Source organism: Acidianus infernus (assembly GCF_009729545.1).
In the GTDB taxonomy this organism is placed as follows: domain Archaea; phylum Thermoproteota; class Thermoprotei_A; order Sulfolobales; family Sulfolobaceae; genus Acidianus; species Acidianus infernus.
The window spans coordinates 1-57,671 of sequence record NZ_WFIY01000004.1 but is presented as its reverse complement, the minus strand read 5'-3'; the positions used below and the strand labels follow the sequence as shown (position 1 = coordinate 57,671).

The following is a 57,671-nucleotide window of genomic DNA, read 5'->3' as shown; positions in this document are numbered from 1 at the left end:
AAATGGAGAGTTTACAGCTTATGCACTAACTCCCGATTACGAACTACTAAACAAGGTAGTAAATAACTTAAAAGCAAAGCAGCTAAAGGTAAGAGTAGGCAACGTATTTACAAGTGATGCGCTATTTACTCATAGTAAGGAATTTCTCGACAAGTTATCATCAAGGAACCACATAGCTGTTGAACTAGAAGGTGCAGGACTTTACTTCCTATCCAACCTCCTAGGGTTTAAAGCAGTATCGGTTCATCTGATTTACAGAAACGCCAATGGAGAGAGCATGCCAGCAGAGGATATAAATAAGACAGAGAAAATTATAGCGGAAGCGTTATTAGAAAGTCTATAATTTTTTAACCATGATTCCCATCTGGCTTCTTATAATTATAGGAATAGCAGTTGGCGCTCTAACTGGAATTACCGGTTCTAGCGGAGTTTTAATAGTAGTCCCAGCTTTGTCCTACTTGGGCTTATCCTTTCAAGACGCTATAGGAAGCAGCTTATTAGTCGACGTTATAACTACACTTTCTGTAATTTTTGTATATTTTATGCACGGGAATGTTGATCTTAAAATTTCACTTATTTTAGGCTTAGGAGCAGTAATAGGCGCACAAGTAGGTTCAGCAATAGCTTTCGCTGTGCCGGATAGAGCTCTAGAATCAGTATTTGTAGTATTTACAGCTTACATGGCTTATGTTTCCTTCAAAAGGTCTAGAAATCCTAAGTTAAATATAAAAAGGCTAAATTTAAGGACGGCCTCTTACGTTATAGCTCCAATGTTAGCTTTCTTAATTGGCATAGTTACTGGCACTTTAGGAGCTAGTGGCGGAATAATGTTCATTGCTGTAATGATGTTGCTCTTTTCTATAGACGTTAAGAGGATGATAGGTACGGCTACTTTGGCTATGTTATTTTCAGCAATAAGTGGTGCAGCAGCTTACGCAATTTCTGGTAGATCTGATATAATAGCCTCAGTAATAATAGGCTTAACTGCGCTAGTTTCTGGATATTATTTTGCTAAATTGGCGAACAAAATGAGACCTTCTTATATTTACATATTCCTTGGTAGTGTATTCGTAGTAACTTCAATAAGCGAACTATTTAAAGTGATTTAGATTTTTTATCCCTTTTATGCTCTATATTCTACTATTCATAAGATATTCTAAATTTCTGGAATAATATATAGTATTCTAGTAATGCATTAAGATATAGACGAATTTTTAAATCATTTAAACTTTTTATAGATTATGGCAAAGGCTAGAGACCTAGGAACAGAATCGGATCAAAAATTAAGTAAGTCATTAAGTAGAATGGAATTATTTTACATTGGCTTAGGAGGAATAATAGGTTCAGGTTGGTTATTTGCCACATTATATGCTGCGGAGGATGCAGGAGGAGCTTCAATACTGTCTTGGATAATAGGAGGTGTTCTAATTTCATTTATTGCTTTAGCCTATGCCGAAATAAGTTCTGCAATACCCAAGAGCGGAGGAATAGCTAGATATCCTCATTATACTCATGGAGGTTTAGTAGGATTTATCATGACTTGGGCATACTTAATATCAACTTCAATATCTGCAGCGGCAGAAGCTACAGCGTCTGTAACCTACCTATCATCGCTAGTTCCGTCTCTTGCTTGTAAGGGAGTTTTAACACCTCTAGGAATAGGAATAGACTACGTGTTCCTAGTAGCTTTCTTCTTCATAAACTACTTTGGAGTAAAGTTCCTTGGTAGAGTATCTCACGGAGTTGGGTGGTGGAAGTTATTGATTCCTTCCGCAACTATCGTTATCCTTTTAGTCTTCTATTTTCATCCAACAAACTTCACTGTAGACTTCATACCTTCCTCATCTTATACCTGCCACGGTTATGGAGGATTTTCTGCAGTTCTATTCGCAATACCGAATGCTGGAATACTATTCTCTTACCTAGGCTTTAGGCAACCAATTGATTACTCTGGAGAAGCCAAGAATCCTAAAAAGAACTTGCCTTTTGCTGTTATAGGTTCTCTTCTGGTAGGTATAATAATTTACGTACTTTTGCAGGTAGCTTTCATAGGAGGTTTAAATTGGTCTACTATAGGAGTAACTCCCGGAGATTGGAAGGCTTTAGCTTCAACTTCTCTCTCAAATGGTCCTTTCTTCTGCCTATTTAGAGAATCAAAGGTATTCGGCTTAGTATTCCTAATATTCTATATTTGGTCCATAATTCTATTATTGGACGCAGTTGTGTCTCCAAGCGGTACAGGATGGATATATATGGGAACTGCTTCAAGGACTATTTACGCATTTTCAGCTAACGGATATTTGCCGGAGATCTTTCTAAAGATAGGCAAAACTAAAGTGCCAACGCCCTCTTTAATCCTTACCTTAATAATAGGTTCAATATTCCTCTTACCTTTCCCAGCATGGGTTACATTAACCTCTATATTATCCTCTGCCTCAGTATTTACTTACATGATGGGCGGAATTGGAATGGAGACGTTGAGAAAACTAGCTCCAGATTTATGCAGACCTTACGTTGCTCCTGCAGGTAAAATATTAGCTCCATTAGCTACGCTTTCAGCAGGTCTTTTAGTTTACTGGTCAGGGTTCCACATTCTATTTTATGTAGTTACAGCAATCTTTGTTGGATTACCTTTGTTTTTCAGTTATTATGCTCACAAAATCTTAGAGGTTAAGAAAAAAGTCGCAATAAGTCTAGGTATTGCTGACGTTATCTTAATACCTCTTACTTCTTACTTTTACCTAGTTCAAAGCGACTATCTTGTGGAAAATAACCTTATAGCATTCATTATTTACATAATTTCAATGGCGATTATAGTTTCTAGCAATATTGTTGCAGTATATATGTCATCTCCTGCGGAAGGTAAGGAGGAAATTAGAGCAGGAATTTGGCTAATATCTTTCATCTTTGCAATGATATTGTTATCTTATCTAGGTGGCTTCGGACCTGCTAAGCTAATTCCCTTCCCAGAGGACACAATAGTCATAGGGATAGTTACATTAATTTTCCACTATCTGGCAGTAAAAAGCGGAATAAAAACAAAGGCTTTAGAAGAGTTGGAAAGAGGAGTTTCAGTTTCTTAAAATGTAGTAGATCTGAAGACATTTAGTTACGTTCTCATATAAATAATGGCAAGTTAAGTTAAGATAAGTAAAGAAAGTATAAGTATAACCTTTTTTCAAGCTGTTGCAGAAAACTATAGGAAACTCTATACTTACAGTAAAATTGTGCGTCCCAGCAGGAAGAGAGCGGTCTATGTAAATTTCTCCTAAATTCTCTGCAACGAACCTGGATAAGTTGTCGTTTGCCAATTGAATATACCTTATGAAATTGACGGTGGAGTTTACTGGAGTCGAGACTAAAAAAGTGACGTTAGCAGTACCGTTAAAATAGGTAAGATGAATTACTTTAACGTAACTTACTATGTGAATTGGAGATACGCAGTAAAATGTTATGTAGACCTTATTTTGTGAAATATTTCCGCAAATTAAACCTTTTATTCCGATAGTAGAGTAGTATGCATAGGAAGGCAAAAGAGGAGCAGATACGTTAATTATCTCTTCTTTGACCAAGGTTGATGGCCCAACTAAGATAGTTTGATTTGTTTGTACTATATTTATTTTACCTCCGTTTATTGTTATGGGATAAGGAGTTGTATTATTTAGAAGCAACGAAATTATTATCTTTCCATTGCACAAGTAAACTGAAACAACTCTTGCAGAAGGCGGAGTTAACTTTTCGTGAGAAATCCTTATTACGTGTGCAGAATATATTATTAGTACTAAAGACGAGAGAATAAGTAAAAAAGTAAGTATAAAAAATATTTTTTCTTGATCCATTTTATCACGGCAATGGAGGTAAAGGTATAGGACCTACGCTATTAAGTGGGGGGAAGGCATATTGCACTAGCACTAATTACGTTATATCCTAAGTAAACTGTTATTGTCCCTAGGTCTGTTCCACTACTGGGTAATGGATTATTTGGCTCAACTAGTAGTGAAACGCAATATGAATCTCCGTTAGTTAATGAAATAGCTGTAGTACATTTATATGGAGCTCCGTTGCTAATTATCTTGAATTCTCCTATTGTTTTTCCAGTACTAGCACATTGTATTATTAGCCATGCGCATTTAATATATGTTCCAGTAGTTGTACTAATGTTGGTAACAAATAAGTAACCTGGTTTACATGCCTTTATAGTGAGGAAATGATGGAAGTAACTATAAGTTGAGTTTGTTATATAGATCGTTGAAGAGAAACAATAACCGAAATTGCCCCCAGCGTTACCTACAGTAGTAGTTATATATCCTGTTTCGTCTCCATTAGGTCCTACCTTAAGTTCTATTGGCATTGTAGTTGTATAAACTGTTATTGATCCATGATAGTAGTAAATAACGTCTGCCGCAACCACTGGGATTAATGCGCTTAAAAATATAAGAGTTAATAATACTTTCTTGTTTATTCTCGTCATTCTGGTCATTCTTTACATGCTTTTTTGTCTATATAAAATTTTCTAGTAATAGAGACAGTAACTTTTAAGTACTCTCGATTTTTAAGTTTGTCTTTGAAACCCTAAAAATATAAACATTTGTTTATGTTTTCTCGTAGTTTTACGATAGGCGTATCGTTCTTACTTTCTCTATTTTTATCAATTTTTATTAGTTAACTTAATCTTTATAAGTATTCTTCCTTTTCTATCCTAGTTTCGTTTATTTCAATATTTTGTAAAATAATTTTTATAACTTCTAGTAATGAAATTTCTTTCAATTCACCATTATCTATCTTGTAAGCTTTATTTCCTTGAATGAAGATAACAGAGGTATTAAACCTTCTAGGGAAGAAAGCCTCTTTTATTTTCCTATTATCCTTTAATATCTTTAAGTGTGGGGCCGATATAACCCCCTCTTCAATGCTATATGGAACATTTAATTCCGTGAAAAGTCTAACTATTCCTCTTTCTATTTCATTATATCTTAAATCATGAAGAACTTTTTCTAGTAATGTTAATTTACTTATTGGAATCCATCTAGCCCTTGTAACAGAGTTCAACGAGCTTATTGCTGCGGAAGCTATTAAAATAAAGAATGGTAAATTGAAAGAAAATACTTTAGGGAAGTATATTAGGAATGCTCCATTATATGTAGGAAGTACAGAATAGTCGTAATAAAATAGGTATCTCTCATCGTAAATATACGACGAAATGAACATAGAAATTGAAAGTAAGATGAGGATTGTTGACAAGTAAAGAGAGTACCTATTTTTCCTCCATGCAAGTGGTACTATTGCAGATAATAATGCATAAATAACTCCTGCAATAGGTAAGGGCAAGAATACTGTTGAGGAGTAATCGTAAAATCTTATGTTAAATCCAAAAAGTTCTAACTCCTGAGAATAAATAGAACTATTCACCTCAAAGACGGGATAGAAGAGGAGTGATATTATGAAAGCTGAGACGACAGCAGTATAAACAACAACTTCTATTCTCACGTGATAACATTTTCTTAAAGAAAAAATAAAATTTGCTAGATAATGAACTTGATTACACTATTTTCTTGAGGATAATAAACATAGAGGAAATTTCCGTCATAAATTAGGAATTCTCCTTCACTGCCAGGCATGAACTTTATTTTATTTCCGCTTCCCTTTACAGTAAGTAAATGTATCTGTGACTTTATCCTTTCTTTCTCTGACCAGCTTATTGCTTTCCTTACTTTCATTTGTATACCTATACTGGAGGGATTTTCAATGATCTTTTGGAAATCTACTTCTTCCATATGATAATTTACTTGGAAATTTTATATAAATTTTTATAGACGTAATACCTACAAAGTTCCTTAAACTAATAAGGGCATGCAGGATCTTCCTCTAATGGATCTCCGTAAACTGCATAAGCTCTTGCCCTACTGCCTCCGCATACGTTCACGTACTTACAACTTCCGCATTTGCCTTTTAATTTTCCTTCTTTTATAAGTTTCAGTATATGGGATTCTCTATATATTTTAACTATACTGTCTTTCCTTACATTACCTAAGGATAATGGAAGGAACCCACTTGGGTAAATCTCACCGTCATAGGAGATAAAAATTACTCCTGAGCCATCTCTTGTGGGCACTATTGACTTATCAACGTCTTCTTTAGGCGGTTTTCCTAGTAATTTCCTCAATTCTTCAATTAGTTCATTATTCTCAAAGCCCTCAGGGTACTCTAACTTAGCCCTCCTAAAGAAAGGTCCCTCTACTGTCCTTACTATTATGTTGTATTTACTTACCTCTAGCAAGAAGTTGATTACTTTCTTATAGTTCTCTTTAGGAATATCTAGTTCTACAGATCCCCTGCCTACTGGAATTAGGAAGAATATTTCCCAAACTTTAACTCCTAAGTCGTGAAGGATTTTTGCTATTTGCGGTAATTCAGGATAACTTCCTTTCCAGATTAGAGTATTTACTTGCACGGTCAATCCTTGTTTTAATCCTTCTTTTATCCCGTTAATTGCGTATTTATAACTAGTTAAACCTCTCAGCCAATCGTGAGTTTCTGGCTTAGCACCGTCAAGGCTTATTGACATGTAAGTAACTCCTACTTCTTTAATTTTCCTTATATTATCTTCATTTAATTTGTAAGAAGGTGCAGGAGCTATGGAGGTTATTAATCCTAATTGCTTAGCATAGTCCATTAGCTCAAATATATCGCTTCTACTTAGCGGGTCTCCTCCAGTGAATACTACAACTACTTTACCGAAAGTTGATATTTCCTCCAATAACTTTTTGCCTTCTGCAGTAGTTAATTCTCCTGGCAAAGGATTCTGTATAGCGTTTGCCCTGCAGTGCTTACAAGCTAAAGGGCAGGCTTTAGTTACCTCCCAGAATACTAAATGTGGAGCTCTCTCAAAGGACATAACGGATCATCTCCGTAAATGCTTCCATCCCAGTAGTAGGCTCTGCTTCTATCTCCCCCTTTACAATATTCCTTATATTCGCAAGTACCGCATTTCTCTCCTTTTAAATAATTCTCAGTACTGACGAAAATATCAGGAATATTTTTAAGAATTTCCTTTAACGGTTTCTCTTTAATGTTACCCAGCTTTACGAAGTCTATAAATTGGCAAGGGAATACGTCACCATTAGGATAAATTGAGATCATTTTCCTACCACAGCCTCCAGTAGATTTAACGAAGTCCAGCAATTTTTTATCATTTAAATATTTGGCAATATAAATCCCGTCAAAAGTACCTAATGTCGTTTCTATTTCAATTTTACCTCTCAATTCCTTGGCATAATGAATTATTTTATCAATGAAAATCTTATATTCCTCTGGAGTATACATCCAATCTTTCAGTTCTTTCCCTCTACCGCTTGCGGAAAGATGATAGAACGTTATCCTTGAGACTCCAAGCTTTACCGCTAGCTCGATATAATTATCTACGTCCAAAATATTTTCCTTAGTTAACGTGAACCTTAAACCTACATTTAGCCCAGCATTTAATGCGTTCTTTATTCCTTTTATTGCCATGTTGAACGCTCCTTGAACTCCCCTAAATTTGTCATGGAATTCTGGAGAGTAACTATCGAGGCTTATTCCCACGTACACAAAGCCTAAATCCTTCAATTTTCTCGCTACACTTTCGCTTATTAACGTTCCGTTAGTAGATAACGAGAGTTTTATTCCCTTATTAGTGGCGTAAGACGCAATTGTAAAGAAGTCCCTCCTCATCAGCGGTTCTCCACCGCTCATTATAATCATCGGTATCCCTATTTCTGCCATTTGATCTACGAGGTTTAACGCCTCTTCAGTGCTCAAGCCGTCTGGAGCGTTTGGAGAAGCATTAATATAGCAGTGGAGGCAACGTAAATTGCATTTATAAGTCAAATTCCAGGTTACTATTGGCCTAAAAACCTCACTGAATTTACTTGGAGAATCCCTGCCGTAACGCCCTTTAATCTTAAAGGAAACCGTCCCAGTATCTGTAACCATTACGCTTACTGGAATCATGAAGACTTCTTGGATTTTTAGCATTTAAATCTGACAAAGTAAGATTATTAATTTTTTCGTTATTACCGTTAATGAAGCACTTTGTGCAGTTAGCTAATACCAGATAAAGATATGAACTGCTTTGCGTAATTTTTCTTCATGGAAAAGAAGCCCTTCATAATAGGTATGATTCATCTTCCTCCTCTCCCTGGCTCTCCTAATAACAAAATGAGTCTTGACGAGATAGTTAATTACGCAATAACTGAGGCCCAAAAGTTGCAAGAAGCAGGAGTAGACGGTGTTATAGTTGAGAATTTGGGCGATTACCCATTTTTTAAAGACAATATTCCACCAATTACAATAGCTTCAATGAGTATCATAGTTAGAGAAGTTAGAAAGAACTTCTATTTCGACGCTGTGGGTGTCAACGTGTTAAGAAATGGTTGTATAGACGCTTTTTCCATTGCCCACGTCACTGGTTCTCAGTTTATAAGATGTAATGTACTAATAGGAGCTTACGTAACGGATCAAGGAATAATAGAAGGTAAGGCTGCAGAACTCCTGAGGTTAAAAAAGTTCTTAAATTCTAACGTAATGGTATTTGCAGATATTCACGTTAAACATGCATACCCTTTATATAATTTACCGATAGAGTTGGCAGCTCAGGATTTAGCTGAGAGAGGAGGAGCTGACGCAGTAATAGTTTCTGGTCCTAGGAGTTCAATTCCACCTTCTGCGGACACTGTTAAGAAAGTGAAAGCTTCGGTCAATTTACCCGTAATTGTAGGTAGCGGAATTTCTCTCGAGAACTTTAAGGAATTCTGTAAAATTGCTGATGGTTTAATAATAGGTGAAAAGGACTTTAAGGAAGGAGGAGCTATAGGCGGTCCTAGTAAGAAGGAGGCTTATGAATATTTAGTAAAAGAATGTAGGCAAAAGTAATTTTAATACATCACAACGTAAAAGCTAAGTAGTCAACTTAATGGCGTGATATGAGAACTACAATTGACTTTTTCACAAATAATAAGCTAAGAATTAGATAAATTCCTTACATTTCTAGTTTTCTAATGAGATGTATTGAGTTAGCAATTAACCATACCTATATGATATTCCACCTTCAGGAAACCTAAATTTAATAGCCCCGAATGGACATATTACTAATGCCCCACCACATTCTAAGCACCTTTCATAATGTACGGCAATTCTTCCGTCCGGCAAAGCTTCGTAAGTACCTGCCGGGCATGATACCGTACACGGCTTATCCTTACAATTAATACAGATGTCAGTATTAACTTCTATATGTGGCTTTTTATCCACATTATAAGTATTTAATCCTAGCCTCTTCAAAAGAGGAACTATTTTATTGCCTTCCATAAATCCCTCACCGTCTGGCTTAGCGGGATTCCTTTCTCCTTTAATCTATATATGAAGTCATTAATTAACGTATTCCTATTCTCCTCAACTGTAAACATATCAGATAATACATTGCATAGAATCTCTGGGTAAGTTGAAAGAGTTAAAGGAGAATTAATCAGCTCAAAACGATTATAAGCCAACTCAAGGTGCTTAAGCACGAAGCTATCCTTAAGCATTTCATAATAAACCTCGGTGTTTGAGAAATTCCTACTCTCTACGATCTTTTTTGCTGCAAGTCCCGCAATCATTCCAGAGCCTATTGCTAAATCCATTCCCCTTATTGTAAAGCCGTCATTAATTAGAAATCCTGCAGAGTCTCCTACTGCAATCAAATTTTTATCATATAATGGTGGCAAGTTCTTAAAACCGTAGTAAGGAATAGCGTGGGCTGAATATTCTAAAATCTCCCCTTCAATTCCTATCCTTTCCCTAAACGCTTCAACTAAATCTTTCGCAGGAAATTCAGATTTAGGAAGGGAATCGAAAGTTACTGCCATGCCTACAGACAACGTATCCTTATTAGTATAAACAAAGCCTCCGCCTTTAACACCTTTTATTGCCCCTACTATTGTCCTAACTTCTCCTTCATTTTCCGGCAAATTAACGTCTGTCTTTATTATCTCTTTCACTCCTAGCATCCACTTATCTGGAGTAAATTTTCTCAGTCCTAATAGTCTAAATACTATGGAGGTAACTCCGGAGGCATCAATTATAAGTGGTGCCTTAAGTGTGCCTCTATTTGTTTCTAAAGTTATCCCTTCGCCTTCCCTATAGGCATTTAAAACAAGAGTGGAGTAAGATATTAGTAAGCCTAAATTCTCTGCCTCAGAAGCTAACCACCTATCGAACTTTGACCTTAATACTGAAAAGCTGTTTTTCTTATCTTTTTCCTCAAAAGAGAATGTAATTTTCCTATTTTTATCACAAAATATTTCAAAAGTCTCCTTCGTTATAGGTCTTTCTAAAGGTGCTCTCTCTAGTGCATCTGGAATCAACATTTTTAATGCATGAATATACATTCTTCCTCCTGAAACGTTCTTTGCACCGCTATATTCTCCTCTTTCTAAGAGAATTACATTAAGCCCTTCCATTACTGCAGTTATCCCCGCAGATAAACCGGAGAGTCCTCCGCCAACTATAATTACGTCTGCATCAAAGCTCACTTATTTTTCACCTTTTCACTCATTATTTTACAAAATTCTATAGCGTCACCGACGATAGTGTAGTCTGCATTTTCAGCTATAGGCGCGTTCTTATCTTTATTCACTGCTACTATAATCTTAGCGTCCTTAATGCCAGCCAAATGTTGAGGTTGGCCGGAAATTCCTAGTGCAATGTATAATTTGGGCTTTACCTTATTTCCAGAAAGACCTATTTGCCTATCTTCTGGTAACCAGCCAAGTTCTGCAGTTACTGGTCTACTACCTCCTAATGCTGCACCTAAAGCGTTAGCTAGATCTTCTGCATATTTCACGTTTTCCTTTGAGCCTATTCCTCTTCCAACTGAAACTATTATCTCGGCAGTCGACAAGTTTACTCCTTGCTCTCCCTTGCTCTTCTCTTCCAGAATTTTTACTCTACCTTCTTTTACCTCCAACTTATTAATCTTGATTTTCTCTTTCTCCTTTACTTGTACTTCTTTTCTTCCTATTATAATAACTGCTGGGTAAGAAAATTCTATCTCCGCTATCCCCATACCGCTGTAAACTACTCTCTTAGCCTTATTTCCTTCAAGATCCATAACTTCTGGAATTATAGGTACTTTGAGCAAACCCGCTACGTAGCCTGCAATAGTTTTATCCCTCTTAGAATTCCCTACTAAAACTACGTCAGGTTTTAACGATGTAATGAAGTTGCTTATAAATTCCTCATCTATCTTATCAACTAAATATAATTCGTCGGCGTATTTTACTTCTCTTGTAGTTATACCTATAATATATTCTTTAGGAAAATAGCTAGCCCCAGCTTTTATTATTTCCGGATCCTCAGAATATATTACTACCTTCATAGTACACCCTCACCCCTTAAGTATGATAATAATTTATCAACTGCCTCCTCCATTTTACCTTCTATTATAATCTTTTTCCTCTGAATAACATAAGGAGAAATACTAACTATCTTAACTTTTGGAGTTTTATTAAAGGTCAAGCTCCTCACAGGTTTCTTTGCTGACTCTAAAATTTGTCTAACAGTTGGTATTCTAGGAGTGTTTATTTCGCCAACAACTGAAATTACGGCAGGCATGGGGGCTTCTACAATTTCAGTAAGCGTTGTTAAATTCCTCTCTACTTTAACCTTATCTCCTTCAATTGAAATCGATTTTGCGTAAGACACAATAGGGTAATTTAATATTGCCGCCAAATACGAAGGTAGAACGCCTCCGCTACTGTCAGTAGTGCTTTCTCCTGCTAATATTATATTAGGCTTTATTTGGTTAACTTCTTCTGCAATAGCCTCAGCTGTAGTCATGACGTCCATTTCTTTCATGTCAATAGAAATAACCTCGTCAAGGCCCATTGCTAAAGCTTCCCTTATAGTTTTCCTATCCGTAATCCCTGCCGTAATGCCGTAAGCTTTTCCTCCATGTTTCTCTTTTATTCTTATAGCCTCCTCTATGGCGTTCTTATCGTAAGTGCTTATTTTATTTGGAACGTTTAGGTCAAGCGAGTTTCCGCTTATCTTTATTAAAGTGTCATCAGGAACTATTTTAAATAATGCTATAATATTCATAAACTATAATTGTTAAAAATCGTTTAAACGTTTAACTTCCACTTCCATTACTTTATTTGATATTCTTTAAAATCGATACAAATGTCAAATAAAGCCTATACTTTCTCAACTTAATTAAAACAAGAATTATATTGGTAAATTATTTAAATCAACCTTCACTCTCTCTATTATGAGCGAGGAAACAGAGTTAATAATCCAGTCATCAAGTGAAGTAGCAAAACAACTCGATTCAACAAGTGAAGAACAAGGAATATTCCCTAGAAAGAACCTTGAATTATTAGCTCAACAAGGATTTATGGGAATTTTAATACCTAAACCTTACGGCATGGGTTTACCGGCAAGAGTTTTCGTTGAAGTTGTTAAGAATATTGCAAAGGTCTCACCGTCAACGGCTTGGATTTACGTAACTCACGTTGCAGCAACAATGGCCTTCAATACTTTCGCAAGTCAGACATTAAAGGATAAGTACATGAATGACCTAGTTAACGGCAAGCTGTTAATTGGCGCAGCAGGAACTGAATCAGTGGGCGGTGCAATAAACGCTGTGCTTAATACTACTGCAGAATTGAAAGGAGACAAATACGTAATTAATGGGAACAAGACTTTCATTACTGGAGTAGGAGAATTAGATCTTTTCATGATTATAACTAAAATTGTAGGTCAACAAAAGCCAGGAGTAATCCTAGTCGAGAAAGGACAAACAAAAGTAGGACAAAAGTTTGTTTCCTTAGGAATGAAAGGAGTATCCTGGGGAGAATTAATACTAGAGAATGCGGAAGTGAGTAAGGATAATTTCATAGTTGACGACGCAGTTAAGTTTCTAGGAGTTTTAGGAAGAGTAGGAATGTTAGGAGTTTCAGCAATATCCTTGGGATTAGCAGAAGGAGCTTTTGAGGAGGCCTTAAATCACGTTAAGAGCAGGAAATTAGGACAAAATACTCTAGGCTCTTTCGAAGGAGTACAAATTTACCTAGCTGAGATGTCTGCAAAGATAGAGGCAATGAGGCAATTACTTTACTACGCAGCAGATCAATTAAGTACGCAGAATCCATTACCAGCAGTACTTAAGGCAAGGATATTCATAACCGAGAATGCATTAGATGTAATAGATAAGGCTTTAAGAATAACCGGCGGTCACGGATTTAGTAATGCCTTAAAGATAGAGAAATATTATAGAGACGCAAGAGCACCAATGTTGCACTTCCAGACGTTAGAAATATCAAAGAAAGTACTGGGAGGAATTCTTGTAAGCTGAACTTTTATTTATTTTTCTTACCAGGGAAAAGGGAGTTAATGGAACGGAAAGGGGATTTATAACCTAAGAAAGTTTTTAGTGACTCCCCAGCTCGATGGAGGGGCATGAAAGTCCCCTCAAATGGTTCTCCAGGCTCGAATTGATGAGCCCTCTTGGGAGGTAACCCTTTCAGGAGGTTAGAAAAGAAGAGCAGTTCATTTATTATGCTAACAAAGAAATATTTCCTGAGTTCCCAATTAGATTAAATAAATTATTGGTAAAAATAAAGTGTATGGCTTTCTTAAGATGCTACATGTGCAAAAACGCTTGCGGAATAATTGCCACAGTTGAAGGAAAGGTAGTAAGAGTTGCTGCAAATAGGAATCACCCCCAGCCTGGTATTTGCGGCAGGGGTGCGGCTGGTCCTTATTTGCTTACTCACCCAGATAGACTTAAATCCCCTTTGATTAGGGAAGGAGATCAATTGGTTCCAACAAGTTGGGAAAAAGCTTTAGACGAAGTCACCAAAAGGCTTAAAGAACTTTTAGACGAAGGCCATCCAGAATACCTAGCTATAACTTACCACGATTACGGTAAGGAACTTTTAGAAAGGTTTGCAGCACTTTACGGAACGCCTAACTTAATAGGCCACGAATCAGTTTGTCACGGTCCGAGGACTGTAGCTGCAGAGTTAGTTTTAGGAGCAGAAGGCCCTAGAAGCATTGACCCTGATTATCCTAACTCTAAGTTTGTTGTATTTATAGGCAGGAATCCCCTGGAAGGCATTGTTCCTGACATAGTTAGGAGAATAGAAGAAGGAAGGAAAAACGGAATGAAGATAGCAGTTATTGATCCTAGGAAGTCGGCAATAGCTCAAAGATATGCAGATAGGTGGATTCCTATAAGGCCTGGCTCCGATACTGCTTTCCTACTTTCCGTAATATATTACATGATAAAGAACGGGATGTACGACGAAGATTTCCTAAAGAAGTACAGTAACGCTCCGCTGTTAATTTACGAAGACGATTTATCTCCTACTAATGAGTATTCAGATAAGTTAATCTATGAAGGAGAAAGAAACGGTAGAAGAGTAGCTACAGCCTTTTACTTGCTAATGAAGGAAGGAGAGAAAGTATACTCGAGGCTGAATTACATTACCGGAGCTACTTACGATGACGTTAAGTACATTGCAGAAAACTTGTGGGAAAACAGACCTTCCGCAGCAATAGACGACGGTTGGCATACTTCCTTTTCCACGGACTCAACTTACACCTGGATGTCAGCTTTCATAATTAATGCAATGATAGGCAATCTGGACAAGAAAGGAGGACTAGTATTCTCTAAAAAGCCCAAGATAAAGCTCTATGAAGAGAATAAGGCAAAGGTTAAGAGGATAGATAAAATTAGGTATCCATTAACTTATGCCGCCTTTCAGGAAGTATATAGGGCAATACTTACCGGAAGCCCTTATCCAATAAAAGCTTTAATGGTCGTAGGGACAAACCTTGACGGTAGAGATCCTAATAGCGACCTAGTTAGGAGAGCGCTAAGCAAGTTGGACTTCCTAGTAGTTGTTGACGTTATGCCTTCTGACGTAACAGAGTACGCTGATGTAGTGCTAGCAGAATCTACTTATTTAGAAAGGGACGAGTTACCTTTACCAGTAGGTTGGACTTTGGAAGCGTGGGTTGATATTCATCAAAAGGCGGTTGAGCCTTATTACGATACAAAACCGTTGTGGTGGATATTATTAGAACTTGAAAGAAGGTTAAAATTAGCAAATGACACTTTTAATTCCTTGCAGGATATGATTCTAAGTAAACTAGGAATAAACAAGGAAGAACTTTACTCAAAAGGTTGCGTAAAGATACCTACGGAAATTTACGAAGTTTATCCTTATAAGAAGGGATTAAATACTCCGTCAGGAAAAGTTGAGATATACTCCACAATCTTACACGAGCACGGATACTATCCATTACCTACTTATATAGAAAAAAACGTAATGCCTAGAGAAGACGACGAATTTTACCTAACAAGCGGCCATACTTTATATCACACTCAAGACAGCATAACCTTTGATATACCAACACTGATAAAGTTGGCTCCAGAAAACCCTGTTACCATTAACAGGAAAAGGGCTGAAAAACTGGGAATAAAGGACAATGACGAAGTAGAATTAATTTCCTTAACTACCGGTCAAAGAGTAAGATGCAAGGTTAGAGTAACTGATGACATAAGGGAAGACACAGCCTTTACATACTTCGGCTTTGGAAGACACTCTAAGGGAGAAAGATTCGCCTATGGTCATGGTTTCGACGTAAACAGTTTAATAAGCGACCAAATTACCGACCCAATTTCTGGAAGTATAGCTCAGTCCTTAAACATTGTAAAGATAAGGAAGGTATAGAAAAACATTGTAATAAAGTAGTCAGCTTATTCAACTGACTTCCTCCTGAAAGGTTCCCTCCCAAGGGGTTCATCGATTCGGGTGGCTCAGAGAATTGGAAGAGTGAGGGACTTTCATTCACCTAGTCCCTTATTGCTGTTTGCTCATACTTGAGCTGGGGAGGAGCGTCATTAACGTCTTGGGCTATCCATCCCCTTTCATCCCTTAACCTCAATCTCTGTAAGCGTGTCCAACAATTGAAATTCATAGATCATCATCAAATTCTACGTATTTAATAACTCTTAAGGGCGTTATCAAGATTTTTTAACAATGTTAGGAAAGTTTTACTAATAGTTGGGCACACTCATTCATTCAAGTTACCTTAAAATTCTTAAAATAAGATCCTGAGCCTTAAGGAAAGCCTTAGTTTTCAATATTCCTTTAAATGGGGAATAATATACTCTCAGCTTAAGTAAAGATAAGAACATGAAGATTATTATCTTGAACAACTTGCTTGAAATTTTACTATCAGTCTCATCGTGTATGTAAGTTATTTCCACTTCTTTTACACTATAACCTCTCCTCTTAAATTCATAAATTAAATTTATATCGAATAAAAAGTCATTTATTATCAAGTTGTCTAAAACTGAAAGAACCTTTTCCCTATTTATTAGCTTAACTCCCGACTGGAAATCCTTAAACTTTCTAAGACTAGGGAAGAAGAGCTTGGTCAAAACGATGAAGCCTTTGTGTAGGAACCTCCTCTTCCAAGGCATTCCCACAATCTTTCTGTTAGTAATTACCAGATCAGCGTCAGTTGTTATTATTTTATCCAAATCTTCACGAGTTACCGGTAAATCAGCATCAATTAACAGGATTTTCTCATAGGACGAGAACTCTATACCTCTCCTTAGCGATGCTCCTTTTCCCAATCTTTCCTTGCTTACGTAAAGTTTTACGTTATATTCCTTTACAACTTCTGGCGTATTATCATTACCGTCAAATACAACTATAATCTCCGACGACGAATACCATGATTTCAATTTACTTAAAGTATTTCCTATCCTCCTTTCTTCGTTATACGCTGGAATCACTATGGACAGCATTTTTATTTTATTTAAAAAGAAGGTTAGTAGAACTTATAAAGATATTTGTCTGTGTAACTTTCTAGTATATAGAATGTTTTAGTTTCTTTGTGTTGTTACCTGAGTTGTAGAGGTAGTCGGTAATACACACGTAAAGTTTTAGTTTCTTTGTGTTGTTACCTTTCGAAAGCCAGATACCCGCGTCATCAAAGATCAAGTTTTAGTTTCTTTGTGCTGTTACAAAAATTGGAGAATCTTAAGAACCCCATTAAGAACGTTAATAAACTGTCAGCTGAATTTCACGATAAACTTTATTTGATTAATATCGTCGTATTCAGTACTGGTTGGTAAGTCAAGAAGCATGGGTTGATTGTGGAGTATGTTAACCCTAGGTATTTCCTGAGTCTCTTGTCCTAAGTGTGGTAAGAAGATGATTGAGATTACTCATAGGCACTTTCTTCGTGTGATCTTGACGTAGTCGCGATTATGAATTTAAATGAGTCTCTGCCCTTCTCGAATCGATGAGGGGAACCCTTCTAGGAGGAAGTCAATATCACAAGATTGTCCAGTCATAAAAATTTTAATATCGAAGATCTAGAAATATCTCTACAATGAGTTACAGCTCGGAGCTCATTGCATTGGAAAGACTAAAAAGGGGAACTAAATATCTCATCCTTTCCCCACTTCTGTTTGGCATTACTATGGAGATTCTCTCTGCTATAAAAGTCACGACGATTTACTTACTTTCGACCACAAGCTTATTAGTCGGTGTTGCCATAATCCTCATTTTTATGGTTAAGGGTATGCTTTACTTAAGGTCTGGCTTCTCCCTTCTCTCTAGAGTTAGATCCGGTAAAACTGGCGCTACCTTATGGCTTGTAGCATTGTTTTTGTTTTTCGTGTGTATATCCCTTAATTTTGTGCTGACTTTTTCGCCTAACATATTTGAGGGTTATGGTTTAAACGTTGCGAATCTCATTACCCTCTCCTTGCCCTTAGGTATCATCTTGGCTATTATTGCTAACATCTTAATTGGCGTGGGTTTCTACAAAGTAGGCAGATTCTACAATTCTAGAACATTAAAAGCCGGGGGAATCTTAATAACTACCTTTATCTTTACATTCATAGGGTTTATACTTACTTACTTAGGATTAAGGAAGATAGTAAGGAGAATTAGCGCTGGGATGATAGTGACACAGAGAGGAAGCCCATCGTTAAGTTTGAGACTATCGCCTAGCAATTACCCCTTATTTTTATTTCCACTTTTCACTCTTTCCTCATACTACTTTTACAAGTTGGGGATAGTAATCGCTTCTATTCTGTACTTCATACTTTACCTAGCCTTCGTAATTTTATATTTCTACTCGAAAAAGTGGGTGTTACCTCTTATCTATAATCTATTTGCGGCTTTATTACCACTCTACTTTACAAATGAACTCTCGCTAGCTACGAGTACTACACCTACAGAGTACATAATCGCGTATTTATTCCTAGCACTAGCTGGGTTGGGGATAGGGAATGCTCTAACAAATCCTAACTCAAACCTTAAGGCATTTGGTGCTTTCGCTACCTTCATGTGGGTATTTTTGAGTGCGCTAGGTCTTATTTTCAGCTGTAACCAATACCTATCGTTTTCGATATGGTTTATGTCGACTTTATACTTCATGACAGTGATAATTACTAAAAGGCTCCACCCGAGATACGTACTACTTTACACCACTCCGCAAATAATTAAACCACCAGTACACTTCTGGATCGTAGGCTTGCCCCAAGGGATTTCACTAAAGATCACAGTTAACGGGAAGAAGTATAAAATAACTAATTACTATAAGGGGGCATACTATTTGACCGTGAAAGGAAATAAGGATCAATACGTTTGGAGTGTGCCAGAGAGGATACTCATTAGCAATTATACTTATACAACTTATGTTAGTAACGGAATAGCCTATGCCGGTGACGACGTAATTATACGCTATAATTTAATCACCCCTACGCCAGTACAAACGACTCCTCAACCCGCGCCAAGTAGTGTGGCTAACATACAGTTAGGCTCAACTGTTTCTAGAAAGCTTTATACAGTTAAACAGATTCAGTGGGATCCCAGAACGTGGATAGGTAAGACTCTCTCTATCTACAGGATTTCAGACGTCATTGGTGAGGGAGGTTATGCATACGTTCTAAAGGGAGAACATGACGGTAAACTTGTCGCTTTAAAAGTGTTGAAACTTGGCAATTTTAATCCTAGTGAGAATTTCAAAGAGTTGTTTGAGGAGTCCTCTAATTTAGTAAGTTTATCAGAAAAAAGTCCTAAAATAATAAAGATCTACGGAATTTATATTGATAAACAAGTTATGGAGGGGATATCAAAAGGTAATATAAAATTATACGAAACCAATCCACCTATGATAGCTATGGAATTTATGGAAGGAGGTACACTAAAAGAAATATTAATGGACGACATGATGTATTACTCCAGCAAGTGGGAGAAGACTGTATATAGGGCTATCAGAGATGTGGCGGAGGCACTATACGTCATCCACTCTAACGGTTATGTTCACATGGACGTAAAGCCACAAAACATCTTCCTAACAGAAAAGCCATCACAACCTTACGACCTGGACAAGGTAGGGTTCAAGTTGGGCGACTTGGGTAGCGCTGTAAAGGAAGGTGGAAAGATAACTCAAATAACCGTAGAATATTCACCGCCTGAGGTATATGAGCAAGCAGTAGCAAACTCTTCCATAGACATTTTCGCGTTAGGTATGACTATGTATGTACTCCTTACTAGAAAGAATGACAGACCGGATCTTAATGACATGGAAGAGGCATTCGATTGTTACCAGAGGAGTGATATGCAATGTGTTTACAAGAAGGTAATTGCTTCAAAAATTAAGTTAGCTAGTTGGGATCCTAACGTCCCTGATGAGGTAAAGCCTTTGGTTAAAGCTATGTTATCTCCAGACCCCTCGAGAAGGCCCAAGGCTATAGATGTTGTAAATTACTTAAACCGTTTAATTAAGTGACTACTTACCTTTGATAAAAAGTTTTAGACTGAAAAATCATATATTTTTCTTTTTATTCTTTCTAATCTAATATCCTCGTTTATACTTTTAGAGATCTTTTTAATTCCTTATTACTATATCTCTTCCACATATTCCAGTAGCTTTAACATTTACCCTAACGCCTGAACCTTTTGGTTCAGCATTCCCAATTACGAAAGGGGAGTAAAATTGGTATAAAATAGCAGCCTTCATACTTAATCAACCATTACTTAATGATTTTGGTATAAACATGCATTTATCCTCTATCTTTCCAGCTAAAGCGTCTTCCAATAATAAATACGGATTCTTAATTTCTTGTAGAGGTTTACCAGTACCTCCTCTTAAGAATTGCACTACCTCAGCTAAAATACTTAACGCTATTTCCTCTGCGGTCTTAGAACCTAACTTCCTTTACTTTTTCCATTTCCCTTTAAATACTCAATAATTGCTGAGCTTTCTACTAATACTTTCATCGCTTTTCTCCCTTATCTCCTTAATCTTCTTCATTAATTCTTCAGCATCTTCCTTACTAAGTACACCGAAATATCTTTCTAACCTTTTCTTCCTTAAACTTAAGGATTCCTCGATTAACTCTTCAATTACATCACTAAAACTTTTATCACCTTTTATTTCAACTAACTTCTTGTACACCTCATCCCTTATCATTATCGTCTTCATATATACATGCTATAGGTAAATAAACTTTAAATACAAGAGTCAAAGTCATAAAACTAAATTATAGTGTAAATAATTAAGTAATAGGAATATTATCAATAAAATTGGAAGATATAAGAAGTTGTACCTATATAATATACGACAATTCATAGATGGGAAGGGAGGCTAAAATTCTTTGAAGATAAAGCGTGATATATCTTGAGGTTAAGGAAAGTCTCACTCTGGACGAGTTTTAACAATTAATTAGAGAGCAATGAGAAAATCTTCTCATTAGTTAAAAACGTGAGACGAGAAATTGAAGGACACGAAGATTTTCATGATAACAACTGGGTCTAGAGTAGGGATAATGGAGAAGCGAGGAAGTTACTGATTCTGACCTTTCTTTTATTAAAAATCCTTCAAATACCGCATTCAAATTAGATAATAGAAATCTCATATAATCTTTTCGTTATCCTTAGTATCCTATGCAAGATCAAGATAATTTCCGAGTTCTTAATTTAAAGAAAGATTTATACAAACTCTTTTGTTGAAATGTTCTTACAAATGTGGGAGCTATAGTTTTGTAATTCTCTATTTAATTTTGCTATAATAATTTCGCTAATTAAAGTTTGAATTCTATCTAAATCCTTCACTGTTAGCAATACAATTATAGATTCACGAGTTTTAGAGTATACTCCAGAATCTACTTGTAAGGAGAATACTCCAAAGCGAGCTTTATTAGTTTTGCAGTTATAATTGAATTTTTCTTGGATATTAAGTTAACTAATAGATATAAATTCTAAATCTAACATAAGATTAAAAGTAAATCATACGTTTTCTTTAAGAAAAATTAGCGAAAGAACGTTATTTATAAGAATTTACAACATTTTATTATCATATTTCTCTAGTTTAAATCATTTATGTTATTTTCATAGCTTCATTCTATTATTTAGTTTTATGAGAAAATCTTTTTAAGAGTGTTTTTTATCCCACTTTATTAGAATTTATTTTCGCAATGTCAAACGAGAAAGTAAAGGGAAACGTAATAGGAAGAATGGAAAGATTACCTCTAAGCAGGATTCACTATAAATTCCTTCTTTTAGTCATGGGAGGAGAATGGGTAGAAACTCTGATGCTTTTAGGAAACGGTGTAATAGCAGCAGTTCTTTCTTCAGTTTTATTTTCAAGCATAACTATTGCTGTTACTGCTATAACTACTGCTTTCTTTTTAGGCGAAACTTTAGGTAGTGTGCTTTTCGGTAGATTAGCAGATTTAAAGGGTAGGAGGACAGTTTTCCTAGTAAATTTATTACTTTTTGGATTTGGTTCAATAATAGCAGGATTTATGAGTAATTTTTACGTTATCGCTGCTTTAATGTTTATTGCAGGCATTGGAGTTGGAGGAGAGTTTCCTTTAGTTGATACTTACACTTCTGAAATGATGCCAGCAAAGTTTAGAGGTAGAGGAGTTGCTTTAGTTTATACTCTTGCAGTTACTTCTGCACCGGTAATAGCTTTGATCACTTACTTCTCTTCTCATCCTCTTAATTATTATTCATGGAGAATTCCCTTATGGTTTATGGGAGCTGCAGCTTTAATAGTTTGGGCTTTGAGAACCAGGTTAGATGAATCTCCACGTTGGTTAGAGAGTAAAGGAAGAATAGCTGAGGCTGACGCAATTGTTGAAAAGTGGGAAAATGAAGTATTAAGAGAAGGTAAAACTTTACCTGAGCCGGAGAAAACTGAAGTTGTAGAGGAACATTCCAAGATCTCTGAATTATTTTCTCGCAGCTTAAGGAAAATAACGATAATGATGATTATATTTCAATTCTTCCAATCTGGAATATTCTATGGCTTTGTAGTATTAGCTCCTGAATTTCTTTTGGATAAAGGAATAAGTCTCGTAAATACTCTACTATTTTCCATCCTGATAGATACTGGTTTCATTGCTGGAAGTATCTTTAATTACTTTATTATAGACAAGGTGGATAGGAAATATGGTATAATAGGTTCTGCGATTTCTGCAGGAATATTGGGGACCGCCTTTGCACTTACTTCTAGCATAGCGTTAACAGTTTTGTTAGGGTTTTTAGTTGCTTTTAGTTTATGGAATTTCTCTAATTTCTTCCATACATATCAAGCTGAAATATTTCCTACTAGAGTAAGGTCAACTGGTGCAGGATTGGTCTATAGTATTAGCAGATTTTCTACTTCAATTCTAGTATTAATGATAACGGCCTTTTTCTTGCCTCTTGGGTTAGTTGCTACTTTCGGTATAATATGGGTATTTATAGCAATAGTTTCCTTAGATATAGGAATATTTGGGCCTAAGACCACTGGAAGGAAATTGGAGGATATTTCGAAATAATTTTTATTTTCTTAATTTTTAATCATAATTATATAATTTATTAGATTTGTAATTAATTGAATTCAGTATAATTAATATATTGATGCATTTTCTTCCCCAAGTATTAAAGTATAAAGTCGTACTTAATTAGACAATAATAATCAAGGTCATTAGAAGGATTTTTATTTTATTTTTCTTAATATTATTTTAAAATCATACAATGATAATTTAAATTATGATAACGACGTATTTGATGAAGGGAAATGTAATAAGTTTAATTGCCTCAGTTATAATTTTGGTTGGTCCAATATTATTAGATTTAAGAGGATTAACATACGCAGTATCTTTACCTTTCATAATTAATTATGTGGATTGTGTGGATTCTTGCCTTGCCATCATTATATTCTCATCATAAATCAAAACTAGATAAACCTAAAATAATGGACTATTTCGCGCTTTCCGCAATTATAATCGCTTTCTTTGGTCTTATCTTAGCCTCTCTAGACAACTTCACGGGTATTGAGATAATTCTTATAGGATACACACTTGAGCCAGTAGCTGGAATTTCAATTTATCTTACTACTAAAAAGATTAAAGTAACATATTCTTTCTGGGGAGCTGTAGTGTTCACTGCTGGTCTACCTCTATATTTAGTTAACCTAGGAATTATATCGATTATAGGAGATATAATAAAAATGATTGGAATAGTGGGACTATTAACTACAATTTTTTTTAAAAAGATAAACATTAATGAGTGACGTTTCGTAAGATTGGTGGAATATATACTCCATAAAATGAACACAGAAGAAGCTAAGAGATTGGTAGCTGATCAAAAAGACCTAATAGAGGAAAAGCTTTCACAAAATTACGTAAAAAGGGACTTGAAAGATATTGATAGATTTCTAACGTATTAGCGATATTAGAAATCAGAAGGTCTGGAAAATCTACCTTATCATTAATATTAATGAAGGAATTGAAAGTAAAGTTTGTCTACCTTAACTTTGATGATGAAAGTCTTTTTGGAATCAGTAGCAACGATTTAAGGAACATTGAGCAAGCTATCTACGAAGTTTACGATAATGACGTAAATTATTTAATTTTTGACGAAATACATAACGTAAAAGGCTGGAAGTTATTTGTCTCAATGTTTCTAATAGTACCATTTTGCTCTAAGTTGAATATAAAAGGACTAATATATATTTCTATACGATAATTTAAATATCGATATGGCAAGTAGTACGGAACATATTTCCAAAATATTTCTTCATTAAATAAAATAGGATATTTCTTTTATTTATAACTTAAACATTCTGATTCCTAGGAAATGCCCTTATTTCTCCAAAACCTATGGCTCTAGATTTCCCTACACCAAAATAGTTACCGTAAGCTAAGAGTCTTCTTATATTTTCTCTAAGTTTAGAATTTCTTCTAGCATCTAAGGCAAATTTAGCCCAGCCTATGAATCCTCTCACTTTGCCTTTATCGTATGGAACAGTAATAGGCATTAAATTATATGATACTTCCCTAAAATAGTAAAGGGATTTTAATCCACTAATACCTGAGATTTTAATGTCAGAGAAATTATTCCAATGAGTAGCCAAAGAGGAAAGAATAAAAGGTGAGTAAGGAAAAAGAACATAACGATTTCCTTTTAAATGAAGGCCTTGGAGGCTGCAATAACGTCGGTGTTAAAAACTGTATATAATAAGATCTGAATCTTCTAAAATAATATCGTTTTGATTTATAATTTCAACATTCTTAAGTTCAATCTCTGCTTCTGTAGAATAGATTTTAAATCTTAAAGAAGGGGTATTGACTACTTCATTAAATAATTCTTCAGAAATAGAAGTTAAAGTAAATGAATAATTTTTATCTGGAATCAATTTAAGAAATTTTTTACCAGTAGAGAATAAAGGCTTAGAATCTTTTATCGCAGTAATCCTAAAGGGCTTTATTCCGGGCAAATCAGCATTTTTACGTAGTATTGTGAAACGTTAGATATGGCAATTCTTGAAATTTTAGAACTAAAAGGCTGTATTATTAACTTCATTTTTAACTCTCAATGTAAAGTTAAAATTATAAATCATAATTTCCTTTTCGACATATAATAAAAAACTTTATTCTTTATCAATGAGAAAACCATCCTTGAATCTTCTGAATTTCACTATACTAAACGTAACTTCATCTCCAATATCGTACATTTCCTTTGATTCTATAATTACTTTATACTCGTCGACTTTGCAGGAAAGATAAGTCGTCTCTCCTAGGACTTCCACCGACTCTACAATACCTTTTAGATCCCCACCTATTTTTGTCCACTCTGGTCTGAAGCCTATTTCTATATTATCCTCTCCAATTACCTTTCCCGGTAAGAAATTCATTGGATAGTCTCCTATGAATTCTCCAACCCATTTTGTCTTAGGATATTCGTAAAGTTCAGTAGGAGTCCCAACTTGTTCAAATTTTCCATTATGAAGAACAGCTATTCTGTCAGCCAAGCTCATTGCTTCTTTTTGGTCATGAGTAACATAAATAAACGTACCATTAAGTTCCTTCTGGATTCTTTTTAATTCTCCTCTGGCTACAAACCTAACCCTAGCGTCAAGGTTTGACAATGGTTCATCAAGCAGGTAAAAGGACGGTTCTCTCACTATAGCCCTAGCTAATGCCACCCTTTGTTGTTGCCCACCACTTATCTTAGTTACGTTCATTTTTAAGATATCAGTGATCCCCAGTAATTTTGCTACTCTTTCTACTCTCTTCTGTATTTCATCTTTTGTCATTCTCTTCATTTTTAATGGAAAGGCTATATTATCATAAACAGTCATGTTTGGATAAAGAGCGTAGTTCTGGAATACCATTGCTACATTTCTTTTTTCCGGTGGTAGATTAGTGATATCTTTTCCATCAACTATTATTTTACCTTTATCTAATTTTTCTATTCCTGCAAGGATTTTAAGTAAAGTACTTTTTCCTGCTCCACTTGGTCCTAAAATGACAAAAAACTCCCCGGTTTCTATTGTCTCTGTTACTCCATCTAATATTACCTTATTCCCATACCTTTTTGTTAATTCTTGAAGCTGAATCATGCTTTTACACCTCCTGCTAAGTATTCACCTTTTAGATATTTTTGCAAGAAAAGTGTGAGGATAATTACGGGTATTGTGAATACAAGAGAAAAAGCTACTGCTGCTAATTCATTTCCTCTTGTAATATTCAAGTAAATCTCTACTGGTAAAGTAGGATGTATTGGAGAAATGATGACTGCATAAGTAAACTCATCCCAAGAGAACATCCAGGAAATAAGGAATGCAGACACTATTCCTGGCAATGCTGAAGGTATCAAAACATTTTTGAAATAAGATAGTGTAGAAGCGCCATCTATTCTAGCTTGATATTCAATTTCTCTTGGGATAGCAGAAAAAGTACCCTGTATTATGAAAGTAGCTAAAGGTAATGTTATTAACTCCTGTACTAAGGCTAGCCCCGGAATAGTATCAAACAGATGAAGTCTTATAAATTCAGCACTAATAGGTATGGCTACAACTATTCCTGGAATCATGTTAGTAATCAACAGGAGAACTAGGATGGGATAAGCTATCCTTCCTGGTAATCTGCTTAACCCATATCCTGCAGGTATACCTAACGCTAATCCCATTATTCCTACTAGCGTAGCTACTGAAAGGCTCTTGATAAACGGGTGTAGAAAGTCATATTGAGTGAATGCGTATATTAAGTTGTTCAATGTAAATGCCTTAAATGTGAGTGGAGGATAAAGAGAGCCTATAGTATATTTTGCAGGGCTGAAGGCTATCATTACTAGAATGTAGAGCGGTAAGAGGAAATATATTGAAAATATTATGACAGCTATATATCCAAATTTCATCTCCTACCACCTATTTTTATATTAACGAATATAAGAACTGAAATGAAAGCTAATAGAATTACTGCAGCTGCGGCTGACAAGTAAATTGTTGTAGTCGAATATAGCTCGTAAGCTAACGTTGTAAGTAGTGGAGGATGATATCCTATTAAGACTAAAGGTAACGCAAATATGTTAAATTCGCTAACACCTCTTATTATTAAGGCTATTGCTATAAAACTCTTTAAGTTAGGCAAAGTAATATGAATAAACCTTCTTATTGGGCCTGCTCCATCTAAAGCCGCAGCGTAGTAAAGGTCTTTTGGTATCGACATCATTCCAGAAAGTAATATCAAAGTGACTATTGGAGTGTTTTTCCAACTATCTGATATCATTACTACAAGAAGAGAAATCCAGGTATTAGCATACCAGTTAACAGTTGGTAAATGAAGGAAATGTAAGAAAGAGTTGGCATAGCCTCCAGTGGTTTGAAAGATAAAGGAGAAAGTAATTGCGGCTACAATGGTAGCGACTCCCATAGGTATTATAGCTAAAGTGGAGAATGCTTTCTTTCCTCTAAATTCTCTAGTCAAAATTGAGGCTATACCTAAACCTAAAAATAGTTGTATTAATAGAGCACCTACTGTGACTATTATAGTATTTAATATAGTTCCATAAATATTAAAATAAAATAACTCTTTATAATTATTAAGTGTAAAATGACCAGCATTATTTAAAAAACTTAAATAAATAGCATCAAATGAAGGATAAAACGCGAAAACTCCAATATAAATAATAGCTGGAATAGTAAAAAATAGGTACCTTAAATTTTGATTCAATTTACTCACCCATAGAGTGGTGCGAATACTCCTTGCTCATATTCATTAGCTACTGTAGAGTTGTAAGTTGTCTTTAAGTAAGTGTACATTTCTGCATTAGCTTCATTTAATATTGAATGTATTTCAGAAATTGGAGCATGATCTACTACTATTTGATCAAATACTTTATCAGCTACAGTATTCCAATAGCTTATCCAAGGTACGGGCTCTCTAAAGAATGCGGATTGGAATGCCTCTTCTTCAGCCTTGAATAGAGCTGAAATGTTAGATGGTAAGTTCTGGTACGCTTTAGCATTGACTGCTGGCTCTCCAAGTATTGTTATTATATCCCTCTGTACTTGAGTTGACAATAGGAACTTTATAAATATCAGTAAATCATGCAAATGAGTGGCACCCTTTGGTATAGCTAAAACATCTCCACCTACTAAATGATCATTGTTTACTGGTCCTGCTGGACCAGGATAGAATCCTATATTTGTAACATTTATTCCCTCAGATTTCATTGTAGCGTATATGTATGGCCATTGATAGTCTAGGATATAGTATTCGCCATCTGCTAAACCCTTATAGCTACCCCAATATCCATGAATATATGCTGGGTTCATATAGGAAGAGAGTTCATCCAAGAACGTAAATGCCTCTATGTCTCCAGAATCATTAAAAACGAATGGGTTTCCTCCAGCTTGAACCATCCACTGGTATAATTCAGTTGCAGTACTAGCTCCACCGTGACCTTGGAACATTATTGGCTTCACTCCAGTTTTCTGATATATTATTTTAGCATCTTGCAGTAATTGAGTCCAATTTTGTGGTGGTGTTAGATGAAGTTCATTAAATACTGTTTTATTATACCAGACTAATGGTATGTTTCCCCTAAATGGAATGAAATAGATACCGTGATACACTGATTGCTCATAATGCATCAAATTGACCATTGAAGGTATCATACTAGGAGGTGAGATAATAGATTCATAAGGAGTTAAATTCATGAGATCTCCAGCACATAACAGCTCGCCTATAATCATGTTATCCTCAGCTATTACAGTAGCCCCTACATCATTTCCTTTTTCTAAAGCTTCTATTGTACTCACTATATCTGGAGCACTTTCTACTGTTAAATGAACAGTAATATTAGGATAGAGTTTTTCAAATTGCGGTATTATATAATCATCAAATGCCTTAGCCTCTGAAGGGGCAAGGTCATCATAATAATTTATTGTTACTTTAGTGGTGGGATGGTATGTTGCCAAATAGTATTCTATCCCTCCCACTACTGCTATTACCAATATGACAATTATGGCGATTAAAGCTGTTTTACCTAAGGCTTTCCTTAATTTTCTATTCACTTTTAAAACCCCGTATTACTATATGCTTAAATTGTATAAAAAATTAATTCCTGTATCATCTATTTTATACATATTTGAGTAAATTTAATCTTTGTTTTTGTTTATGGGACTATCATTACTTTCTATGAATAGTAATGTTAAATCTTTGATATTGAATGATTATTATAATCTAAGAAATAGAGTATACCTAGTATTTCTCAATATAGTTAATATATACTTAAAATATAATATAAAATATCTTATTGAAAATTATTTTAAAACAAATAACTCTTATACTGACTTATTTCTTAAAAACTAATAATATAGAATTATTTGAAGATTAATCATCATTCAATATAATCGAATTTATTACTAAAGATTATGAGTATCATAGATTTAAATCTAAAATAAACACAGATTAGTAAGGAAGACTATTCTATTTCAAGGACATTTCAATTAGCTCGTAAATATACTAGTTAAAAATCTCTTTAAATACTTAATTATAACTAATAGAAATTATTAATATTTCTCATGAACATTTCATCAAACTTTCTGACTACATTAATAAATCCCTTATCTCCTCCTCTTAACTTGTTTGCCGAGATATAATCTGACGCTACTAATCCTGATTTAATTTTTATGAAGATACTTTTGCTCCAATAGGAAATCCTAGAAACTATGACGAAGTAACATATACAATAGATGGAAAAAATACACATATAAAGCTAGTTTTAAGGCAATTAAAGAAGCACTTAATATAGAGTATATGCTTGACTTAGCTTATGCACTGACCCAAATTATAATGACTACGTTAAGTGTTCAAATTACGTTTCAAACCTCGTTAAAAGTAGTTTACAATTAAATAATGAGAGTGTTATAGTAGTCCCCAATATTTATGGAGATAAATTTACTCAGCCTGATGGAAAAACACTTTACTTTAACTTTATCTATTATAATACTCTTAAGATTCTTGAAAATGAGAAGCCAGATGAGATAGATATTGACATTACTCATGGGATAAATTATATGCCTTTACTTGCGACAGATGCTATAAGATTGGCAACTTATACTTACTAGGAAGAGATTCCATAGATCTAGAAATTTTCGACTCCGAGCCCGTAATTAAAGGGTACTCCGGTCCATATAACATTGCCAAGGTATATTCAGAGAGACTGTGCGTTAGACAAGTCTTACTCTCAGTTCTAATGCCTTTTCTATCTAATGAAAATAAGAATAATATCACAAATAAAGTTTTAAAGAGAATAAATAACTGTAACTCTGATTTAATTTACTCTAATGCTAATGCCTTATTTTCTGGCATATTTCCATTTGTAATACTTTCTAGAAGAAAAATCGAACAATGTATAAAGAGTGTTGAAGAAAAGATAAAAATTTTGGATTATAATAATTTCGGAATTAAGTTCGATACTAGTAATAAACCTGTCTATAAAGATACAATGCCTATAGAATTAAGCTATTTGCATTCATTATTATCCATCATAGAAAAATAATTGGTAACATACCAGACAGTTCTTGTGTTAAAATTAGCGATATCAAAAATCTAGCAAAAATATTCTCTACATCAGAAACTAATATCAAAGCTAGTTGAGAACGAAATTGATATCATAGAAAAACTTCAATTAGTAATAAACCTCAACTTCTTGCTGTCATTAGATGTTCTAAAATTTCTCCAAAATCTATTTGCCAAGCTGATAAGAGAAATCTATTAGCTCATGTAGGTTTTGAACAAAACGTTACGTATTTATGGAAAGAGAATGGAGAAATTTGCATGAGCTATTGCTAATGCTTTAAAATATCTTTTACATGTTTTTAGCTTCTGACAATTTTGAGTTCTTAAACATGGCCATAAGGGAGATTCATGAGGCTAACAATAAGGTGGGGTACCTGAATTGGATAACGAAGTGAAGAAAAACTTGAGGAAAGGCCATTCCTAGATTACGTGATAAAATCAACAAGATAATTATTTTATTTCAGCACCAATAGGCTACGGTAAAACAGCAATTTCTATGGCGTTTAAAGAAGTTAGGGAGGGTTTTTAAGATAGTATATCTTATCCCCTTAGATCTCTCATAGAACAACAATTAAGGAAATTACGGGAGTAAGGTACATGGGAAAGGCAGAATTACCTTGTCCACCCTATCACGCTTACTACTAAATGAAAAAACATAAGAGACGTTCTAGCTTAGAGCTTGTATTTGCTCCTTATATTACCACCACCCTACTAAAATAGTTGGACACAATCTTGAGAACTATCTAAATTTCTCTATATTCTCTTCTGGGCTTATTTTCGTCCCGTCAACCTTTCTAAACGTGCTTTCTTTTACATCTAGGTTCAATAATCCCTGTCCTTTGCTTTTTCCGTTACCAATCTGCAAACCGAGTTTCTCAATGAAGTCCAAGGTTTCCTTCCACAGCTTTATCTCCTTGTCATTAGGATTTCTTAGTAGCACTTTAACCTCGATCTTGTCAGGGAAAAGTAGTTCCTCTGTATAAAGGTGCCTTTCCTTCACAGTCCAAGTTTTCCTATCTATGGTAGTCCTAGTTAATTCGATAAGCGTTGAGGAAGAAATCAACGAATCGGAGAAAACTACCTTTCCTGCAAATAGCTCAGAACCGTAAATTCCCTCTATTGGACATTGTTTATAAGCTAAAAACTTGGAAATAAGGTCGACGACTTCTTTCTTATTGTAACTTCCTCCTGCGGAGAAAAGGAAACCGTATTCGGTCTTCTTCAATTCGCTCCCTTTACAAGATTTCTCGCAAACTTTTTCTGCAATTTTCTCAGCCTCATCGCTAGGTGGATTCTCGTGCCCGTCGTCAATATGAGATTTCAAGATTGGATCGTTATAAGACTTTGCAACTAACTCGCTAACCCTCTTAAAGGCTCCTTTCCACGAGCTGAATGGTATTATTTTCTCTCCTCTCTCTTCTAGGAAGTACGTCTCTACCCCTTCCCTTATTCCTCCTATTAAAAGTGGCGAGACAGGCTTGAAATACAGCCTGAATAGATATGAAACCATTTACATCACCTTCTTAATCAATTCTCCTAAGTCCGAAACCTTAATCATGAAATTCAAACCTGCAGGCTTTAAATAGTCGAGGTCGTAAATTTTATTTAACCTCACTAAGCTTCCTGGAGACATTACCTTAATTACGGGCTTTTGACCAGTGATTATTTTTCCGTCAAAGCTCCTAGTAAACCAGCCTAAATAAAGTTCTGTCTTTCCTATAATGAAATCGTAGTCAAAAAATTTCTTCTCGAAGGAAGGCAAGCATTGGGAAAGGCAGTAAACTACGTCACCATCCTTAGGTTCTTCTAGGTCTATTTCTTTCACGCTCTCGACCTCAGCACTGCCGAAACCCCTATTCCTACCTTTTCCTATCTTCAAATCCTTCAGCTTTAGATCGTCTGAGGCTAAAAACCAAACCTTGTCAAGTAATTTGTATTCGTAAGCGTAAAGCATTCCCCCTTCGTTTGACCCGGTCTTCTTTGAGATTGCTACGTGTTGAGTAATTATTGAGGGCACTTCAACTTTCTCATAATAATTACGCTTCTCGTCCTCACTTGTTAGATATATTAAATCACCTACCTTAGGCTTTGCCTCCACTGGGTAGGGATATTCCTTTAAGAGCTTCTCTCCCTCTTTCTTTAACCTTTCTAAGATTCCTTTTTCCTCCTCGTATTTCTTACACTTCCTGCTTTTTGCAGGGGAGAACGCATGAGAAGGAACTGAAGGCTTCTCGCCAACCACTGGGTATGCTGGGGAAGTATAGTAACTATCTAAGAGAGAGTAATCTCCTTTTGATGCAATTATTGCACCTCTAATAGTCTGTGCAGGTAAATAATCTGCTGATGAGAAATAGTAGCTTTTTATTCTCCTAGAAGAGAACGCTATAGGCTCCTTTATTTTCAATTTTATTACCTTCATCATTCCCACAACCACCTCTTTAAACTTTCCAAGTCTGAGAAATCACAGCCTTGGGGAAATTCTTCAACCTTCAAATCAATCATTCCTCCTCTACCCAACCTCCAAAGCCTTAGGTAAAACAATGAGAGGAGAACTAGTTTTATCTCCCTGCACGAAGCGTTGTCTTTCACTTCTACTATGAATTCGAACTCCGTGTTTGGTTTTATAACCTCCTGCTTAAAGAGGGATTTATCCATTGCCTTTAAGGTTGCATCGTCTATTTTAACTCTAGTTAACACTGCATGAGGGGCAATTTTAACTCCGTGAACGTTAACAATTCCTTCGTGGTTTGGATATCCGAATACCCTGCAAACGTCGCAATCCCTCATCTTTGAAGGCTCAATTTCTCCGCACGAACTATAGCCACTCACTTCCCCTTCCTCAATTGCCTTACTTATTGCAGTCCTCATGGCCCCTTTTATTGAAGACCCTGGAATGCCCAGTTCGTTAAAGCTGATGTCAACTGAACCTATTGAAGTGTTACCTCCTACAGTTAGTGAATTAAGGGTTTTTGCTTTTACTCTTATTATCATTTTTCTTCTCACCTAAAACGAAAGTTTTTAAAACGTGATAATAACCTAACAAGTTAACGAAACCCTCCTTGTACGTCTTTAGTATAAGTTTATAAAGCTCCTTCTCGTCGTCATCTTCAACCCTCTGCCTCTCCCTCACTAAGTAAGCTAGAAGTTTGAGCAAATCTTTTCCACTGTTTAAGTATAACTCCAACGCTTCATCTAGACTGGAGACCGCGTGCTTAAATTTATTCTTCGTCTTCAGCCTAATTACAAGCGATACCAACTTATCGAGCTCATCTAAAGTTATTTTAGGAGAGTATATTTCCTTAAACTTCTCCATCTCCTCCTCAACCGCTCTATCTGATAAGAAACTTGATGTAGTTAAAACTCCTACAGTTGACTTTGCATATTTACTTTCCTCCATTAGCTTGTCTGTAGCGTTTATTAAGAACTGTATTGGATGGTCGTATTTTGCAGTTATTACTCCAACCTTGAAAGACAACCTTGCTTCTTCCTCAGCCTTCTTTATGAAAGATAAAACAAAACGTAAAGATATTGAGGCTGGAGAAATTATCACTCCTTCGTCTCCTCCAATGTATAAAGTTCCTACTGGGATCATCATTGCTTCTTCACCTAATTCCTTCAAAGTGTCGTAGTATGCCTTCTTTACAGCATAATCTACCCAAAAGCTCTTTGCGCTGTACTCACCAAAGGTAAGCGAGTCCTTGAAGTACTTTCCTGCGTCATTTCCATCAAATTTTATTACTGAAATGTAATTTGAGTTTTCGGCAATTTTCTCCATAGGGTCTATTTCCTCTTCTCCCTCCTTCTTATACTCCCAAGGTTCGCCGACTACGTAAAACTTTGAGTTTAGCTTAGCCATTACTCCCCTATTTCCTGAGTGCTGATGAACGAAATAACACCTCTTACAGTAAGCGTAATCACCTTCAAAGTATACTGCGGGCCTTATTCCGCAACTGTCGCAAACCTTGTGTAAGCCGTAAGATAATACTTCTTCCTTAAAGTTGAGCATAAGGGAATACAGGTTAGTCTTCCTTATTACTTCCGATAAAGAATCGTAACTAATGACGTGATTGTCGTAATAGAATGGGACACAACTGACCTTTAAGTTAACGTCCAGTTCCTTAAATATTTTGTCCTCTTTTAGTTTATTTATGAAATCTTCTGGGTTAACATCCGCCCTACCTACTATGTATGAATGCCCTCCCATTGAAGATAATAAAGCCTCAGGTGGTAAGAATGTCTTTCCTCTGTGGAGCTTATCTAAGTGGAGGAAGGGAACAGTTGACGATAAGAAATCAACTAGGAAACTTGCAGCTGATAAATCCCTCAAGTTGGAGAAGTAATTTATGAACGACTGTACACCGGGGAAGTCGATGAAGTATAAGTAGCCTTTAACGTTACCACTTGAGCCTTTATTACCTTCAATGGAAGGGCATTCATAGTTACTAACAACGTCGTCTTTCTCCCTAACTTTTTCCTTCTTATGTAAAGCATCATACAATTTTTCTGTGCAGGTTATGTAGTCTTTCTCGTCGTATTTAATTTGCTCCATGCACTCAGCTTTAGCTCCGGCTTCGTAACACTCTAGGAAAGGCTTGCACTCTTCTATGCTTTGAATTATCTCTTTCACTTCATCAATTAATCTATCAACGGATGAAGCAACGTGGTCAGCCCTCTTAACTATGCTGTCGTCCCTATTATGGTGTGTTCTAATTAATTCTAAAGCCTTCTTTAGCTCGTCCAAGTTTATATTCTTTTTTATATTCTTTTCCTCCAGCTCCAGTTCTTTAATAACTTCTTCCATGAATTCTATTCCTTCGGTTAAATGGTGAGAAGGGGAAGTTAACTTACCAATGTCATGCAGTATTGAAGCCAGCCTTAAGTAAGGTAAATCTTGAGAGTAAGGCTGTTCCAGCCAACCTATGAGTGAAGTTAACGTTAGGTGAGATGACAAGGGAACAAAGTTTAAGCCAGGCCTAGTGTCTGCAGGAGTCGTGCTTAATGCTTCAAATATTGTCCTTAATGAGTTAAACGTATCGATCCTACCTCCGTAAATTACTTCTGCGAAACTCTTAGGTATTGAAGTACGTCTTTTTAATAGTTCTTCTCCGCTTTCTATAAACTCCTTTCTCCTAGTTGCTATATACGAAGTTAGGAAGTCAAAGTTATTTAATAATATTTTCCCGGAGTAAGGTATGTAGGGTAAAAGTAGGGGGGCTTTAATTATAAGTGACAAGTAATCAGTTAACAAATCAACATCTCCACTTTCACTTGTAAGCATTAACTCTACAACTAGCCTCTTTAATTCCTCCCTAGCTTCCTTGTTCTTGTTTTCGTCAGTTATTTTTACTCCGTTGAGGTAAACTCCCCTTATCGTCTTCATCACCCCTTCAAGTATTCAACGTTTTCTGCTTTCAATTTTCTTCCTTCCTCCTCAAGTTCCACTATCTTAACGCATTCTTTCTCCTCAAAGGTAATTGAAAGATCCCTCTTTATGCAAATCCTCATTCCCAATCCTCCTCCACGTCGTGCAAGTACTTGGAGTACTTAGTTTCGAATTCCTCACAGGCTTTAATCAAGTCTTGGTCGTTAACTTCAAATTTTACCCTAGCAAAGTCCCTCCTCTGGAACTTAAACCTACCCATCAAAATCACCTTAAACTTACCCTTCCTACAACCCATTCCCCACAAAACCATCCCCCACTCCTCTCTGCTAAGGTTACCTATTACGTCACCTTCAAATACTGAATTCTTAGTTGCAACTTCGTAAGTATAACCTTGAACGTTAACGTAACTTACCTTACCCGCCGTTAATTTAAAGTCTGTAAAAGTTATCCTACTGGCTAAGCCCGCTGTGCCGAAAACGTTACAAACTGGGCAAACTTTTCCTTCATTTTCTAGGTCGTCACTGTACTTTCTCCTAGGTTTGAATATTTCCTTATATTTTTTAGAGACACTGGTGGAAGGCTTATTGCCCAACGAGTTGTAACAAGAGCAATCAAAGAGTACTTCAAGCCTACTCCTTACAGCCCCTCTAACAGTGTTTGCTGGAATAACTATATCGTCACTAACTCTGGTGAAATAGACTGCGTCCCTCTCAGCCTGCACTTCCGCTCTTCCAGTGCCAAGGAATTGAGAAATGATGGCGTCTGCGTTCTTCTCAACAATTAACGGCATGGGCTTAGGATTTTGAGATACGTGAAAGTACTCCGACACTACGCTAATCTTTACGTGTACTTTCCTCTTTTCTCCTACATTCCTAGGAGTAGGCTCGGATTTACATTGGGTACTGAATCCTCGCATTATTAAACACCTCTAGGAGGGAGGAATTCTTCTTAAAGAACTCGTCTCCGCTTAATTCATCCTGCGTATAATCTGCCTTTAAGTCAAATTCGTCTAAAGGTGAAAGAGATGAATTAGAACCGCTCTTCTCTGAATAATGAGTAATCCTCATCTGCAATTTATCGAATTTTACGAAACCGAAACCCCTACTTTTATAACCTCCAACCTGAGAATAACCGTAGTGAATTTCCTTCATTATTGAGAGAATATAACCAATTGCGTAATTTGGCATATTCTCACCTAGCAGTAAGAAGGAAAAGGTTGAGTTTGGTTCAACGTATTCTGCTGTAGCTAAAGCTCCCTTAGAGACTGCACCATTTTCCCTGCTTATTGCAATGATTGTCTTAACTCCTATTTTATAATTAGAGGGATAAGAATCAAAGAAGTACACGGAAGATAAGATTGAAGGTGCCCCAAAGACTTTGCAATTTAAGCAAGTCTTTTCCCAGAAGACCTTCTTTGCCTTTTCAATGTCCTTTTTTATAAGCTCCTGAAAATCTGGGATCTTATCTACACAAGTCTCTTTAGTTAATCCAGTGCACACTTTTAGCCCTTTCTTTCTGGCTATTACTTCGCCTGTGGAGCGAAAGACTCCCTTCCACGAAGAGCCTGGAATGAAAGGAATCCCTCTGCTGTTCTTTAATAATTGGACTTTAGTAATTGAAGTAAAGTCAACTACGTCCCTATTCCCTATCCTCAGAGGAGAGATGTTCCTTACTATCCCCCTTATTTCAACTCTCCTCAATAGTACCTCGTGGACGAACGTTACTTCTCACCCAAGATTCTCTTAATATCAACTTCCTCTTCCTTGAGCCCACCGTCCTTTAGAGTAAACTTCCTCACCTTGGGACTCTCAAGTTTTACTAATCCTAAACCTATGCTCTTCCTATTCCCTATCATTATTCCTTCATTCATTAAAAGAGACAAGGCAAACCTAAGCGCTTCAACTGCCTTCTTTTCCGTATCCTCTGTGGGAGACTCTAAATCCAAGTTAAAAACTCTCATCCTAAAGTCAAAGGAGGCACCAGGCTCAATGTAATCAAGTGTGTAAAGGTTCCCAGGCTGTTGTGCGCCAAATGTCCTATTAATTGACACCATTGTCCTGTAAGTCCTTACGTACTCAGAAGAGATTGGGGAATCAAAGACGAAAACCCTGGAGGCACTTTCAGTTGAGCCGAATAAATAGCACGGAACACAGTCCTTGTAAATCTCTGATTCATCTTTGCTGAAGTCATAAGGATAAATTACCTTCCATCCTTTTGTTTTTGAATACATTTCGACTAAGTTTCTTAAAGCCCCTTTCATTGTGGATCCTGGCACGTAAGGCTTACCGTTAATGGTTATTATTGGATTATCTGTAGGCTCGTCGAAGCGTGCAACCTTTCCAGTTCCTATCCTTAAAGGAGATAAGTTGGTTAATTTCCCTGTAATCTCATATAAGACTTGAAATATTGAAAAATCCACGATCCCACCTATTGAGTTAATTGCTTGAGTAAATCTTGGAAAGTCTTAGTGTTAAAATCTATTCTAGTCTCCTCTATCGCTTCGTTTAACCATTTTACATATCCTAAAAGTTCTATCGCCATGTTTATATCGTTAAGTTGAGTAATGTACTTAACCAAGAGTTTCCCTGTATTCACGAAATGGCCTCTTTGAGACTGTCTTATAATGAAAAGAGAAAGTAATTCTACGTTCCTACTCTGTTGTGCGTACTCTAGAAAAGAGTTTATTTGAGTTGAGGATAGTCTTTCTCTTTTCCCTGAAACAGCTATTTCTGTCGCCATATCGAGGAGCTTTTGAGTAGTAATCTGTTGGGACACATAAGATTCTTAATACGGTATATTAAATACTTTACTCTTCCTTAAGATTACTTAAACCTTTGAGTTAATGAGCTTTGAATTTTACAAAACTGGGGGTTAAGGGGAGCAAAACTTCACCGTTCAACACTAAGTAGAACCATGCAGCACTAAAGGTTCCTTTTAAGTACTTAGGAAAAAATAAAACTAAAAGGCACGTAAACCCATACTAAGCGTTTACCCGTGGCTTTTCTAATTCAGCAACGGCTTAAGGGATAATACACTGTCACCCTCCGAGGAATAGGTAAATTTCTTCTCTTTATTTATAAATTATTAGATACCCTTAAACTATAAAGGATTGAAATTAAGATAAAAACATTCAAGATTCTAAATGATAAAAGTTATAATTTTCTAGAAAAATTTTCATAATAAAACCTTTATTGCTTTATTAATATTGTTATTGGAGACGAAAGACTGTCTAAATCCCCTTTCTGCGCCACTAGCTCTCCTCCCTTAAATTTTATCTCTACAATATTTCTCTCATCAGATAAAATTACAACAACTGTTGAATTAACGCTCTTAACCATCGCTATTTCCAGATACTTTTCTAACTCATCCTTATTTATTTTACCCGAAAATATCGTTTTCATTTTGTAAATTGATACTTCTCCCTTTACGCCCTTCTGTTCCTCTTGAATCCTTTTTTTCCTTTGTCATTTCAGTTTTAAACACTTCCTTTCCCTTTCTATAGAACGCAGTAGCTTGCCCCTTGACTATACTTTCAAATGGTCCATCATAAAAGAATACTAACCTTACTATAGTAATTCCTCTTTCGAAGGAAAAATTGTAAACCTTAAACTGGATTTTATCTTTATTAAACCTTCACTTTTTCCACTAAATAGATGATATCTGTATTAGTGAAAACTCTCTTAACTTTTAATTTTATTGTAAATAACCAGCTTACATATAACTCCCAGCCATCGTCAACTCGTTTTAAATCCTTAAAATGAGGTATTTCATTAAGTTTTCAGGATTCATGAGATAATCTCTAACCACCTCTGGAGAGCTTCTACCTCAAAGTCATAAGCTTTTTCCATAAATTATAATAAGTGTGTCCAACTATAAAGTATTGTTGATTTTTTAAATAATGCAGAGTGCGGAAAGCGGTTTGTTAATACTTTCCCCTCTGCAGAGGAGAGTTCTGAAGATTAAACGCATCCTATCTTATTCCCGCGATACGAAAGTTTCACATAAGGTAGTACTCGCATATTTCCGCAAACATTATTGGTTAATTGCGAATGGATTCTGTCCTTATTGTCATAACCACTATAGGAATTTTGGAGTACTTGCTAACCATATTATGCGGAGTCATACGCTGGAGGTTGCTGAAGAATATTTTAAGTTGAGAGAAAAGATTAAAGAGAGAGGGAGAAAATGAAAGTAGATTGTATCAAGTTAAGACAAGCGTTTGAACAGGCAAAGATTCTCAAAAAACATCCATATGATTTTACGTTAGCTATGACGCATTTTTATCTCAGAAATGAAGGGCTCGAAACACCAACAGGATATTCAGTCCCATCAAGTGAACTCAAGGAGCTAATTAAAAAGAATGAGTTGTTGATTCACTATATTCTAGATGAAGGCGAAGATTTCATGGAAGCTTGCGAAAAAGTGCATGGTTCTTAAAACAAAGCTGTTTTATTTTTATTTTCTTGATCTCTCATTTTTTTAATGTCTGAATCTAACTATTCCGCATTCTTCGTCCTTCTATTCGTATTCACAATTCTCTTTCTCATTGTAGTAACATTTTTATTACTCGGCCTTCTTAACGGTGTTTTCGCCACTTATGCCCATCTTCCTCTCTCGCCTTCTTTGTTGTCTAGCCTGGATTTTGTGCTGTATCTATTCGCATTTGGAATTCTTGCAGTTTTGTTTCTTTTAATTGCGTTTGCAATCCAAAGGAAAGGAAGTTAACCTCACGAATTTTCTTTTTTAGTCTCACGCTTTTCTTTCTCACATGGTAAGCCAAAAAAACAGTGAAAGTCTAGTTAGCGAGTTGGCCAACCAAATTAATGAGTTATACTTAACCAATCCTACCCAAGTCATAAAGTTGGCGAAAAAAGCGGGTGTTGAAAACCCAACATTCCTAGTCACACCACCAACGAAACCAACCAATGAACTCAGTTTCGCAAAATTAAGCAACATAGCAGAGACAGTTTCAAAACTCGAAAAGTATGGTTTACCGTCACTTTTGCGCCAATATTTTATGAATGTCGTAAAGAACCCAGCAGTGATAAACAACGTGGTTGAAACTTACTACAAAGTTGCGAAGATAATTCCGAAAGAAGTTGAGAACAAAGAACCTGTAGTCATAAGTGAGAACGAAGGATTCGTGTCAAAGTCAATCCCACTGTGGTTAGCTACAGATTTGTTAGCTGTTATAGACAGACTATGGAATATATTAAGATAGAGGTAATTATTATTTTATTCAATTAATTATTACTCAATTTCTTTCGCAAGAACGTTAATTTGAACAACTTCTCAAGCTTTTTAGCTCTGTAGTTGATGATAGATTAATGGAGTCAAAAATACCTGCCATAGAGAAACACAGAGATGCTTACGTAAAGATAAGGATAATAGAAAGCCTAGATGAACTAGCTTTAGGATTAAAATTACTAAAGGAAGGGTTTAGCAGGAACTCCGCTAATAAAGTATTTCAGTCTTGGAAGGCAATAATAAGTGCATTAACAGTCATAAACCTTGAGAAAATGCCTAGAAACGAAAAAGAGAAGGAGTGGTATTATAAGTCTGGATTCCTTGCCCCTACCACTGGATTAAAAGGAATTTCACAGAGGCTTGAAGAACTTGGATATAAGGTAAATTCCCTAACTTCAGTTGCGTTAGAATTACATAGGTATGCTTATAATGGACTTTATAAAGGGGCGAGCTACTATTACGAAAGGGAAGAAGCTATTAATGACATCATTTACTTGTCTAAGGAAATTATGAAGGTTATAAAAGAATTCTTTAAGGAATATTGGGATGAGGAAATTGAAGAACATTACAACCTTGCTGAGAAGGAATTGATGAAATAGCCTTGGATAACACACTTTCACTATTTAAAGAAAAGATTTATATTTATGGGTTACTAGATGGGAAGGTATGGGTAAGGAGTTTATATTAACAATTGATGACAGAGGCAGAATTACTATACCTAAAGAAGTGAGAGAACTAATTATGAGTGTGGAAGATTCTAAAATAGTACTAGAGCCCATAGTAGTAGACGTTGACAAATATTATGGAATATTTAGGAAAGATTTGGGAAACGTGTAATTTACTAAAGGAAGCGTTAACTGAGGTATTCTGACTTCCTTATTAGTCAGATCTGACTGGGGTGTAGGCCGTTGACTTCCTTGAGTGTAGAGCTCCCCCACCCTGGAACGGTAGACCCAAAATCTTTTTACAAAATAATTCTGATAGAATAATAGAGACTTTTGGGGTATTAAGGCCTTTCTCTCCTTCACTACTAAGTTTGTTTTTCGCGTGTTGGTGCTCTACTCCTTGCATATTCAAGGAGATGATGGGGAGGGAAGAGTTTAGACTATTGCTCATTCTCTTGTTCTCAATTGATTTATTCACAGAGAATTTTCCATCTGGTAGAAACGCTTATTTACACTATAGATTTATTTTCAAGGAGATGATTTTGGGTCTACCGTTTAGGGCGGGGAGGAAGTCAGAGTTTAGACGAATATCTTAACCTAAGTTCGTAATTCATCATTATACTTCTTACTAGGTTAAACGTATGACGGCAAAAGTGATGATAAAAAACATGGATGAGCAGCTTTATAGAATGCTGAAAGCAAAGGCTGCACTGATGGGAATTAGCGTATCTGAAGCAATACAACAAGCAATATCCTTATGGCTTAACCTCACCGAAGGAATATACGATTACAATTACATCGTACTCAAGACAAATCCGGAGGCATTGAAAGCTTATAAGGAAGGGAAATATGTCTTGGCTTGTGATGGAGAGTTCATTGGCGCATTCGACAGTGAGAAAGAAGCTATTGAAATGGGAAAGGGGCATAAAAAGTGTATGTTAGGAAGTAAAAATTACGAGCAAGAAGTAGGAGAGTGGGGATGGTCATCGATTGCTTTAGAATAAATGATAAACCTATTTTACCAGTTGACAGATCCTTATAATTCTGATTCCTTGTAGATTTATTCTATCCTGATTGAATGTTAAAGTGACAGATCCTTATAATGGAAACTCCGTGGAAATTGAAGCTTTAGTGGATACTGGTTTTTCTGGTTATCTTTTAATTCCTCCTTCTGTTTACAATATTGAACTTGAAAACCAGAGAGTTTATGCAACGCTTAACGGAATTGTTAAAACTAGAGTTGCTAAGGCTATTATAAAAATAGAACTAGACACATTCGTTGAAAGCCCCATCATGGGTAGGGAAATCTCCCTCCTAGGGAGAGAATTACAAAAGATGTTACATATGGAATTTAAAAAGGGGAAGGAAGTTTGCTTAGAAGATCATTAATACTCTCCACTCCTCTGAATCCGAATTCGTATTAACGTTTAGCTCATGCGAGGCTGCTAAAGTTCCTAGTCAAACTTGCAATTATTAGCCTTCTTTCATATTCAACAAAACTTAAGCAACCTTTAATCTCAACTTAAGTTATTCAAAGCACTAAACATTCAACAGTAACTTTTCCTCTTTTAGCAACTTATCTTTATTAATCACTTAAATATTATTTTGACAAGTATGCTAATAATATTGATGATCTAATAACTGCTCTCAAGAATAGTGAAGTTACGAAGATTACCCCTAAGTTGAGCCACGGGTAAACTTTTATAACCAACGATGCATAATATCTTTCACCTAACATGAACTGAAAGATGTGAAGAAATTTGCGATTTGTTGTGTTAATACGTTTCCAATAATGAGAAATTTTTTACATTCGTCTTTTAATTTCTAAAGAAGAAGAGTTAACTTTAAATAAAAGCATGAATACAAGGGTATAATGAGATGTATCGTATGAACACCACAGACCGCAATTCAAAGATAATCCCTCATTCTAAAAGTAGTGGATACTATGTAGTAGATGGCATTAGCTTACTGCCAATATTGGAAAAAGAGATAAGAGTAGATGAAGAAGTGGAACTAAGGAGAATAGAACCAAAGAGTCCACTTGTTAATTCTGTATCGAGTATAGCTAATGACATTTGCGGTATTTCAACTCCTCCTATGGTAACTTACACAATAGAAGATGCAATGAAGAAGAAGCTAAAAGTGCCTAATTTCAGTAGAAAACTGGAATACGATGGAATTTACGGAAAGCCAGATATAATAACTGTGGAAGGAGACATCATTGAATTAAAATCCACGACAAGAAAGAGCCCTTCCGATTTGACAATGTGCAAAGGCTCAATCCAAAGCATGATTTATGGTGTGTTAAAGGTAATGAGCGATAAGGAAAAAGTACACTATCCCAGGCTTTACGTTGCAGTAGGCTATTACAAACGTTCTAACGACTTTACTGCTATATTGAATAGAATAGAAATATACACTGTAAATATAAAAATCGAAGGTCTTAGCTTACTCAACAACGTTATGACTCAGTACAAAGCTGAGTATATTCTCAATAAATTAAAGTCCAAGGTAATTAAAAAGCATAAGGCGTCAATACCTGCAATTCCCGTGAGACCATGATTTCAAGCCTAACCTCTACTAGGCTTATCTTATATATTCCAGTTAATGAAAGGGTAAAATTACTGAAGAAAAGGGGTGTAAAGGACTTTGCAGAAGAATTGGCAATGAAGCTTTATGGCAGGTATAAGTACACTTTTAATGAGACTACTAAGAATATGATACTTAATGTTGTTAATAGTTACCTAAGGATGGAGAACTTAAGTAGAGGTTATATGATTTGGATTTATGGCTTACCATTGCCCTTAGCATATCCTGACGCGATAGCAAAGGATACTGTGATTGAAATAAAACCGGAAGAGAACCTACAGCATGCCACGTTACAAGTCCTACTTTACGCCAGCGTGCTAACAAAGGTTTTCAAAAGAGTGAGGCCTTTACTAATATCCGTCAGCCACGATGGAGAAAGTAAAATCTCGGGAATAAACGTTTACTCAGTGCTCTTCATGAACTCGCCAATAATTACTGGAGCAGAGGCTAGGATAATAATGGTAGAAATAATCAGAGAACTGGCGGGGAAATCAAATGTACTTAATAGCTGAAGTTTACGTTTCACCCTCAAACAACGCAGTTATACCGCCTTTCACCTCAAAGGTTGGTAAAACTATGTTAGGAGGAGTTAAAGATGGGATTTCAGTCTCACCGCTGAAGAAAGGAGGGAAATATCTGGTGAAGTACTCTAATTTACCAACGTTAATGGAAGTTGAGGAAGGAGAAATTTACTCCTTCGAAGTAGGGGGCAAAAGCGAGGACGTTGTTGAAGCACTGATAAACCTGCAGGAGAGGAAGGCGTTTAACACTACGTGGAAGGTAGAGAACGTGAAAATGAGGGAAGTCAAAGTGGAAAGGAAGGATTTAGTTGAAGTAGAGTTGTTAACCCCTGCACTATTGGTAGACCCGTTTAAAAAAGACAGAAAGAAGAGGTTTACTAACGCTTTCTTTGTGACATTTGCTGTTAACTACATGGACCACTTCCACGTATCTAGGGAGGAATATGTAAGGGTCGCCTTATCTTTAGAAGAAAAGGTTAGGGAGGAACCTTCAACCATGAAATATGTGAAAGTTACCTACGCAGGCAAGGAGGTCTTAGGAATGATGGGAAAGTTTCGATATTCAATTTTGGAGAAGGACGAGGAAATCTATGCCGTTCTAGAAAACGCTCTTGCAAAGGGCATTGGAAGCTCAAGGAAGAACGGGTTCGGAAGAATAAGCTTGAAGTGAGGTGTTCAAATTGGGTTTTAACTGCCCAGTTTGTGGAAAAGCATTTGGCAGTATGACCGGATTGAGAAAGCACTTTAGAAAGAATCACTCCAACCTTGACCGTTGTCCCGTATGCAATAAGAAAGTAAATAACTTGGCAAAGCACGTAATGAGGATGAAGGATGAAGACCACCAAGTACTATGGTACCTCTACAATAACCTCAGGGGTCTAAGGAACAAAGAGCTAAAGACTAGAATAAGGATGATAGCGAAGGAGAAGTTGAGTAGAGGTAGTACGGAGGTTCATTTTAAGTCAATAATTTTTTCATTTTCTAATAACTTTGCTCATTTTAAGTTTTAATTTGTATTAGTGCTTTTCCTTAATTTTTCTTAGAAAATATATTAAACTTCAAATTCTGGAATTTATTAGCCCTTGAATTACGATTATTTAAAATTTTACGGATATAAGGAAAATTATAGCTCTCTAGAGCAGTAGTAAAGTTACGTAACTGCAATAATGCCCAATTGCTGTCGGCTGAAAGGCTTGAGAAAGAAGGACTCGAAGAGAGTTTAACGGCAATGCATGTAAAGACTTTAGAGAATGAAGAGGTGCCTGCAATGGCGATCTACGATTCACATTCTTAAGCGGGTGTTAGTGGGAAAAGTTCAGAAGTGCAAATAGCCAACTGATAGAGCTTACTATCTGATTATGAATACTTTTTCTACCTCCTAAGCTATTTTACCGTTGTAGTAGATCCTTTGAAGGATGTCAACCAAGGAGAACTAGCGGATACCTTCGTTTATAAAGATAGGCTTTACATGTACAAAGAGAAGTCAACTCTTATCAAGGTAAAGCTTACCTAATCTGTCATTCCCTATAAAAATTATATTATATAAACTCCATATAAATATACATATAAATTAAATATGATGTTATAAACTCACCATTCACTTCCTCAAAAAAATTTCATATTTTAGCCTTACTTTCTTAAAAACATTCAAGTTTAACGTTCTATATATTATTTATCTTCTCTAATTTTTTGGCTAAGTATTACTAGTATTACGTATTACAAAGTTTTTATAGAAGTGGTTCAAATCTACAATTGTCTAGATCTTCACAAGAAAGAGAAAAACTTTGCTGCCAATAGCAGGCATAGTAACCTATTCCGCAACGTCCTTCAAAAGGTTGAGCTAATATTTGTAGAAAGCCCGATATGTCGTGATTAGCTCCTTTGCACTAGACCTGCAAAATGACCAGCCATAATACTCGGAGAACCGCTTATGATTTCAGATTATGGAGACAATATGGTAATATGTAGTGCCTACAATTATTCCTCAACATTTGCAATGAAGGTCAAGTACTTGAGAGAGCCTATATTCACATGCCTCAGCAAGGCAACAACGCTTCTCCCCGTGCGCAGTTAGACCCTCAAGTTACGTAATACTGCCAAAGAACAAGGATGTGGGTCTTTTCACTACGTACCTGCCAAGGTATAACTTAAAATATGCAAAATAGGTAGCAAGTCTTAGTGAAATGAAAGTCTGAATAAACGGAAAATAGCTTACTTCCCATACTCTGCATTCTTATGCTTTCTAAACCCAATATTTTAAATTCCTTTCACCGCAATACATATAATATACAAAATTATTTTAAGTATTATGGAATTCGGAGAAGCAATAAAATCGCTCTTCAGCTTGCTCTCCTCACTAGATCAACCCTACTTAGGAGTCTCTCCTACTTCAAACATAGAGGATTCAACGCCAGTTGAAGTAGAAGATGAATTAGGAGAATGCGAGAGCTTGACTACTTTCTCATTCCTAGACTCCTCCTCAAGGATGATGAACGTTAAAGGGGCTAACATATATTTCGCCTCGCTTTACGCAGATCTAATTAATGAAAAGCTAATGATACCCATCAAGATAGAAGTTCCTTTCATGGCAATAAAAGCCTCTGACGAAGTTAGGAAATTAATTGAAGGAGATCCAACTCTTTCCAAGATAATTGCACTAAATAACGTTAACGGAGAACCTTACTCGCCTGATTACAAGGACGATAATATACTAGATGAGCTGAGGATCTCTTTGGAAAATTACGCAATAGAAAAATCAGCTTACGTAACAATAGTTGACGGTCCAATAATCCCGGGTCCTTATATACAAATGGTGGGAGAACCTTACAAATCAGCTTTTATAAAATTGGCAAACCAACGCAAGAAGGATAATTTAATAGGAATAGTAAAGAGGTTAAATTACAGCAGGAAACTAAGGAGGTCGGGGCTAGTAAATGACTCAAAGCTGAGTAACGCAACAGACGACGTAATAGTTGAATACTTAGGAAGGGGAAAAGACTTCTACACAACTCCCATACTGAAGGAAGAAGTCGATATTGGAGGAAAGAAATACATTAGGTACATGGTTTATGTAAAAGTCAGAGAAGGAGTATTCAGGGTTGAAAGCCTAGACAAAGATTTACTTTGCAAAGGAGTTTACACTGCAAGAAAATACTCATCATACCGCGGAATACCGGAATTCATAGAAGTTGCTGACAAAATGGCAAAGAGGCTAAGCGCTTCAGCCTTCATTCTTGCCTTTAACATAGCAAGAGTTACTACGGGAGTAAATTATGAAGATTGGGAAAACCTGAGAATTGCTGAACTAGACTCAGGTGAGTAAAAATGGAGGAAACTTCGCCTTCTGATATGATAGAAGAAGCTAAGAAAAGGGCAAGAGGAACAATAATAGGCATGGTTTCCAGAGTTTACCCCGCAGAGTACGGAGAAGAAGAAAGGGAAGTTAAGATAGAAGTCTCCTTTGACACTTACTTGAGAAGTAAAATACTTATAGGCTCTTACCTAGGCATTTCCTTACCCATTTCAAGGACTTTAATGCTATCTAGGGTTAAGGCAGTTGCGAGGCAAGACATACTTTCAATATCAAAAGTACCTTCCTTGTTCCCTCAAGAGAACCCAAGCGGTATAGTAACTCCCTTGATAATTACCGTAGAACTGCTCTCAGAGGAAGTTAACGGAGAAGTTGTGCCTCCTTCTTCTCCAATTGACCCTCAAAGCCCCGTTTTCTTACCGTCACTAGACTTCATAAAGGAAATGCTTGGAATTCCAGAGGAAGGAGTAAGGATAGGAAAAGTTATGGAAGGTTATAGGGAAATTGAAGTTGACGTAAAGCTCAGCAAAGAGGCGTTAAAACACCACGTCCTAGTTGTTGGAACAACGGGAGCTGGTAAAACTAACTTGCTAAAGGTAATTATGAAGAACTCAGAGACACCCCTAATTGTATTTGACATCCAAGGAGATTACATAAAGCCGGCAGTAGATATGGGAGGCTCAATAATAGTTCCAATGACTAGGGACTACGAAATGGGAGTTACTCAATTTGTCGACGTCTTCCTAAAGAGGAGTAACTTGACGGGGTATAAAATAAGCAAGGTGGAAGAGAACAAACTAGTCTTAAGCAACGGAAACTCCTCCTTTAACCTTTATTTAATAGGCTTCAGACTGCCAGAAAATTACGAACTATTGCCAGACGTTTCCCCTTACTTCACTCCTCAAGGGGGCGAATTCTTTAAGATAATTTCAAAAGAATGCGTAGGTAAGAACGACGTTATTGACGATTGGGAAGATAATTGCAGGGATTACATGAAGCATATGAATATGCACCAGGAAACTCAGAAAAACATAATTAGGTCCGTTTACTTACTTTCTCAGAGCGGAATAATTGACGTATCCTTTGGCAACGGCTATTACAAAGAGCCAAACTACGAGGAAATAATGAAAAGCAAGGCAGTAGTAGATTTAAGGTGGGCTTTAGAGAGGGAAGTGAATTCAGCAACGATTGCCTCCTTCATCATTATTAGTAAGATATTCAAGATAATAGACGACCGCTATAAGAAAGAGGGGAAGGAAACCGAGTATTTAATGATCTTCGACGAGGCTCACGAATATTTCCCACAAGGGAGGAGGGAAGAAAACAAGGAACCCCTTGAGAGGTTAATTAATAAGATAATGAGACTGGGGAGGGTAAGGGGGATTGGCACTATCTTGGCGACGCATAGGCCTACGGACTTAAACGACCTCATTCTTACTTTGACTAATACGAAAATTGCAATGAGGGCTGACGAAGACGCGTTAAAGAGGATCGGAATGGAAAAGTACTCAAAAATGCTGAATGCCTCGCCACCGGGTTTTGGAATAATATCGTCTTACACGATAAAAGTGAACAACTTAGCCTTTAGGAGTGAAAAGTACGAATCTGGAGAAGAAATCTTCAATCCATTTAAAGAAGAATTTATGGAGTGAAAAGTACGAATAGGAGTTTGACTCTAACCACTTCATAGGCTCCGGAGTTCTTTTATTTTCTTATTCTAATGGGTAGTATTGACCCCCAAGTCTTTGCAAATTCTCCTACTATCGTTAGAAATCCTTGTCCTCTGCTCAGCATCCCAAGTCTTTGCAAATTCTCCTATGTTACCCCTTTTATTACACTTGATTATAGACCCCGGCATTATTGCTGGATAAATGGGCCTCCTTACGTTGTAAGCGATATTGAAACCTAGACCTATTAGCCCAATTTTTATTGGAAGCCCTTCAACTAAAACGTCAGCTAACTTGCCACAGTTCTTAATCTCTATATTGTAAAAATTGTCAATACTTATTATGTCGTCTTGGGGGGGATAAAATCAATTACTAAGCCGTAATCTCCATTTTCGGGAGGAGTAAAATTAAAGCGCTCTATTTTTACTACTCTCTCCTCCCATTACGTAGTCACTAACAAAAGGGCTATGCACCTAAAAGTTTGGAAACAAGTGGACTTATCAACTCCTGGCTTAACAGTAAGTCTAGTTAATCCAATCAAACATATCAGGAATGCTGCTACAGATGTTATATTCTGGCATAGAGGTCCTCAGATTCAGTAAAACCACCAAAGGAGACGAGCTAATTGCAAAACTGCACAGCATGGGCTTTGAATAATGACGCAACTATTTTTTACACATTCTCCAAAAACGTCTTTTTACCTTCTTGGAGAAAATAGGCAATGCTCCAATCATTTAAAAGAACTTAGGCAAATCGTGTAGGCATGTCACCTCCACGGCTTATTAGTATTGAACTCCTCTGAAAGGGCTTTAATTTACCTCTTCTGCAACCTTGAGGCTTAAATAACATTGCCTTACTCTCCAGCCCCAGACGAGGTCTAGTCTTATGACTTCATAAGAGACTCTTACCTATAACCCCCACTTTGATTTAGTTTACCCGTTTCTATTTTTATTCTAGAATGAAGAATTTAATTGGACTATAATCGTATCACTTTAAATCTGTGTGAATCCTTCTATCTAGGTAGCAGTTCTTCAATATGGCGCCCTATAGCATCTGGTATGGATTTTTCTATCTAGGAAATCCTTGCTTATAAAAGGCTAATTTATTTCCTTGACGTAATTTCTAGTTCCTCCAAGAGCTTACGCACAAAGTCATCATCCACTATAATTAATTTGACCTCGGAATTTTTACCACCTTCATCGACAGCGATTTATTAACCTTAACGTCTACTGGTCGTACCCTCAACTAAATTCTACTTTTTACTCTCGGTTCTTCCTTATTCCAACTACATATAGAGTAAACGAATATGTAATCGAGTTTCTTTCAGTTCTTCCTTATTCCAACAATATAACGCTGAAATATTTTCAATTGTTGAGCGCTTTCAGTTCTTCCTTATTTCAACCATCATTAAACATTGCACTCGCAAAGTCAGCGTAGCTTTCAGTTCTTCCTTATTTCAACATGATGCTGTTGTAAATTATACTAGGTGGATGTAGCTTTCAGTTCTTCCTTATTTCAACATAAGTTTTATGGGCTTACGCCCCCAATATCTCACTTTCAGTTCTTCCTTATTTCAACGAGCCGTTACTAATGAAGAGAAATTGTGGACAACACTTTCAGTTCTTCCTTATTTCAACACGTAAGCCAGTGCGTAAAGTAGAGTGTCTGCAACCTTTCAGTTCTTCCTTATTTCAACTGGTAATACCTTGTAATTGGTAATACTTTGCATATCTTTCAGTTCTTCCTTATTTCAACACACGATGAGCAACACCAACAACGCGTCGCTTAGCTTTCAGTTCTTCCTTATTTCAACAATCAGGAAGAAGAAAAGCCTATGTTTAAAAAATCTTTCAGTTCTTCCTTATTTCAACTTTACCAATTATTTATGCCGGCAATCCGATATCAACTTTCAGTTCTTCCTTATTTCAACTTACAGAGAAACGTTTATAAATAAAAACATCAAACTTTCAGTTCTTCCTTATTTCAACAGTCGAATAATTATGACATAAACATAACTACTTACTTTCAGTTCTTCCTTATTTCAACACTACATGGGTTTCCATGTTAGCCTAATTGTGGACTTTCAGTTCTTCCTTATTTCAACTTCTCTTCTTCAAGATCCACTTCAACTTCATTATCTTTCAGTTCTTCCTTATTTCAACCTTTACACCAAGTATTAATGATAAAGCGTCAGCTGTCTTTCAGTTCTTCCTTATTTCAACTTTCACCCCCGTGGCATTATGAGGAATCACGAACTTTCAGTTCTTCCTTATTTCAACAGAGGACTCGTCAGGAGCCTAAAAAACAAAGGTCTGGCTTTCAGTTCTTCCTTATTTCAACTCATGTTTGAGCAGTATTTAAGCCAAAAAGGTTTCTTTCAGTTCTTCCTTATTTCAACTAAAAAATTGGACGATTTTGAGTTAGCCGAAATGATTCTTTCAGTTCTTCCTTATTTCAACTTGTTATAAGTGTAAAGCCCCTTCTCGAGTCCTACCTTTCAGTTCTTCCTTATTTCAACAAAGAACAACATAAGAAGCTAAAGAAATACTGTATCTTTCAGTTCTTCCTTATTTCAACTCTTTCAATTCTGAAAATGATCTTGCCCCTAACCACTTTCAGTTCTTCCTTATTTCAACCTGCTCTGGAAAATTTTGTAAACTTTTTGGCAAGCTTTCAGTTCTTCCTTATTTCAACTATATCCGGATAAACGCACATACTACAGACTTACCTTTCAGTTCTTCCTTATTTCAACGCGGTAGAGCGAGTGATGGTTCTAGATGCTTTGTCTTTCAGTTCTTCCTTATTTCAACCTTTCATAATTTGTGAATCAGAAATTTTCACAGTCTTTCAGTTCTTCCTTATTTCAACTAGAGACAATCGTTTTAGAACCGACAGATAATGGCTTTCAGTTCTTCCTTATTTCAACCATATGGCATAAGCGTAATACCATTATCGCCACACTTTCAGTTCTTCCTTATTTCAACCTGATACCGAGGCTAAGAAGAAGGAGGTGGGGCTCTTTCAGTTCTTCCTTATTTCAACTAAGAAAAAGGAATCTGAAGGCAAGGCTCACAGTCTTTCAGTTCTTCCTTATTTCAACTGGAAGTCAGAGCCAGGCATCTCCTCTTCCCAATCTTTCAGTTCTTCCTTATTTCAACGCGTCACAAGCCCACTTGTGATTATTCCGTGTAACTTTCAGTTCTTCCTTATTTCAACTAAATCCCCTTCTTCTTTGTCCATCTGTATACCCCCTTTCAGTTCTTCCTTATTTCAACTTTATGTTTGTTTTTTTGATCCTGATGGTTGGTTCTTTCAGTTCTTCCTTATTTCAACAGAAGGCAAAGCATAAAACAAAAGCGCCAAGTGGCTTTCAGTTCTTCCTTATTTCAACCCAGTCACTTCGTTCGGCGTTTCACGCCTCACTTCTTTCAGTTCTTCCTTATTTCAACTGGGGCAGATTGCGGATCTTCAGCTTTGTATTTCTTGTCTTTCAGTTCTTCCTTATTTCAACTGGGGCAGATTGCGGATCTTCAGCTTTGTATTTCTTGTCTTTCAGTTCTTCCTTATTTCAACTTTTTGTTTTAATATTACTACTTCTCAATTTACAACTTTCAGTTCTTCCTTATTTCAACCATTCTCAACTATGTCATAAACTGGTCTAGCTGGCTTTCAGTTCTTCCTTATTTCAACTTCAAAGATAGTGAAGCCACATTCAGAATCAGAACTTTCAGTTCTTCCTTATTTCAACGGATATCAGCTCTGGGAAGAAAACGTCTGGGACGCTCCACTTTCAGTTCTTCCTTATTTCAACTGTGCGTTGATTTTCACGTCTTTTTCACGTTCTTTTTACGTTCTGTGTAGATTAATTTACGTGAATCTAAGATAAAAACTTTACTTTTCACTAAAATTGAGGAAATGCAAAGTAGAAAAACTCTATCTCTCGATTTTTTGAAAGTAAGTTTTCAACACAAAAGTTTTTAAAGGGTATTTAAACCCCGGGAAAAGACGTGAGCGAATTTACGTAAGAATCTACCTGAAAAAATTTCCCAGATTATGAACATTTTCAAATTCCCTTGTTTTTAGATGAAATTGAAAGGGGATAAATAATCAAAGTAGATAGAAAAATACATCACCTCACAAACCTACATGAAAAAATATCAATTATAGTAAAAATATTACATAAAACTATTTACTCCTTTATATTAATTGTATTACAAAACTCTTATAGATACATCTGATGATAATATAATCCTTAACAAACTTACTACCTACGTGAAATTAAGATTTCAAAGTTTCATTAAGCTTTTCAAAATGTTATGATAACTTCTTGTTGAAGAGAAATACTCACTCAGATTAGCCTTCGTATTCATGAATATTAAATTAGCTATTTTTAATTTCAGCATTACATACGCCAGCAGTAATTACAAACTTCTCGAAATCGAATTGTACTTAAGTTATTGACATAACCATAAACTATATTTGACGTACGACGATAATATTTCCCTAGCTTAAGTTATTGACATAACCATAAATGTACAACGAAGTTCTATTGCATTGCCTTTTTCAATATTGCGCTTTTTAACTGAGGATAAAATTTATTATTTTTATTTAAAAACATATTTTATGATATTAGTCCTTACTAACCCATTAAAGATAGACAGGAAATCTAGATCAGAGTTGATAGTTTCTTTTAAGGATTATTCTAGGAATTATAATTTGAGAGATATAACGGGGGTAGTAATACTTGGTTCCTCGACCTTAATACCTTCGGGAGTAGTTTCGTTATTATCATCGATGAACATTCCTTTAATTATATCTAACAAATTAGGAGTTGCAGTTTGTTCTCCCACGTTGGTGGTCATGCTTTCGGAAGTCAGGGGAAAAGCAATATAAATTAACTGACGAAGAGAAGTTGGAGATTGCCAGGAACTTCATCTTAGCAAGGTTTAGCGGGCTATCTAACTTGTTAAAGTATTACAAACTAGATCCTCCACAGCTAGTAGACAATAATGACTTGTTGGTATGGGAAGCGATAAACAGTAGGCTCTTCTGGGATAAGATATTTAACCTTTTTCCCAAGGAAGTTAGAGATATAGGAAGAAAACCGAGGCACTCTGATCCTTTCAATAAGTCATTATCTCTAGCTTACGCCCTACTTTACGCAATATGTACTAGGGCTTTACTTTCCTTCGGTTTTGATCCAACTTATGGGTTCATGCACAAGTCTAGGTACTCTACAGCCTTATCCTTTGACTTTTCAGAAATGTTTAAGCCAATTGCAATTCACGCCGTAATTAGGGCATATAAGAAAGGTTTATCGTTGGACAAAGAAGGGGAGCTATCGAAGGACAGCGTTAATAAGGTGTCTAAGGAGTTTTTCGACTTAATTAGTAAAAAACAAAATAATGAAAGTATATATAAGGCAATCTATAATAGGGCTTTAAAGCTCTCCCAATATATAAGGAAAAAAGATAAGAGCATAAAGTACACCTTCACTTACGATCCAAGGAAATTATCATAGCTGAGAGCAGTCGATTTAATAGTCGCATCATAAAACGTCTAATTGTAGATTAAAGTAAATGCTTTTTTACAATGTTAAAATTCACGCCATGTCTAATTGTAGATTGAAGTAAAGAAGACCTCCTTAAATACTGTGGGCTAGGGTTCTCACTAATCGATATTATTCGGAGAGGCTATCATGGAGTTATAAGTACTAAGCTTCTAGTAAATTAAGAATATGCACTGTTGGGATACTTTCTAGGCGACCTTGTAACCTGTTCGGACTGTTGGGAATAAACCCATTCCGTTTTCGAGCAGAAAACTTAGGACTAATAAACCAAGCACATAGTTTCGAGAACAAATTGACCTTCAAATTGGAGTAAAGCCTACGCAGGTAGTAATTATCTATGTATAGAATACACTGGACACGTATTCATCAGATCACAGTTGCTGCAAGCCCACTTAATTTTATTGTATATTCGTTCTGCTGCTTCCTCGGGATTCTTAGGTGTGGTGAATAACGACCTTATCTTCCTCGGAAAGTTTGAATACTTTAACCACCTTATTCCTTTATTATATATAATGAGACCTATTACCGGGTGTGAAGTATAATAAATTGCAGAGGCCATGTAGAAAAGCATTTCTCCTTCTAAGTGCCTTACTGTGTCTGAAATCGTTACCTCGGCTATTAGACTTACGTAATCTTTCTTAGTTTTTATAATTGCAAAATAATCCGGTTTCCCTCTGATTACAAAAACTTTATCCCTAACGTAAGATAATGTGAACTCGGGCTCCACTTTATCTACGAGTAATTTATTCTTAAGGGCTTCTCTTAAAGAGTTTATAACCATTTCACTTATCCTATCGTGGATTGGTTTAAGGTGATTTACATAAAGGGGAGTGGTATAATTTAATTGCCCACAATTCTCTAGGATTTGGTATTTCATCATTGGACATAACTTTGCCCAGCTTAATTCCGTTGCAGTTAACTTACAATACCTCATATTTTCTTTCTGATAGCTTTCTACAATCTCCTTTAGTACAATTGACGGAAGACTCGTACTCGCTGTCTCGTATGACGACAATATACAAGTTATCGCCTTCTTCAAGGTGTTTTTTAGCCATGTCGGAGATAAGGAATGCTGTTTTATATCCGCCAATGCCCGCGTATACTGATCTGTTGACCATGGAAAGTCCAAGACGTCTGAGGTATCTCCTGATTTTTCCTCTGACTTTTTCAGACGATATGTCAAAAGCTACCACCACATACATTATTTATATATTATGCAAATATTTATATATGAATCCTTCTAACTTCGTGCTACGTAATCTCTTCTTGCTCTTCTGTTTCTTGACGATTTTCCCATCAACGTGCAACTAGATGAGCGTTTTACTGAAGACCTCGACTGATGTTTATCAGTTCTAGCTTAGTGCAACATAATTCGGTTAGGGCTACTGATTCCTGCCTTAATTTACTAAAAGCTGGTTAAGGATCATATAACGGGCTTTTTACTGCAGAGATGTACAGTGGTTAACTATTGAAAGTGACTATATTATCCATGGACCAAGAGCCAAAAATACTGCTAAGGTGTAACTATTGAAAGTGACTACATAGTGGCGCTTTTAATCATATGCTCTACGTGTCTTACGTTCATTAAACGAAGCATATTTTTCTACAAATGAATAAAGTCCTAAACGTTCAGTAATTCTGACTATCTAATTGTAGTAACAGTTATGCAAAAACCTGTTCTCCAACTGAAAACGTTTTCTAAGCATGATATAGAAAATATTAAACCAAATAGTTTTATGTAATATTTTTACTATAATTGATATTTTTTCATGTAGGTTTGTGAGGTGATGTATTTTTCTATCTACTTTGATTATTTATCCCCTTTCAATTTAACCTAGAAAGTAGGGAAGTTTGTAATAATCTCTTTTTTCAGATAATTGTTCATGTAGATTCTTACGTAAATTCGCTCACGTCTTTTCCCGGGGTTTAAATACCCTTTAAAAACTTTTGTGTTGAAAACTTACTTTCAAAAAATCGAGAGATAGAGTTTTTCTACTTTGCATTTCCTCAATTTTAGTGAAAAGTAAAGTTTTTATCTTAGATTCACGTAAATTAATCTACACAGAACGTAAAAAGAACGTGAAAAAGACGTGAAAATCAACGCACAGTTGAAATAAGGAAGAACTGAAAGCCATCAATTCACCCAGACAGTACTAAGGACAACAGTTGAAATAAGGAAGAACTGAAAGGTTTTTTTAATGTACAAACAAGAATTAAAGCAAGTTGAAATAAGGAAGAACTGAAAGCAACTTTTGCAAAATTCTCCCGGCTTCTTGTCTTGTTGAAATAAGGAAGAACTGAA

Annotated in this window: 57 protein-coding genes, 7 pseudogenes and 1 CRISPR repeat array (1 of these 65 running past the window's edge); of the genes and pseudogenes, 30 read left to right on the top strand and 34 right to left on the bottom strand. The window is 36.0% G+C overall.

Going from position 1 to position 57,671, the window contains the following annotated elements; translation table 11 throughout:
* The 3 genes from D1867_RS00395 to D1867_RS00385 all read left to right on the top strand — a co-directional run.
* Positions 1-343, top strand: the end of a protein-coding gene (locus D1867_RS00395) for a phosphorylase family protein (RefSeq protein ID WP_155862330.1). It extends 350 nt beyond the left edge of the window; only the last 343 of its 693 coding nucleotides appear in the window; its start codon lies off the left edge, out of view; it ends in the stop codon at positions 341-343.
* Between the two features lie 10 nt (positions 344-353).
* Complete coding sequence (locus tag D1867_RS00390; protein ID WP_155862329.1) at positions 354-1,109, top strand: sulfite exporter TauE/SafE family protein; 756 nt, start codon at positions 354-356, stop codon at positions 1,107-1,109.
* 132 nt (positions 1,110-1,241) lie between these two features.
* Positions 1,242-3,083, top strand: a complete 1,842-nt coding sequence (locus D1867_RS00385; RefSeq protein ID WP_155862328.1) for an APC family permease — start codon at positions 1,242-1,244, stop codon at positions 3,081-3,083.
* Here the strand turns inward: D1867_RS00385 and D1867_RS00380 are convergent.
* The 6 genes from D1867_RS00380 to D1867_RS00355 all read right to left on the bottom strand — a co-directional run bounded on the left by D1867_RS00380 (position 3,072) and on the right by D1867_RS00355 (position 7,989).
* Positions 3,072-3,839 carry a hypothetical protein gene (locus tag D1867_RS00380; protein WP_155862327.1) on the bottom strand — a complete coding sequence of 256 codons (768 nt, stop codon included), beginning with the start codon at positions 3,837-3,839 and terminating at the stop codon, positions 3,072-3,074. The two genes, D1867_RS00385 and D1867_RS00380, sit on opposite strands and share 12 nt — an antisense overlap.
* Before the next feature lie 41 nt (positions 3,840-3,880).
* Positions 3,881-4,480, bottom strand: coding sequence for a hypothetical protein (locus tag D1867_RS00375; protein WP_155862326.1), 600 nt, complete (start codon positions 4,478-4,480; stop codon positions 3,881-3,883).
* Between the two features lie 194 nt (positions 4,481-4,674).
* Positions 4,675-5,487, bottom strand: coding sequence for a hypothetical protein (locus tag D1867_RS00370; protein WP_155862325.1), 813 nt, complete (start codon positions 5,485-5,487; stop codon positions 4,675-4,677).
* Between the two features lie 35 nt (positions 5,488-5,522).
* Entirely contained in the window at positions 5,523-5,774 is a 252-nt protein-coding gene (locus D1867_RS00365) for a hypothetical protein (RefSeq protein WP_155862324.1), read from the bottom strand.
* A 65-nt stretch (positions 5,775-5,839) separates the two neighbouring features.
* Positions 5,840-6,895, bottom strand: coding sequence for a TIGR04053 family radical SAM/SPASM domain-containing protein (locus tag D1867_RS00360; RefSeq protein ID WP_155862323.1), 1,056 nt, complete (start codon positions 6,893-6,895; stop codon positions 5,840-5,842).
* On the bottom strand, positions 6,868-7,989 hold the full coding sequence (locus D1867_RS00355) for a radical SAM/SPASM domain-containing protein (RefSeq protein WP_155864354.1): 1,122 nt from the start codon (positions 7,987-7,989) through the stop codon (positions 6,868-6,870). The genes D1867_RS00360 and D1867_RS00355 overlap by 28 nt, the downstream gene beginning before the upstream one ends.
* Before the next feature lie 138 nt (positions 7,990-8,127).
* On the opposite strand from D1867_RS00355, the gene D1867_RS00350 reads away from it, so the two are divergent.
* Complete coding sequence (locus tag D1867_RS00350; protein WP_155862322.1) at positions 8,128-8,910, top strand: BtpA family protein; 783 nt, start codon at positions 8,128-8,130, stop codon at positions 8,908-8,910.
* Between the two features lie 147 nt (positions 8,911-9,057).
* Here the strand turns inward: D1867_RS00350 and D1867_RS00345 are convergent, their stop codons facing one another.
* The 4 genes from D1867_RS00345 to D1867_RS00330 are packed head-to-tail and all read right to left on the bottom strand — an operon-like array spanning position 9,058 to position 12,114.
* Complete coding sequence (locus D1867_RS00345) at positions 9,058-9,327, bottom strand: ferredoxin family protein (protein ID WP_338078065.1); 270 nt, start codon at positions 9,325-9,327, stop codon at positions 9,058-9,060.
* Positions 9,324-10,547: an FAD-dependent oxidoreductase gene (locus tag D1867_RS00340; RefSeq protein WP_338077894.1), complete on the bottom strand. Its 1,224-nt coding sequence runs from the start codon at positions 10,545-10,547 to the stop codon at positions 9,324-9,326. Before D1867_RS00340 ends, D1867_RS00345 begins: the two co-directional genes overlap by 4 nt.
* On the bottom strand, positions 10,544-11,392 hold the full coding sequence (locus D1867_RS00335) for an electron transfer flavoprotein subunit alpha/FixB family protein (protein WP_155862320.1): 849 nt from the start codon (positions 11,390-11,392) through the stop codon (positions 10,544-10,546). Before D1867_RS00335 ends, D1867_RS00340 begins: the two co-directional genes overlap by 4 nt.
* Positions 11,389-12,114, bottom strand: coding sequence for an electron transfer flavoprotein subunit beta/FixA family protein (locus tag D1867_RS00330; RefSeq protein ID WP_155862319.1), 726 nt, complete (start codon positions 12,112-12,114; stop codon positions 11,389-11,391). Before D1867_RS00330 ends, D1867_RS00335 begins: the two co-directional genes overlap by 4 nt.
* Before the next feature lie 169 nt (positions 12,115-12,283).
* Between D1867_RS00330 and D1867_RS00325 the strand changes: the two genes are divergently transcribed.
* Entirely contained in the window at positions 12,284-13,369 is a 1,086-nt protein-coding gene (locus tag D1867_RS00325) for an acyl-CoA dehydrogenase family protein (protein WP_155862318.1), read from the top strand.
* A gap of 271 nt (positions 13,370-13,640) precedes the next feature.
* Positions 13,641-15,755: a molybdopterin-containing oxidoreductase family protein gene (locus D1867_RS00320; protein ID WP_155862317.1), complete on the top strand. Its 2,115-nt coding sequence runs from the start codon at positions 13,641-13,643 to the stop codon at positions 15,753-15,755.
* A gap of 121 nt (positions 15,756-15,876) precedes the next feature.
* Here D1867_RS00320 and D1867_RS12580 read toward each other — a convergent pair whose 3' ends face one another.
* Together D1867_RS12580 and D1867_RS00315 are read right to left on the bottom strand one after the other, a co-directional pair.
* Positions 15,877-16,002 carry a hypothetical protein gene (locus tag D1867_RS12580; protein WP_276608422.1) on the bottom strand — a complete coding sequence of 42 codons (126 nt, stop codon included), beginning with the start codon at positions 16,000-16,002 and terminating at the stop codon, positions 15,877-15,879.
* A 109-nt stretch (positions 16,003-16,111) separates the two neighbouring features.
* Complete coding sequence (locus D1867_RS00315) at positions 16,112-16,840, bottom strand: glycosyltransferase (protein WP_155862316.1); 729 nt, start codon at positions 16,838-16,840, stop codon at positions 16,112-16,114.
* 222 nt (positions 16,841-17,062) lie between these two features.
* On the opposite strand from D1867_RS00315, the pseudogene D1867_RS12755 reads away from it, so the two are divergent.
* A pseudogene (locus D1867_RS12755) lies at positions 17,063-17,344 on the top strand (transposase); the annotation flags it as partial.
* Between the two features lie 86 nt (positions 17,345-17,430).
* On the top strand, positions 17,431-19,842 hold the full coding sequence (locus D1867_RS00310; RefSeq protein ID WP_155862315.1) for a DUF973 family protein: 2,412 nt from the start codon (positions 17,431-17,433) through the stop codon (positions 19,840-19,842).
* A 23-nt stretch (positions 19,843-19,865) separates the two neighbouring features.
* On the opposite strand, the gene D1867_RS12750 is transcribed toward D1867_RS00310, so the two are convergent.
* The 4 genes and pseudogenes from D1867_RS12750 to D1867_RS00290 all read right to left on the bottom strand — a co-directional run bounded on the left by D1867_RS12750 (position 19,866) and on the right by D1867_RS00290 (position 20,538).
* A complete protein-coding gene (locus D1867_RS12750) occupies positions 19,866-19,925 on the bottom strand; it encodes a hypothetical protein (RefSeq protein WP_420809283.1) in 60 nt (19 codons plus the stop codon).
* A gap of 25 nt (positions 19,926-19,950) precedes the next feature.
* Positions 19,951-20,073 (bottom strand): annotated as a pseudogene (locus D1867_RS00300) (alcohol dehydrogenase); the annotation flags it as partial.
* A gap of 6 nt (positions 20,074-20,079) precedes the next feature.
* A pseudogene (locus tag D1867_RS00295) lies at positions 20,080-20,265 on the bottom strand (XdhC family protein); the annotation flags it as partial.
* 33 nt (positions 20,266-20,298) lie between these two features.
* Complete coding sequence (locus D1867_RS00290) at positions 20,299-20,538, bottom strand: antitoxin VapB family protein (protein ID WP_155862314.1); 240 nt, start codon at positions 20,536-20,538, stop codon at positions 20,299-20,301.
* A gap of 991 nt (positions 20,539-21,529) precedes the next feature.
* Between D1867_RS00290 and D1867_RS00285 the strand changes: the two genes are divergently transcribed.
* From D1867_RS00285 to D1867_RS12320, 4 genes and pseudogenes are all read left to right on the top strand, one after another.
* Entirely contained in the window at positions 21,530-22,882 is a 1,353-nt protein-coding gene (locus tag D1867_RS00285; protein WP_155862313.1) for an MFS transporter, read from the top strand.
* A gap of 214 nt (positions 22,883-23,096) precedes the next feature.
* Positions 23,097-23,619: pseudogene (locus tag D1867_RS00280) on the top strand (hypothetical protein).
* Positions 23,620-23,634: 15 nt separating this feature from the next.
* Complete coding sequence (locus D1867_RS12325; RefSeq protein ID WP_240872142.1) at positions 23,635-23,775, top strand: hypothetical protein; 141 nt, start codon at positions 23,635-23,637, stop codon at positions 23,773-23,775.
* 50 nt (positions 23,776-23,825) lie between these two features.
* Entirely contained in the window at positions 23,826-24,074 is a 249-nt protein-coding gene (locus tag D1867_RS12320) for an AAA family ATPase (protein ID WP_240872141.1), read from the top strand.
* Positions 24,075-24,162: 88 nt separating this feature from the next.
* On the opposite strand, the pseudogene cas6 (D1867_RS12315) reads toward D1867_RS12320, so the two are convergent.
* From cas6 (D1867_RS12315) to D1867_RS00250, 6 genes and pseudogenes are all read right to left on the bottom strand, one after another.
* A pseudogene (gene cas6 / locus D1867_RS12315) lies at positions 24,163-24,501 on the bottom strand (CRISPR-associated endoribonuclease Cas6); the annotation flags it as partial.
* A 48-nt stretch (positions 24,502-24,549) separates the two neighbouring features.
* The gene (locus D1867_RS12310; protein WP_240872139.1) at positions 24,550-24,825 is read right to left on the bottom strand and encodes a hypothetical protein; all 276 of its coding nucleotides are present in this window, start codon (positions 24,823-24,825) and stop codon (positions 24,550-24,552) included.
* A gap of 153 nt (positions 24,826-24,978) precedes the next feature.
* A complete protein-coding gene (locus D1867_RS00265) occupies positions 24,979-25,950 on the bottom strand; it encodes an ABC transporter ATP-binding protein (protein ID WP_155862312.1) in 972 nt (323 codons plus the stop codon).
* Positions 25,947-26,747 (bottom strand): carbohydrate ABC transporter permease, encoded by an 801-nt coding sequence (locus D1867_RS00260; protein WP_155862311.1) that lies wholly within the window; start codon positions 26,745-26,747, stop codon positions 25,947-25,949. Before D1867_RS00260 ends, D1867_RS00265 begins: the two co-directional genes overlap by 4 nt.
* Positions 26,744-27,571 (bottom strand): carbohydrate ABC transporter permease, encoded by an 828-nt coding sequence (locus D1867_RS00255; RefSeq protein WP_420809271.1) that lies wholly within the window; start codon positions 27,569-27,571, stop codon positions 26,744-26,746. Before D1867_RS00255 ends, D1867_RS00260 begins: the two co-directional genes overlap by 4 nt.
* The gene (locus D1867_RS00250; protein WP_338077891.1) at positions 27,568-28,908 is read right to left on the bottom strand and encodes an ABC transporter substrate-binding protein; all 1,341 of its coding nucleotides are present in this window, start codon (positions 28,906-28,908) and stop codon (positions 27,568-27,570) included. The genes D1867_RS00255 and D1867_RS00250 overlap by 4 nt, the downstream gene beginning before the upstream one ends.
* An 828-nt stretch (positions 28,909-29,736) precedes the next feature.
* On the opposite strand from D1867_RS00250, the pseudogene D1867_RS12745 reads away from it, so the two are divergent.
* From D1867_RS12745 to D1867_RS12735, 4 genes and pseudogenes are all read left to right on the top strand, one after another.
* Positions 29,737-29,898, top strand: a pseudogene (locus D1867_RS12745) (CRISPR-associated CARF protein Csx1); the annotation flags it as partial.
* Between the two features lie 15 nt (positions 29,899-29,913).
* The gene (locus D1867_RS12740; protein WP_420809282.1) at positions 29,914-29,964 is read left to right on the top strand and encodes a hypothetical protein; all 51 of its coding nucleotides are present in this window, start codon (positions 29,914-29,916) and stop codon (positions 29,962-29,964) included.
* 128 nt (positions 29,965-30,092) lie between these two features.
* Positions 30,093-30,398 (top strand): hypothetical protein, encoded by a 306-nt coding sequence (locus tag D1867_RS12300; protein ID WP_240872138.1) that lies wholly within the window; start codon positions 30,093-30,095, stop codon positions 30,396-30,398.
* A 128-nt stretch (positions 30,399-30,526) separates the two neighbouring features.
* Entirely contained in the window at positions 30,527-30,691 is a 165-nt protein-coding gene (locus D1867_RS12735; protein WP_420809281.1) for a TM1812 family CRISPR-associated protein, read from the top strand.
* A 466-nt stretch (positions 30,692-31,157) separates the two neighbouring features.
* Here the strand turns inward: D1867_RS12735 and D1867_RS00240 are convergent, their stop codons facing one another.
* The 10 genes from D1867_RS00240 to D1867_RS12295 form a co-directional block, all read right to left on the bottom strand.
* Positions 31,158-31,928: an RAMP superfamily CRISPR-associated protein gene (locus D1867_RS00240; RefSeq protein ID WP_155862309.1), complete on the bottom strand. Its 771-nt coding sequence runs from the start codon at positions 31,926-31,928 to the stop codon at positions 31,158-31,160.
* Positions 31,929-32,840, bottom strand: a complete 912-nt coding sequence (locus D1867_RS00235) for a hypothetical protein (protein ID WP_155862308.1) — start codon at positions 32,838-32,840, stop codon at positions 31,929-31,931. It abuts the gene before it with no gap.
* Positions 32,837-33,409 (bottom strand): RAMP superfamily CRISPR-associated protein, encoded by a 573-nt coding sequence (locus tag D1867_RS00230; RefSeq protein WP_155862307.1) that lies wholly within the window; start codon positions 33,407-33,409, stop codon positions 32,837-32,839. The genes D1867_RS00235 and D1867_RS00230 overlap by 4 nt, the downstream gene beginning before the upstream one ends.
* Positions 33,378-35,798, bottom strand: coding sequence for an HD domain-containing protein (locus tag D1867_RS00225; protein WP_155862306.1), 2,421 nt, complete (start codon positions 35,796-35,798; stop codon positions 33,378-33,380). Before D1867_RS00225 ends, D1867_RS00230 begins: the two co-directional genes overlap by 32 nt.
* Positions 35,798-35,923 (bottom strand): hypothetical protein, encoded by a 126-nt coding sequence (locus D1867_RS12575; RefSeq protein WP_276608421.1) that lies wholly within the window; start codon positions 35,921-35,923, stop codon positions 35,798-35,800. Before D1867_RS12575 ends, D1867_RS00225 begins: the two co-directional genes overlap by 1 nt.
* Complete coding sequence (locus tag D1867_RS00220) at positions 35,920-36,717, bottom strand: RAMP superfamily CRISPR-associated protein (RefSeq protein ID WP_155862305.1); 798 nt, start codon at positions 36,715-36,717, stop codon at positions 35,920-35,922. Before D1867_RS00220 ends, D1867_RS12575 begins: the two co-directional genes overlap by 4 nt.
* Positions 36,692-37,501 (bottom strand): type III CRISPR-associated RAMP protein Csx7, encoded by an 810-nt coding sequence (gene csx7 / locus D1867_RS00215; RefSeq protein ID WP_155862304.1) that lies wholly within the window; start codon positions 37,499-37,501, stop codon positions 36,692-36,694. Before csx7 ends, D1867_RS00220 begins: the two co-directional genes overlap by 26 nt.
* A 20-nt stretch (positions 37,502-37,521) precedes the next feature.
* Positions 37,522-38,220: an RAMP superfamily CRISPR-associated protein gene (locus D1867_RS00210; RefSeq protein ID WP_155862303.1), complete on the bottom strand. Its 699-nt coding sequence runs from the start codon at positions 38,218-38,220 to the stop codon at positions 37,522-37,524.
* 8 nt (positions 38,221-38,228) lie between these two features.
* Positions 38,229-38,576, bottom strand: coding sequence for a hypothetical protein (locus D1867_RS00205; RefSeq protein ID WP_155862302.1), 348 nt, complete (start codon positions 38,574-38,576; stop codon positions 38,229-38,231).
* A gap of 413 nt (positions 38,577-38,989) precedes the next feature.
* The gene (locus D1867_RS12295; RefSeq protein ID WP_240872137.1) at positions 38,990-39,202 is read right to left on the bottom strand and encodes a hypothetical protein; all 213 of its coding nucleotides are present in this window, start codon (positions 39,200-39,202) and stop codon (positions 38,990-38,992) included.
* Between the two features lie 784 nt (positions 39,203-39,986).
* Here D1867_RS12295 and D1867_RS00195 point away from each other — a divergent pair.
* From D1867_RS00195 to cas1, 14 genes and pseudogenes are all read left to right on the top strand, one after another.
* Positions 39,987-40,238, top strand: coding sequence for a hypothetical protein (locus tag D1867_RS00195; protein ID WP_155862301.1), 252 nt, complete (start codon positions 39,987-39,989; stop codon positions 40,236-40,238).
* Positions 40,239-40,569: 331 nt separating this feature from the next.
* Positions 40,570-41,022 carry a hypothetical protein gene (locus D1867_RS00190; protein ID WP_155862300.1) on the top strand — a complete coding sequence of 151 codons (453 nt, stop codon included), beginning with the start codon at positions 40,570-40,572 and terminating at the stop codon, positions 41,020-41,022.
* Between the two features lie 106 nt (positions 41,023-41,128).
* Entirely contained in the window at positions 41,129-41,647 is a 519-nt protein-coding gene (locus D1867_RS00185; RefSeq protein WP_155862299.1) for a PaREP1 family protein, read from the top strand.
* A 67-nt stretch (positions 41,648-41,714) separates the two neighbouring features.
* On the top strand, positions 41,715-41,885 hold the full coding sequence (locus tag D1867_RS00180; protein WP_155862298.1) for an AbrB/MazE/SpoVT family DNA-binding domain-containing protein: 171 nt from the start codon (positions 41,715-41,717) through the stop codon (positions 41,883-41,885).
* A 469-nt stretch (positions 41,886-42,354) separates the two neighbouring features.
* Positions 42,355-42,717, top strand: a complete 363-nt coding sequence (locus D1867_RS00175) for a ribbon-helix-helix domain-containing protein (protein WP_155862297.1) — start codon at positions 42,355-42,357, stop codon at positions 42,715-42,717.
* Positions 42,693-43,102, top strand: a pseudogene (locus D1867_RS00170) (clan AA aspartic protease). Before D1867_RS00175 ends, D1867_RS00170 begins: the two are co-directional and overlap by 25 nt.
* A gap of 498 nt (positions 43,103-43,600) precedes the next feature.
* Positions 43,601-44,275 (top strand): hypothetical protein, encoded by a 675-nt coding sequence (locus D1867_RS00165; protein WP_155862296.1) that lies wholly within the window; start codon positions 43,601-43,603, stop codon positions 44,273-44,275.
* Positions 44,272-44,814: a hypothetical protein gene (locus tag D1867_RS00160; RefSeq protein WP_155862295.1), complete on the top strand. Its 543-nt coding sequence runs from the start codon at positions 44,272-44,274 to the stop codon at positions 44,812-44,814. Before D1867_RS00165 ends, D1867_RS00160 begins: the two co-directional genes overlap by 4 nt.
* On the top strand, positions 44,798-45,493 hold the full coding sequence (gene cas6 / locus D1867_RS00155) for a CRISPR-associated endoribonuclease Cas6 (protein ID WP_162309142.1): 696 nt from the start codon (positions 44,798-44,800) through the stop codon (positions 45,491-45,493). The genes D1867_RS00160 and cas6 (D1867_RS00155) overlap by 17 nt, the downstream gene beginning before the upstream one ends.
* Positions 45,494-45,503: 10 nt before the next feature.
* On the top strand, positions 45,504-45,833 hold the full coding sequence (locus D1867_RS00150) for a C2H2-type zinc finger protein (RefSeq protein WP_155862294.1): 330 nt from the start codon (positions 45,504-45,506) through the stop codon (positions 45,831-45,833).
* A gap of 1,298 nt (positions 45,834-47,131) precedes the next feature.
* Positions 47,132-48,145 carry a DNA double-strand break repair nuclease NurA gene (locus D1867_RS00145; protein ID WP_155862293.1) on the top strand — a complete coding sequence of 338 codons (1,014 nt, stop codon included), beginning with the start codon at positions 47,132-47,134 and terminating at the stop codon, positions 48,143-48,145.
* 2 nt (positions 48,146-48,147) lie between these two features.
* Positions 48,148-49,785: an ATP-binding protein gene (locus D1867_RS00140; protein ID WP_155862292.1), complete on the top strand. Its 1,638-nt coding sequence runs from the start codon at positions 48,148-48,150 to the stop codon at positions 49,783-49,785.
* A 1,277-nt stretch (positions 49,786-51,062) separates the two neighbouring features.
* Positions 51,063-53,611: a CRISPR direct-repeat array (repeat unit 24 nt; unit sequence CTTTCAGTTCTTCCTTATTTCAAC).
* An 812-nt stretch (positions 53,612-54,423) separates the two neighbouring features.
* Complete coding sequence (locus D1867_RS00135; protein WP_155862291.1) at positions 54,424-54,693, top strand: hypothetical protein; 270 nt, start codon at positions 54,424-54,426, stop codon at positions 54,691-54,693.
* Between the two features lie 19 nt (positions 54,694-54,712).
* On the top strand, positions 54,713-55,321 hold the full coding sequence (gene cas1, locus D1867_RS00130; RefSeq protein ID WP_162309141.1) for a CRISPR-associated endonuclease Cas1: 609 nt from the start codon (positions 54,713-54,715) through the stop codon (positions 55,319-55,321).
* Between the two features lie 379 nt (positions 55,322-55,700).
* Here cas1 and D1867_RS00125 read toward each other — a convergent pair whose 3' ends face one another.
* Together D1867_RS00125 and cas2 are read right to left on the bottom strand one after the other, a co-directional pair.
* Positions 55,701-56,303 carry a hypothetical protein gene (locus D1867_RS00125; protein WP_155862289.1) on the bottom strand — a complete coding sequence of 201 codons (603 nt, stop codon included), beginning with the start codon at positions 56,301-56,303 and terminating at the stop codon, positions 55,701-55,703.
* Positions 56,290-56,571 (bottom strand): CRISPR-associated endonuclease Cas2, encoded by a 282-nt coding sequence (gene cas2 / locus D1867_RS12730; RefSeq protein WP_155862285.1) that lies wholly within the window; start codon positions 56,569-56,571, stop codon positions 56,290-56,292. Before cas2 ends, D1867_RS00125 begins: the two co-directional genes overlap by 14 nt.
* Positions 56,572-57,671: the final 1,100 nt, after the last annotated feature.

Excerpts from the sequence above, each read along its gene's own strand:
- D1867_RS00160 (WP_155862295.1), top strand. The coding sequence starts at position 44,272 with ATGATTTCAAGCCTAACCTCTACTAGGCTTATCTTATATATTCCAGTT.
- D1867_RS00165 (WP_155862296.1), top strand. The coding sequence starts at position 43,601 with ATGAACACCACAGACCGCAATTCAAAGATAATCCCTCATTCTAAAAGT.
- cas2 (WP_155862285.1), bottom strand. The coding sequence starts at position 56,571 with ATGTATGTGGTGGTAGCTTTTGACATATCGTCTGAAAAAGTCAGAGGA.
- D1867_RS00180 (WP_155862298.1), top strand. The coding sequence starts at position 41,715 with ATGGGTAAGGAGTTTATATTAACAATTGATGACAGAGGCAGAATTACT.
- D1867_RS00350 (WP_155862322.1), top strand. The coding sequence starts at position 8,128 with ATGGAAAAGAAGCCCTTCATAATAGGTATGATTCATCTTCCTCCTCTC.
- D1867_RS12295 (WP_240872137.1), bottom strand. The coding sequence starts at position 39,202 with ATGAAAACGATATTTTCGGGTAAAATAAATAAGGATGAGTTAGAAAAG.
- D1867_RS00310 (WP_155862315.1), top strand. The coding sequence starts at position 17,431 with ATGAGTTACAGCTCGGAGCTCATTGCATTGGAAAGACTAAAAAGGGGA.
- D1867_RS00380 (WP_155862327.1), bottom strand. The coding sequence starts at position 3,839 with ATGGATCAAGAAAAAATATTTTTTATACTTACTTTTTTACTTATTCTC.
- D1867_RS00135 (WP_155862291.1), top strand. The coding sequence starts at position 54,424 with ATGATATTAGTCCTTACTAACCCATTAAAGATAGACAGGAAATCTAGA.
- D1867_RS12575 (WP_276608421.1), bottom strand. The coding sequence starts at position 35,923 with ATGAGGATTTGCATAAAGAGGGATCTTTCAATTACCTTTGAGGAGAAA.
- D1867_RS00190 (WP_155862300.1), top strand. The coding sequence starts at position 40,570 with ATGGTAAGCCAAAAAAACAGTGAAAGTCTAGTTAGCGAGTTGGCCAAC.
- D1867_RS00290 (WP_155862314.1), bottom strand. The coding sequence starts at position 20,538 with ATGAAGACGATAATGATAAGGGATGAGGTGTACAAGAAGTTAGTTGAA.
- D1867_RS00360 (WP_155862323.1), bottom strand. The coding sequence starts at position 6,895 with ATGTCCTTTGAGAGAGCTCCACATTTAGTATTCTGGGAGGTAACTAAA.
- D1867_RS12580 (WP_276608422.1), bottom strand. The coding sequence starts at position 16,002 with ATGAATTTCAATTGTTGGACACGCTTACAGAGATTGAGGTTAAGGGAT.
- D1867_RS00140 (WP_155862292.1), top strand. The coding sequence starts at position 48,148 with ATGGAGGAAACTTCGCCTTCTGATATGATAGAAGAAGCTAAGAAAAGG.
- D1867_RS00240 (WP_155862309.1), bottom strand. The coding sequence starts at position 31,928 with ATGGTTTCATATCTATTCAGGCTGTATTTCAAGCCTGTCTCGCCACTT.
- D1867_RS00145 (WP_155862293.1), top strand. The coding sequence starts at position 47,132 with ATGGAATTCGGAGAAGCAATAAAATCGCTCTTCAGCTTGCTCTCCTCA.
- D1867_RS00260 (WP_155862311.1), bottom strand. The coding sequence starts at position 26,747 with ATGAAATTTGGATATATAGCTGTCATAATATTTTCAATATATTTCCTC.
- D1867_RS00325 (WP_155862318.1), top strand. The coding sequence starts at position 12,284 with ATGAGCGAGGAAACAGAGTTAATAATCCAGTCATCAAGTGAAGTAGCA.
- D1867_RS12320 (WP_240872141.1), top strand. The coding sequence starts at position 23,826 with ATGAAGGAATTGAAAGTAAAGTTTGTCTACCTTAACTTTGATGATGAA.
- D1867_RS00125 (WP_155862289.1), bottom strand. The coding sequence starts at position 56,303 with ATGAGGTATTGTAAGTTAACTGCAACGGAATTAAGCTGGGCAAAGTTA.
- D1867_RS00265 (WP_155862312.1), bottom strand. The coding sequence starts at position 25,950 with ATGATTCAGCTTCAAGAATTAACAAAAAGGTATGGGAATAAGGTAATA.
- D1867_RS00315 (WP_155862316.1), bottom strand. The coding sequence starts at position 16,840 with ATGCTGTCCATAGTGATTCCAGCGTATAACGAAGAAAGGAGGATAGGA.
- D1867_RS00385 (WP_155862328.1), top strand. The coding sequence starts at position 1,242 with ATGGCAAAGGCTAGAGACCTAGGAACAGAATCGGATCAAAAATTAAGT.
- D1867_RS00230 (WP_155862307.1), bottom strand. The coding sequence starts at position 33,409 with ATGATAATAAGAGTAAAAGCAAAAACCCTTAATTCACTAACTGTAGGA.
- D1867_RS00175 (WP_155862297.1), top strand. The coding sequence starts at position 42,355 with ATGACGGCAAAAGTGATGATAAAAAACATGGATGAGCAGCTTTATAGA.
- D1867_RS00375 (WP_155862326.1), bottom strand. The coding sequence starts at position 4,480 with ATGACCAGAATGACGAGAATAAACAAGAAAGTATTATTAACTCTTATA.
- D1867_RS00285 (WP_155862313.1), top strand. The coding sequence starts at position 21,530 with ATGTCAAACGAGAAAGTAAAGGGAAACGTAATAGGAAGAATGGAAAGA.
- D1867_RS00185 (WP_155862299.1), top strand. The coding sequence starts at position 41,129 with ATGGAGTCAAAAATACCTGCCATAGAGAAACACAGAGATGCTTACGTA.
- D1867_RS00355 (WP_155864354.1), bottom strand. The coding sequence starts at position 7,989 with ATGATTCCAGTAAGCGTAATGGTTACAGATACTGGGACGGTTTCCTTT.
- cas6 (WP_162309142.1), top strand. The coding sequence starts at position 44,798 with ATGTACTTAATAGCTGAAGTTTACGTTTCACCCTCAAACAACGCAGTT.
- D1867_RS00220 (WP_155862305.1), bottom strand. The coding sequence starts at position 36,717 with ATGCGAGGATTCAGTACCCAATGTAAATCCGAGCCTACTCCTAGGAAT.
- D1867_RS00365 (WP_155862324.1), bottom strand. The coding sequence starts at position 5,774 with ATGGAAGAAGTAGATTTCCAAAAGATCATTGAAAATCCCTCCAGTATA.
- D1867_RS00225 (WP_155862306.1), bottom strand. The coding sequence starts at position 35,798 with ATGAAGACGATAAGGGGAGTTTACCTCAACGGAGTAAAAATAACTGAC.
- D1867_RS12300 (WP_240872138.1), top strand. The coding sequence starts at position 30,093 with ATGCCTTTTCTATCTAATGAAAATAAGAATAATATCACAAATAAAGTT.
- D1867_RS00330 (WP_155862319.1), bottom strand. The coding sequence starts at position 12,114 with ATGAATATTATAGCATTATTTAAAATAGTTCCTGATGACACTTTAATA.
- D1867_RS00335 (WP_155862320.1), bottom strand. The coding sequence starts at position 11,392 with ATGAAGGTAGTAATATATTCTGAGGATCCGGAAATAATAAAAGCTGGG.
- D1867_RS00390 (WP_155862329.1), top strand. The coding sequence starts at position 354 with ATGATTCCCATCTGGCTTCTTATAATTATAGGAATAGCAGTTGGCGCT.
- D1867_RS00320 (WP_155862317.1), top strand. The coding sequence starts at position 13,641 with ATGGCTTTCTTAAGATGCTACATGTGCAAAAACGCTTGCGGAATAATT.
- D1867_RS00235 (WP_155862308.1), bottom strand. The coding sequence starts at position 32,840 with ATGATGAAGGTAATAAAATTGAAAATAAAGGAGCCTATAGCGTTCTCT.
- D1867_RS00195 (WP_155862301.1), top strand. The coding sequence starts at position 39,987 with ATGAAAGTAGATTGTATCAAGTTAAGACAAGCGTTTGAACAGGCAAAG.